A 55,766-nucleotide genomic window follows, 5' to 3' on the forward strand; every position below is an offset into this window, starting at 1 on the left:
GTAACGCAAAAGATCGGCCTCGCTGCGCGGTCGCCAATCGTCGGCATCGAGCGCAAAGCCCGCGATGATATCGTCGATGACTTCGCGCGGGATCGCCACCTCGGTCAGCAACAGGCCCAGCGCGTCGAACGCCGCCTCGCCCGTCACCTCACCGCGATAGGCGGCGTCGGTCAAGCGACGGATATGCGCGACGGCGGCAACGGGGTCATTGCCGGGCTGCATCGCACCGCCATGGTCCTGGCCATCGGTCAGATCGTCAGCGGCGCGGCACCAGGCATAGAGCAGCCACACCCGCTCGCGCGTCGTGCGATCGAAAAGCTGGCTGGCGAGCGCAAAGCTCTTGGAACCCTTCGCGATACTGTCGTGCGCGAAGCCGTGAAGCGCCTGTGCGTCATAGCCCCCCGCACCGGTCATCAAAGGTCGTCGGCCTTCATCGCGAAAATCGGCGCATGGGGTTCATAGGCCATCATCTTGTCGAGCAGTTCGTCGATCCCGGCATCGACCACCATGATCCCGGCGTGGGCCGGCCGGATGAAGCCGACCTCGATCATATGGCGGTTAAAGGCGATGAGGTTGTTATAGAAACCCGCCGCATTCAACAGGCCAACGGGCTTGCTGTGATAGCCAAGCTGCGCCCAGCTGATCGCTTCCCACAGCTCGTCCATCGTCCCGACGCCGCCGGGGATGGTCAGGAAACCGTCGCTAAGGTCGGTGAACATCCGCTTGCGCTCGTGCATCCCGCTGACGACGTGCAATTCGGTGCAGCCGCGGTGCGCAACCTCGGTCCCGACCAGCGCCTCGGGGATCACCCCGATCACCTCGCCACCGGCGTCGAGCGCGCTGTCGGCGACCGCGCCCATCAGCCCCAGCCGGCCACCGCCATAGACGACCCCGATCCCGCGCTTCGCCAGCGTGCGCCCGACGTGACGCGCGGTTTCGATATAGATCGGATCGGCGGGGGTTGCGGACCCGCAATAGACGGCAAGGCGTTTCATAAATATCCTTTAGCCGTTCGTGCCGAGCGAAGTCGAGACGCCCGTCGAGACGAAATTGCTTTTGCGGGCATCACGACGTCGTTCGATGCAAACGAAATTATATGTCCAGCATCAATTGGGCCGTGGCCTTGGCGCTGCCGACCACGCCCGGAATGCCCGCCCCCGGATGCGTTCCCGCGCCGACGAAATAGAGATTCGCGATCACATCGTCGCGGTTATGGGCTCGAAACCAGGCCGATTGCCACAGCAGCGGTTCCAGGCTGAACGCGCTGCCCAGATGCGCCGACAGGTCGCGGCCGAAATCGGCGGGGCTATAATGAAAGCGCGTGACGAGATTGGCGCCCAGCCCCGGCAGCACCCGCCGCTCGACCTCGGCCAGGATCGCGTCGGCAAAACGCGCGCCAAAGGCGCCGTCCCAGTCGGCGGCGACCCGGCCGAGATGCGCCACGGGGGCGAGCGCATAAAAGGCCGCGTGCCCCGGCGGCGCCATGCCCGGATCGCTCGCGCTCGGGTGATGAAGATAGAGCGAGAAATCGTCCGGCACCGCGTCGCCGCGATAGATGTCATCGAGCAGCCCCTTGTAGCGCGGCCCGAACAGGATGTTGTGATGCGCGACGTCCGGATAATCGCCCTTGACCCCGAAATGGACGACGAACAGCGACGGCGACCAGCGCTTGCGCGCCAGCGATCTTGCCGCCTTTTGCCCGCGCGCATGACCGCGCAGCAGGTCGCGATAGCTGTGCATCAAATCGCCGTTGCACGCGACCATGTCGGCATCGCCGCGCCAACCGCTCGCGGTGGCGACCCCGGTGGCGCGGTCGCCCTGCGTCTCGATCGCCGTCACCGGATCGCCGAGGCGCAGCGTCCCGCCCAGCCGCTCGAACAGCCCCGCCATCGCGGCGACCAGCGCGTTGGTGCCGCCGCGGGCGTGCCAGACCCCGCCCTGTTTCTCGATCGTGTGGATCAGCGCATAGATCGCGCTGGTGGTCATCGGATTGCCGCCGACCAGCAGGGTGTGAAAGGACAGCGCCTGACGCAGCCTTTCATCCTCGACATAGGAAGCAACGACCCCATAGACGCTGCGCCATGCCTGATATTTCATCAGTGCGGGCGCCGCCTTGATCATCGCGGAAAAGCTCAGGAAGGCGGCCGAACCCAGCTTGACATAGCCCTCTTCGTAAACGCCTTTCGAATAGGCGAGGAAGCGGTCATAGCCCGCGACGTCGCGGGGGTTCAGCCGCGCGATCTCGGCGCGCAAGGCGGCTTCGTCGTTCGCATAGTCGAAACGCGACCCGTCGGGCCAGTCGAGCCGGTAAAAGGGCAGCACGGGAAGCAGTTCGACGTCGGCCGCCATATCCTGCCCGCTGAGCGCCCATAATTCCCGCAGGCATGGCGGATCGGTGATCACCGTTGGCCCGGCGTCGAAGGTGAAGCCGTCGCGCTTCCAGTGATAGGCGCGCCCGCCGGGGGTGTCGCGCGCCTCGACGATCGTGGTCGCCACCCCCGCCGACTGCAGCCGGATCGCGAGGGCGAGGCCGCCGAAACCGGCGCCGATGACGATTGCGCGGCGGCTCATCGCCAGTCGCGCTTCGCCAGCGCCGCGATCGCGCGGCCGATCGGCACCGGCGGACGCCCGGAAAGCAGGCGAATCTTGTCCACTGTGTTCGAGCGCCCGGCATAAAACCGGGCAATCAATCCGGGCGACAGGCGATAAAAGCGCTGAAAAATGCGGAATCGCTGCTCGGGTTCGGCGGCACGGAACAACATAGCGCAGAGCATGCGATAATAACGCTGCCCCCGCCAATCCCCCTCCGCCCTCCGGCGTAACATTTCGGCGAGATTCCGGTGATCGACCAGGCCGGGTAGCGCCGAAACGGTCCGGACTGCGTCGGGCAGCGAATAGCCCGTCGTGGCGTGAAATTGCCCGGCGCGCGCGCCGATCCGCGCCAATCCATCATAGGCGGGCCACAGCCGGTCGAAATCGCCCGCGATCACGACTGGCAACACCCCGCTCTCCTCGCGCCCGATTGCCGAAACCTGCCATTGCCGCATCGCGGCATAAGCAGCGATCCGGCCGCGCGTCTCCGCCAGGTCCAGCGCTGCGCTATCACTATAATAGGTGTCCTCGACAAATACCGTCTCGGCATCGAGCGGAAGCAGATAGACGAAGCGGTAGCCATCGATTTGCTCGACCGTCGCATCCATGACCACCGGATACGCCAGGCCGTGCCCGCCGTTTACGGTCAAAGCCTGCCCGACGAATTTTTGCCAGCCGCAGGTCAGTGCCGACAGATTCGCGGCGCCGCGCGCATCGATGACGTGACGCGCATCGATGCGGCCGCCACGGGCCAGCAGCACATGGTCCGGCGCGACATGCTTCGCCTTGTCGATCACGAGATGCCCGCCAGGAAGCGCCGCCTCGACCGCCTTTGCCAAGGCTTCGCCCGTGATACTCTTGTATCCCATGCGCAATTTGCGGGCATGTCCCGGAAAGCTGACATGATAGGCTGGCCAGTGATGGCGAACGAGCGGCTCGACGAGCCAGCGGTCCTTTTTCGCAATGTCGCTGTCGAAAAAGGACCAGATGTGATTGCCGCCTACCGGCCCGGCTTCGATCAACCGAACGTCCAGGTCGGGGCGTCTCTTCGAAAGTACCAGCGCCGCGAGCCCGCCGGCAAGCCCGCCGCCGACGATGGCGATGTCGCAGCGCAGAGGGGGAGGAGCACTCATCCGGCCTGACTAGCCGAGCGCAGCCGTCGGCGAAAGTCCGTCCAGCCAACAGTCCCGCCTTTGGCGATGAGCGGTGCCGAGCCAGTGACAATCGGCCAACATTACGGCAAGTATCGTCGCCATGCTCACAGCGGAGTCCTTTGTCTGCCGCGCGTTCGCCAGCAACGCACCGACGATTGCGGCCCTCCGTGCACAGCGCGCCTGGTATTCCGCCGCCACCGTCCCAGGCGAGCGATGTTCATGAGCATGGCAGGCGCCGTCGCGCTCTCAGCGTTGGCGATGACGCTGATCGTGGGGGGGCGCTATCTCCTCACCAGCGGCGCCTTCGCGCTTGTGACACGCCTTCGGCATCCCGGCCTCTATCGCGGCCTCGAACCTCAGATGGGGCGTGAGATCGGCTGGAGCCTCGCGAGCGCCGCTATCTATGGCGTTCCTGCGGGCATCGTCGCCTGGGGATGGCAGGCACGCGGGTGGACGCGCATCTATACCGACCTCGACGCCTGGCCGCTCTGGTATCTGCCGATCAGTCTCGCCCTCTATCTGCTCCTCCACGACACATGGTTCTACTGGACGCACCGCTGGATGCACCGCCCGCGCCCGTTTCGCATCGCCCACGCCGTCCATCACGCCAGCCGCCCACCGACGGCCTGGGCGGCGATGAGCTTTCACCCTGTGGAAGCGCTGACCGGTGCCGTCGTGATCCCGTCCCTTGTCTTCCTGGTCCCCGTTCATGTCGCGATCCTGGGCCTTGTCCTTGCCATCATGACCGTCATGGGAGTCGGCAACCATATGGGGTGGGAAATGTTCCCACGCGTGCTGGTCCATGGACCGGTGGGGCGTTGGCTGATAACCGCAACGCACCACCAGCAGCATCACGCCGTTTACCGGGGGAATTATGGGTTGTATTTCCGCTTCTGGGATCATGTTTGCGGCACCGATATCGGTCTTGGGCGCTTTGACGGCGACGCTGCTGACCACGGTACCGCCGCAACCCAATGTGGACGTGAGCGTCAGCGGGCTGCGCAACACCAAGGGACAGATACTGGTGTGCATCACCACGAACGCCAAAGCCTTCCCTGATTGCAGCAAGGATAGCGGGTCGGTTCGCATGGCCGTCAAGGCGACCGATGCCGGCGCATTCCGCGCCGCCGTACTGCGGGCGGGGACCTACGCCATCGCGGTCGTCCACGACGAGAATAGCAACAACAAGATGGACAAGGCGCTGTTTCTTCCCCGGGAAGGCTTCGGCTTTTCGCGCAATCCGACGATCACCACGGGTCCGCCCAGCTTCAAAGCGGCGAGCTTCGTCGTGAATGGTGACGTCAACCAGACGATCCGGATGAAATATATGCTGTGATGATTGTCGGCAAGGGGGCGGCCGGTTAAAGCAGCGCGCGTGACCGCGCTTTCCTCCCGCATCGCCCAATTTGCTGACCGCTGGCCCAAATCGCTGGCACTGCTGCTTGGCCTGGTCTCCGCTACCGGTTTCGCCCCGCTGGGCTTGTGGCCGCTTACCCTGATTGCCTTCGCAAGTTGGATGTTGCTGGTCGCTCACAGCCAGCGGGGGCGTCGCACCCTGGCAATCGGCTGGGCATTCGGCCTAGGTCATTTTGCACTCGGGCTGAACTGGATCGCCACCGCCTTCACCTATCAGGCGGCCATGCCGGCCTGGCTGGGCTGGATCGCCGTGCTGTTGCTGTCTTTCTATCTCGCCTTCTTTCCGGCAATGGCGGCGTGGGGCGCGTGGATGGCGGTCAAGTTCGCGGTCCCTGCAAAGATCGACGTTGCGGAACACGAGCCGCCACATCCTCCCCCGTTCCTCGGGGCATCGCTTTCCTTCACTCTGGCTTTTGCGGCGCTATGGACGCTGGCGGAATGGTTGCGGAGCTGGCTCTTCACCGGCTTTGCCTGGAATCCATTGAGCGCCATTCTTGTGCCGATGGGCCCTTTCGCCTTAGGCCCGACCCGTCTCGTCGGAAGCTACGGCATGTCAGCCTTTGTGGTTCTGATCGCCGGGTTTTCGCTGCGCGCGGCCTTGCGCAATTTTCCTGGCTGGTACCGGGCGCTCGGCCCTTCCTTCAAGGATGGCACCTTTCCGACGATCATCATTGGAGGAGGCCTGATCGCTGCCGCCCCGTTCTTCTTCGCCCTGTCGCAGATCGGATCGCTGGGCGGCAAAGCCGCCGCGCTTTCTATTGGGAAGGACGCCGTCGCGCTTACCCTCATCCAGCCCAATATCGGGCAAGAGGACAAGTGGGAAGGAACCAAGGCCGACGCCAATTTCGACAAGCTGGCCCGGCTGACAGTCCCCAGGGATGACAAGCCGCGATTGATCCTGTGGCCTGAAGCTGCGATTCCCGACTATCTCGAAAGTGGCTACCCATCCTACTATTATGACCGATCGCCCGCTGGATCGCGCGCGCGGCTGGCCCAGCTCATGGATCCGGGCGACGCGATGCTGCTCGGCGCACTCAAGCTGGAATTCGACCGCGAAGGCAACGCCGTCGGCGCCCGCAATGCGGTCATGACCGTCCACAGCGACGGGTCGCTGGGTCCGCGCTACGACAAGGCGCATCTCGTGCCCTTTGGGGAATATCTGCCAATGCGTTCACTGCTGTCGGCACTCGGTCTGTCGCGGCTGGCACCGGGCGATCTCGACTTCTGGCCCGGCCCGGGACCTCGAACGCTCGACCTTGCTCATTTCGGCCGGGCGGGCCTGCAAATATGCTATGAAATCATATTCTCGGGCCAAGTCGTCGATCGTGCCAACCGTCCCGATTATATCTTCAACCCGTCGAACGACGCCTGGTTCGGTGCCTGGGGGCCGCCACAACATCTGGCGCAAGCACAGCTCCGCGCGATCGAGGAAGGCCTGCCCGTTCTCCGCTCGACCCCAACCGGGATCAGCGCAGTCATCGACGCCGACGGACGGCTGCTCGCCTCGATCCCCATGCACCAGGCAGGACGGATCGACATGACCTTGCCGCCGCCGCACGCCCCGACGCTGTTCGCACGTTTCGGCAATGCAATGTCCGTCGGCTTCGCGCTTCTGCTCATCGTGCTCGCCATTGCGTTTCAGCGGCGCGGACGCTAACAACGCCAGCACATAAACTTTTCTTTATATTTGGATAGAACAAGGCCTTCATGCGCAACAGCTTCCTTTTCACATCCGAAAGCGTGTCCGAAGGACATCCCGACAAGGTGGCGGACCAGGTCAGCGATTCGATCGTCGACCTTTTCCTTGCAAAAGATCCTGAGGCCCGCGTGGCGTGCGAGACGCTGACCACGACGCAACTCATCGTTCTGGCCGGAGAAATCCGTTGCAAGGGCGTTTATGAAAACGGCGAATGGGCCCCCGGTGCGCTCGAAGAGATTGAAACGACCGTGCGCAACACGGTGAAGGACATCGGTTACGAACAGGATGGCTTCCACTGGAAAAATCTGCGTTTTGAAAATAATCTGCATGGCCAGTCGGCGCATATCGCGCAGGGTGTCGACGAAGGCGCCGACAAGGACGAAGGCGCCGGCGATCAAGGGATCATGTTCGGCTATGCGTCGGATGAAACCCCCGACCTGATGCCCGCGACGCTCGACTATAGCCACAAGATCCTCCAGCGCATGGCGGACGATCGCAAGGCGGGGATCGCCCCGTTCCTTGAGCCTGATGCCAAAAGCCAGGTCACGCTGCGCTATGCCAATGAACGCCCGGTGGAGGCGACCGCGATCGTCGTGTCGACCCAGCACGCACCTGGCTACTTCTTCCACAATGGCGAGGGCGATGAAGCCCGCTATGCGGAACTGCGCAAATATGTGCTCGGCGTGATCGCCGACGTGCTGCCGGCCGAGCTGCTGACGGCCAACACCGTCTATCACATCAACCCGACCGGCCGCTTCGAAATCGGCGGTCCCGACGGCGACGCTGGCCTGACCGGACGCAAGATCATCGTCGACACCTATGGCGGCGCCAGCCCGCACGGCGGCGGGGCGTTCAGCGGCAAGGACCCCACCAAGGTCGATCGCTCGGCCGCCTATATCACCCGTTATCTGGCCAAGAATATCGTCGCGGCGGGCCTCGCGCGCCGCTGCACAATCCAATTGAGCTATGCGATCGGCGTTGCCGAACCGCTGTCGGTCTATGTCGACCTGCACGGCACCGCCAGCGAGGGTGTGACCGAAGCTGCGCTCGAACAGCTGCTGCCGCAGCTCGTGCGCCTGACGCCGAAGGGCATCCGCACCCACCTCGGCCTCAACAAACCAATCTACAAGCAGACCGCCGCCTATGGCCATTTCGGTCGCCAGGCGAACGGCGACGCCTTTCCGTGGGAACGCACCGACCTTGTCGGCCAGCTGAAGGCGGCCTTCGACAAGTGACGCCCGGCCGGGGCGCTTGCCGCCCCGGCACAAGGCCGCTAGGGCGCGCGCCATGACTGCGTATAAATCCGGCGATCCGACCACGCTCAACCGCCTTTATGGCCGCGCCAAGGGCAAGCCCCTTCGCGCCGGCCAACAGGATCTGGTCGACAATCTGCTACCGCAGATCGCGGTCCCAGTGGAAGGTGATATCACCGCCGACCGGCTGTTCGGCTATGATCGCCCGCTGCATTTCGAAATCGGCTTTGGCGGCGGCGAGCATATGGCCGGCCGCGCCGACATGCTTCCCGACCACGGCTTCATCGGCGCAGAGCCCTTTGTCAACGGCGTTGCGCAGGCGTTGGTCCATCTATCGGGCGACCATGGCGCCCATCCGCCTCTCGGCAATGTTCGGATCCACCATGGCGATGCGCTCGAAATATTGCGCCGCATTCCGGACGGAACGCTTTCCTTTGCCTATCTGCTGCATCCCGACCCTTGGCCGAAGGCGCGCCACGCCAAACGGCGGATGATGAACGACGGCCCGGTCGATCTGATCGCCGCCAAGATGAAGCCGGGAGGCGAATTCCGTTTCGGCACCGATCACCCCGTCTATCTCGCCCATGCCCTGATGGTGATGCGCCGTCACCGGCATCAGTTCGAATGGCTGGCCCAGGACGCAAAGGACTTCCTCGTCCGCCCGGGTGGCTGGCCCGAGACGCGCTATGAAGCAAAGGCCCGCGTGCAAGGGCACGAAGTGTGGTATTTTCGCTATCGCCGTATCTGACGGCGCGCCTCATCGCCCGATCAACGGGTTTCGGCGAAAATTGCAGTCCGCACATAATCGACCGAGCGGACCTCGCTCGCCAACCGCGCGGCGCCGAGCTGGCGGTTCCAATAGGCCTCGCCACCATCGGCGAGCCGCCATTCGTGCAGCCGGCGAGTTAAAAGCTGAAGATCATATTCGGCGCTGATCCCGATTGCCCCGTGCACCGCATGGGCCGTGGCCGCGACCCGCGCCGCAGCGCGGCTGGCGACCGACTTGGCGGTCGCCGCAGCCTCTGGACGGGGAGGAAAGCCGCTCGCAGCGCCAAGCTGTGAGGCCAGCCGCGCGGCAACCGTTTCCTCGGCCATCACCGCCATCTGCTGTTGCAACGCCTGCTGGCGCCCGATCGGCTTGCCGAATTGCAGGCGCTCCCCCGCATAGGCGGCGGTCATTTCGGTAAGCCGTTCGGCCGCCCCGGCAATCAGGCTGGCGCGCAGCACCGCTGCGCTCGAACGCAGACCGCCCACGGGTGGCGCCCGGCCGCCAGACGGCAGACTGTCCCAGCGCATTCGCGCTGAAAGGTCGCCAACGACGCCGGTCGGGGTCGTCGCAATCGACGCCGTATCGACCAGGTGAAGCCCGTCGCCGCCATCGATGAGCAGATACGCCGCGATCCGTCCCGACGGCACGACAACCTCCTGCCCAGCGCGGGCAGTGGCGAGTGCGATCGGACCGGCGGGCGCATCGCCGCACAGCCCACGCGCGATCATCGTCTCCCCCACCGGCAGCGGCACCGCGCGGCGCCCCAGTGCCATCCACAATGGCTGAACCTCGGTGAGCGGCAATCCCGCGCCACCGCGCTCTTCCGGTACCAAGGCATCGAGGAAGCCTGATTCGGCGATAGCGCCCCACATCGCGCTGCCATCGCCGCTGCTCTCGATGGCCCGCACCGCTGCCGGGGTCACGATCTGTTCGAGCATATGCTCAAAAGGAGCCAGAAACTCGCTCATATCCTCACCGCAATCCCAGCCCGCGCGCTATAATTCCGCGCAAAATCTCGCGCGTACCGCCGCGCAGCGAAAAGCTCGGAGCAATATGGGTCACATACAGCAGCGCCCGATAAAGCTCTGCATCGACCGGCTGGTCGGGATGGGCGGCAAGATCGCGGCCGATCGCATCCGGCAGTTCCTGTTCAAAGCCGGTGCCCAGATCCTTGACCAGCGATGCTTCGACCACCGGACTTTCGCCGCGTGCCAACCGCGCGGTGCAGGCAAGAGACATTGCGCGCAACGTCGCCAGCCGCGCGGTGAATTCGCCGACCAGGTCAAGCGTCGCCACATCATCGCGCACCGCGGTGCGCAGATGCGTGATCCACGCATCGAGCAATATGACGCTCGAATAGATGCGTTCCGGCCCGCTGCGCTCGAAGGCCAGCTCAGCGGTGACCTGTTTCCATCCGTCGCCCGCCTCGCCGATCAATGCATCGTGCGGCAGGTCGACATTGTCGAAGAAAACCTCGGCAAAATGGGCATCGCCGGTCAGATCGGAGATCGGTCGAACGCTGACCCCCGGCGCTTTCAGGTCGATGATCAGCTGCGACAGGCCGGCATGCCGATCATCGACCGTTCCCGATGTGCGGACGAGCGCGATCATATAATCGCCGTGTACGGCATTGCTGGTCCAGATTTTCTGCCCGTTGACGCGCCAACCGGTTGCGGTGGCCTCGGCTCGAGTCCTTACGCTCGCCAGGTCGGACCCTGCCCCCGGCTCGCTCATCCCGATACAAAAGACCAGTTCGCCGCGGCAGATCGGCGGAATATAGGCCCGGCGCTGAGCTTCATTGCCGAAATTCAGAATCAGGGGAGCGCTTTGCCGGTCAGCGATCCAGTGCGCGGCAACCGGCGCGCCAACCGCCAACAACTCCTCGACCACGACGAAACGGGCAAAGGCCCCCCGGCCGCCGCCGCCATATTGCGGGGGCAGAGTGAGGCCGAGGAAGCCTGCGGCGCCCAGGCGGCGGCTGAAAGCACGGTCGAAGCCCATCCACGAGCGTGCACGCACATCGGTAGGCATATCTGCCGTCGCCGACTCGGCCAGCTCACGAACCGCAGGCCGGAGCGCGTCATCCTCGGCGGGCAGCGCCGCCAGGGTCAAGGTATCGAACAATCCTCTCTCCCTCCTCCCGTCGCGGACACGATGCCCTGAACCTGGCGGGCGTGCAACGCGCCAGACGTCCGGAACGCGCCTTCATATCAAAACAGATGGGGCGGCACCTGCAGGGCCGCCCCAGTGGTTTGTCCGTCGGGGAGAGGGAGAGGACGGACCGGAGATTGGTGTCAGATCTGATGCAATCAGCGCGATGCCATGCGGGCGTCGGGCTCGACTTCGGCAACGCCGGTGATCTTCAGGGCGGTACGGAACTGCTTGGCGGCGGCGCGCTCATTGCCGGCCTCGCACAGCTTCACGCCGGTCGCGACATAGCGCTTCGCGCTCTGTTGCTTGCTGCCTTCGGCGCCGTCAGCGGCGGCACGGGCCTGCTCGACCAGCCCGGCACAGCGATAGTCGCTTTCACCGGCATAGGCCGGCGAGGTCGAAGCCAGAAGACCGCCGAAAGCCAGTGCCGAGGCGGCCACCACAGCGAAAGCGGACGGAAAATAACGGAAAGAGGAGAGCTGATAGGACATGGGAGAGGTTCCTTTCGTTTCGTTGTGAAACTTTTATACACGCGCTTGCGCACATAGATAATCGCCTATAATCTGCAAGTGCTTTGAAGCAGGATTTAACAATCCCTCATGGGGCGCTCGACGGGATCGAGGCTTTCCTGCGTGTCGCGGAGCGGAGGAGCTTTTCTGCGGCGGCGGCTGACCTCGGCGTATCCCCTTCAGCGATCAGCCAGACGGTGAAGGCACTCGAAGCGCGCGTCGGCGCCCCGCTGTTCATGCGCACAACGCGCAGCGTCGGGCTGACACAGGCGGGTGAGATGTTTCTCGAACGGGCCGCCCCCGCCTATTCAGGGCTGGCCGACGCCTATGAGGCCGCCCGCAATCTCGGCAACCGGCCTGCAGGAAGGCTGCGCATCAACCTGATGCGCGGTGCCGTACAGCCGATGTTCGAACCGATCATCGCGGGCTTTTGCGAAACCTACCCCGACATCGAGCTCGAAATCTTCGCCGACGACGCGCTTGCCGATCTCAGCGCGGGCGGTTTCGACGCCGGGGTCCGGATGGGCGAGGCGCTTGACGCCGACATGGTCGCAGTGCGCCTGACCGGCCCGTTCCGTTTCGTCGTTGCGGCTGCGCCATCCTATGTCGCGAAACACGGCCGCCCCGAAACACCCGAAGCGCTGCGCGACCATCGCTGCGTGCGCTTTCGCCTGTCGACCGGCGCGCTCATGCCCTGGACCTTTGCGAAGGGAAATCGCGAGTTCGAAGTCGCCGTCACCGGCCCGGTCATCGTCAACGACTGGATCGCCGCCATGGTCGCGATGCGCACTGGGGTTGCGGTCGGCATGCTGGCCGAACCCGTCGCAAAAGCGATGGTGGAGGCGGGCGAACTCGAACTGTTGCTGACCGAGCATGCGTCATCGACATCCGGGCTTTTCCTCTATTACCCCAGCCGCAAGCAGGTGATGCCCAAATTGCGCGCCTTCATCGATTATGTGCGCGAACATCTTCCCGACGATTTGCGTCGCTAGCTCCGTCCCGCGAGGGCACCGAGCCCCGCACTGATACAGGCCGCGCCATGGCGGCGCACGATCTCGGTCCGGCGCAGAAACAAATCCCTTCATCGCCAGCAGAAAAATTGGGCTGGCACGGGCACGAAAAAGCGGGCAGCCAGTTCTCAACAAAAGAGGTTGGGATAGTTCATGGCTGAGATTCTGGCGTTCGATTTTACGGCGATTCTTCCCTTCATCCTGATCGGCTTTGCCGCGCAGCTCGTCGATGGCGCGCTCGGCATGGCGTTTGGCGTCATCTGCAATACATTGCTCGTCGCGGTGATGGGCGTGCCCCCCGCGACCGCATCGGCACGCATCCATGTCGTCGAAGTGTTCACGACCGCTGTGTCGGGGATCAGTCACATGATCCAAAAGAATATCGAGTGGTCGCTGTTCTTCCGTCTGCTGATCCCCGGCATCATCGGCGGTGTGAGCGGAGCCTATCTGCTCACCTCGCTCGACGGCGACGTCGTCAAGCCCTTCATCCTCGGCTATCTGGTCGCGGTCGGCATCTGGCTGCTCATCCGCGGCCTCCTCTATCCCCCCAAATTTCGCAAGCCAAAGGTGATCGCGCCGCTCGGCCTGCTCGGCGGTTTCCTCGACGCGGCCGGCGGCGGCGGCTGGGGCCCGGTGGTGACATCGAACCTGCTGGTCCAGGGCGCCGAACCGCGCAAGGTGGTCGGGACCGTCAACAGCGTCGAATTTTTTCTGACCCTGGCCGTGTCGGCGACCTTCATCTGGCATCTGGGACTGGCCGACATCGCGGGCGCCACGCTCGGCCTGCTGATCGGCGGGGTGATCGCCGCCCCGCTCGGCGCCTTCATGGCCAAGCGCTTCTCGCCCAAGCTGCTGCTGGTGCTGGTCGGCGTGGTCCTGACCGCCACGAGCAGCTTTGGCCTGTGGCGGTTTCTCGCGGGTTAGGAGGCACGCGCATCGGCGCCACCCCCTGTGACGGACACAAGCGCCCCTCCCTTGTGCCCGATATCAGTTCGCCGGCCGCGTCTCGTCGATCTTTTCCACCCATTCGGGATAGAAACTCGGCTCGCGCGCCGACCAGCCGGGGGCGGTGGCGGCCGCTTCGCTGATCGATTGCAGCAGCAGCTTGCGCTTGTCGGGGTGAAGGTGCGGCAGCGATGCCGCGGCGCAAAAGGCACCGGGCAGCCACGGCCGGGCATGGGCACCCAAAAGCCGTTCGTAGAGGAAGCGATAGGCCGCAAAGCCCGGCAGCCGGTCCTGCCCCAGATCAAAGGCCGATACCGCGACGAGCGGCGCCATGAAGCCTTCGAGCGCATCGAGACCGCTGTCGTCGGGAATATGTGTCCGGATCTCGGCCAATCGCTGATAGACCTTGGCCTGTACGCGGATCGCGGTTTCCTCGACCATATCGCGCGACCAGCGGACGATCGCATCGTCGCGTTCCAGCCCCACGTCGAGCGAGCGGCGGATATACCGCTGCGTCGCAGCCGGAAAGCCCGCGAATTCCTTGATTTCGGCAAGGGACAGGTCGCCCGCGGCCGGTCCTGAACGTGTAGCCATGGTCATGCTCCCGCTCGGCGCCCGAAGAGCCATCCCCCCGGAGGCCTGCACGAAACAGTCTGCCACTCCATTGGTTAGCGTCAGGTTAACCATTGATCGCAGCCGCCCCCTCGGCCAGCCGGGCACAAATCCGACATTGCCGGAACATCATGTCTCTGGCGCCGATGGGTTGGACAGACAGCACACTGCGCCGGCATATGCCGTGGACATTGCGCGGCGGGCCAGAGCGTTTTAATCAGTCTGTCCTGCAAAAGAGCAAGACAGGCGAAAGAACATCATGTCGCACTCACCCCAGCCGGTGATTTCCGCTACCGGCCTCTACACCCCATCCGAATCGATTTCGAATGACGAGCTGGTCGCGGCCTTCAACGCCTATGTCGCGCTCTACAATCGCGAAAATGCCGATGCCATTGCTGCGGGTGAGCTGTCCGAACTGACCGAATCGAGCGTCGAGTTCATCGAAAAGGCGAGCGGCATCGGATCGCGTTTCGTCGTCGACAAGGACGGCATCCTCGATCCCGCCCACATGGCACCGCGCCTGCCGATGCGATCCAATGACGAATTGTCGGTCCTGGCCGAAATCGGGGTCGCTGCGGCCAGGGATGCGCTCGCACGCGCGGGCCGCGATGCAGCCGATGTCGATGCCGTACTGTGCGCCGCATCGAATATGCAGCGCGCCTATCCCGCCATGGCGATCGAAATCCAGAATGCGCTGGGCATCGACGGCTTTGGCTTTGATATGAACGTCGCCTGTTCGTCGGCCACCTTCGGCATCCAGACCGCCGCCGATTACATCCGCGCCGGCCATGCCAAAAGCGTGCTGGTCGTGAACCCCGAAATCTGTTCGGGCCATTTGAACTGGCGCGACCGCGACAGCCATTTCATCTTCGGCGATGTCGCGACCGCGATTCTGGTCGAGGACAAGGATATCGCACCTGCCGGTCATTGGGACATACTCGGCACCAAGCTGAAAACCGTTTTTTCGAACAATATCCGCAACAATTTCGGCTTTCTGAACCGCACCCACGGCACGATCGACCAGGCCGGCCCCAAGACCGACAAGCTGTTCGTTCAGGAAGGACGAAAGGTATTCAAGGAAGTCGTGCCGATGGTCGCCCAGATGATCGTCGACCAGATGGCCGTGCTCGATCTGCAGGGCAGCGACATGCGCCGCCTGTGGCTGCACCAGGCGAATACCAATATGAACCGCCTGATCGCGCACCGCGTCCTCGGCCACGAGGCCAGCGAGGATGAAAGCCCGACGGTGCTCGACACCTATGGCAACACGTCGAGCGCTGGGTCGATCATCGCCTTTCACCTCCACCATGACGATATGGTGGCGGGCGACACCGGGCTGATCTGCTCTTTCGGCGCCGGCTATTCGGCGGGCACAGTCTTCGTCCGCAAGACCTGATCCCAGCGCCCGCCGCCCCTTACGGGACGAAGGTGGTGAACAGATAGATGGCGAACAACATCAGGTGAATCGTGCCTTGCAGCACGGTGGTCCGCCCGTTCGCCAGCGTCTGCGACGCGACGATCAGCGACAGGAACAACAGCACCGACGATTTGGCATCCAGACCCAGGCTGATCGGCATGTCCGCAAAAATCGACAGCATCGCCACCGCAGGGATGGTGAGGCCGATCGTCGCGAGCGCCGAGCCCAGTGCGAGATTGAGGCTGGTCTGCAACCGGTCGGCGCGCGCCGCGCGGATTGCCGCCACACCTTCGGGCGCGAGCACGAGTGCGGCGATGATCACGCCGAGCACCGCTGGCGGGGCGCCCGCACTCGCCAAAAGATCGCCGATCACCGGTGACAGGTTTTTCGCGAGCAACACGACGGCAACCAGGCTGGCCAGCAGCATCGCGCCCGACAACAAGGTGCGCTGATTGCTCGGCGGTTCGGCATGGGCGTCGGGCTCGCCCACATCCTCGGCGTCGGGCAGGAAATAATAGCGGTGGCGAACGGTCTGGACGAGCGCGAACGTGGCATAGAGGATCAGCGACACCACCGCGACGAACGCAAGCTGGGTGTTCGAATAACGCGGTCCCGGCACGCTCGACGTGAAATTGGGAAGGACGAGCGACACCACCGTCAGCACCGTCAGCGTCGCCAGGGCGGCCCCGATGCCGGTGCGCTGGAAACGCTGTTCATGGTGCCGGATGCTGCCGACCAGCAGGCACAGCCCCATCAGCAGGTTCAATATGACCATGACGGCGGCGAATACCGTGTCGCGGGCCAGCGTTTGCGCCTTTTCGGGTTCGGCCTGCATCAACGCCAGGATCAGTCCCACCTCGATGACTGTCACCGCCAGCGCCAGAATCAGCGTCCCGAAGGGTTCCCCGACCCGGTGCGCCACGACTTCGGCATGATGCACCGCCGCGACGACCGAGCCGCCGAGCACCATGGCGACAAAGACCGGGGACAGACCGATCGACAGGCTCGCCACTGCGACAAGAATGCCCATTATGGGCAGGGCATCGGATGCGTGGCGGCGAAGGATGTTCATCGCCCCTTTTATTGCAGCGCCGTGCGCCGCTGACCAGCCTTGTTCCGATTAAAGGATCAATGGCTCCGGACCGGAAGCCCCGCCGCGGCCAGGCGCGCATGCGCCTCGGCGATCGTGGCCTCGCCGAAATGAAAGATGCTGGCGGCCAGCACCGCGCTCGCGCCGCCTTCGACCACACCGGCAACCAGATGGTCGAGCTGACCGACGCCGCCGCTCGCGATCACGGGTACCGACACGGCGTCGGCGATCGCGCGGGTCAGGGCAAGGTCATAACCATCCTTGGTCCCGTCGCGGTCCATCGAGGTGACGAGCAGCTCGCCCGCGCCGAGTTCGGCAAGCCGCACCGCATGGGCGACCGCATCGACCCCGGTGGGGGTGCGGCCACCGTGGGTAAAGATTTCCCAGCGCCCCTCGGCCACCCGCCGTGCGTCGATGCTGCCAACGGCGCATTGACTGCCGAAGCGGTCGGCGATGTCGGAGACGAGTTCGGGCCGAGCGACAGCGGCGCTGTTCACCGCCACCTTGTCGGCCCCCGCAAGCAACAGCGCGCGCGCATCCTCTGCGCTGCGCACCCCGCCGCCGACGGTCAGCGGCATGAAACAGACCGCAGCGGTCCGGCTGACCATATCGAGCAATGTCCCGCGCCCCTGGTGACTGGCGCCGATGTCGAGGAAACAAAGCTCGTCGGCCCCGGCCGCGTCATAGGCGCGCGCCGCCTCCACCGGATCGCCCGCATCGCGCAGGTCGACGAAATTGACGCCCTTGACGACGCGCCCATCGGCCACGTCGAGGCAGGGAATGACACGCGCCCGAACGGTCATGGCGCGCAGTCACCCAAATCGCCGATTCCCCGAGCTGGGATGACAGACATCATCCGCGCCCCACCGCAATCGCTTCAGCAAGGTCCAGACGGCCATCATAGAGCGCGCGGCCTGTTATCACGCCTTCGATGCCGTCGGCGACCTGCGGGCGCAGCGCATGAATGTCGCCGATATCCGCAACGCCGCCGCTGGCGATCACCGGAATGCCGACCGCCTGCGCCAGCGCGACCGTCGCCGCGACGTTGCAGCCCTTGAGCAGCCCGTCGCGGCCCACGTCGGTAAAGAGCAAGGCAGCGACGCCCGCATCCTCGAAGCGGCGCGCGAGATCCTCGACGCGCACGTCCGAGACATCGGCCCAGCCCTCGGTCGCGACCATGCCGTCGCGGGCATCGACCCCGACGACGATCCGGCCGGGCAAATCGCGCGCCGCGGTCTTGACGAAATCCGGGTCCTTGAGCGCGGCGGTGCCGATGATCACCCGCTCGACGCCCAGCGCCAGCCAGCGGTCGACCCCGGCCCGGTCGCGGATACCGCCGCCGACCTGCACCTTTCCGGGAAAGGCAGCGATGATGTTTTCCACCGCCGCACCGTTGACGCTTTCTCCCGCAAAGGCGCCATCGAGATCGACAACATGCAGATGCGACGCGCCGGCATCGGCGAAAATCCGGGCCTGCGCCGCTGGATCATCGCCATAGACGGTCGCCCGCGCCATATCGCCCTCGGCCAGTCGCACTACCTGCCCGCCCTTGAGGTCGATGGCCGGAAAGATGATCAGGGGCGCCATTTCAAAAATCTCTCCAGCGTCGCAAGGCCGTAGGCCTGACTTTTTTCGGGGTGGAACTGAACGCCGACAATATTGTTCCGTGCCACTGCGGCGACAAATGGGCCGCCATGACTGCTCGTCGCCGCAACATCCGCCGCATCGGCGAAATGATAGCCATGCAGATAATAAGCCTCACCGCGCGCGATCACCGGATGCGCAAAGGCGGGCTCGACATCGTTCCACCCCATATGCGGAATGCGCAATCCAGGCTGCGGGGCAAAGGCGCGCACCGTACCGGGAATCCAGCCCAGACCCTGATGGCGGCCGTGTTCCTCGCCTGCATCGGCAAGCAATTGCATGCCGACACAAATACCGAGGAAGGGGGCGCCCTCGCGGCGCACCCGGCGCTCCATCGCATCGACCAGCCCCGGGATGGCAGACAGGCCGTTCATGCAGGCGGCAAAGGCGCCGACACCGGGCAGGACGATATGATCGGCCTTCGCCACGACATCGGGGTCGGCGGTCACGGCGACCCCGTCCGCTCCCGCGGCGACAAGCGCATTGTGCACCGAACGAAGATTGCCGGCGCCATAGTCGATCAGGGCAATGGCGCTCATCGGACGGACCTAGAGGACCCCCTTGGTCGACGGGATGGCATCGCCCTTGCGCGGATCGATTTCGACCCCCTGGCGCAGCGCGCGCGCCAGCGCCTTGTAAAGGCTCTCGGCGATGTGGTGGTTGTTCTCACCATATAGGGTTTCGATGTGCAGCGTGATCCCTGCGGCTTGCGAAAAGCTGTGAAACCAGTGCGAAAAAAGCTCAGTGTCCATTTCGCCAAGCCGCGGCTGCGAAAAACCCGATTTCCAGACGCAGTGCGGGCGTCCGGAAATGTCGAGAATGCACCGGGTCAGCGTTTCGTCCATCGGGGCATGCGCCTCGCCGTAACGGGCAATGCCGCGCTTGTCGCCGAGCGCTTTTGCGACGGCCTCACCCAGCGCGAGCGCCGAATCCTCGACCGTGTGATGCTGGTCGACATGCAGATCGCCCTTCACGGTCATCGCAATGTCGATCAGCGAATGACGCGACAATTGTTCGACCATATGATCGAGAAAGCCGATGCCGGTCGAAACCGAATATTCGCCGCTACCGTCCAGATTGACGGTGATCGCGATATCCGTTTCCTTCGTGGTTCGCTGGACGGTGGCGCTACGCATGGTCGCCCCTTTAGCACCCACTTTTCGCAGTGCAAGGCACCTATCCCCCTTCGACCCTCTTGACCGGCGCGCGTCACCCGTTCATCCCCCTGCCCCATGAGTGACGATGTCCGCGACAGCCTGATTCCCTATGACGAAATTGTGCAGGATGCGCTGCGCGCCGTGGTCGGCCGCGTGCTGTCCCAGGTCGAAGGGACCGACAGCCTGCCGGGCGACCATCATTTCTATATCACTTTCAAGACACAGGCGGCCGGCGTCGACATTCCGCCGCATCTGGTCGCCAAGTTTCCCGATGAAATGACGATCGTTCTCCAGAATCGTTTCTGGGACCTGACCGTCGCGTCGGATCATTTCAGCGTCGGCCTGTCGTTCAACCAGACCCCGTCGATCCTGACCATCCCCTATGCCGCGATCACCGCATTCGTCGATCCGTCGGTCGATTTCGGGCTGCAGTTCCAGGTCAGCGATGACGAATTGACCGGCCCCGAACCGCATGACGAAGCCGACAACGACCGTCCCGAGGTGTCGAGCGAGGACGGGTCGAACGTCGTGACGGTGGATTTCGGCAAAAAGAGGTAGCGGGGTGGGCGCCGGCTGGCCCCCGAGCCGTTTCTGGCAATATTGGGCAATCGCAGGGATGCTCGTGCTGACCGGCACCTTCTGGTGGGCGGTCGAAGGCTATGCGATTTTCCAGACAGCCCGCCCGGCCAACCAGATAGCCGACGGCCTGTTGCGCTTCAGCCTGCTCGCCCTCACGCCTACGCTGCTGCTGGTCTGGATCGTGGCGGCCCCGCTGCGGCGGCGGGTCGGCGACGGCGGCTATTGGCAATTGCTGGGCATTGTCGCGATGATCTGGGCAGCCTCGATCCTGATAACCCGGATTTTGTGGGCATGACCGAAACCCGGATCGAAAGCGACAGCATCGGCGACATAGCGGTTCCGGCCGATGCCTATTGGGGCGCGCAGACCCAACGCTCCATCGATAACTTTCCTTTCGGCGCCCGCGAACGGATGCCGGTCGAGATCGTCCACGCGCTGGCGCTCGTCAAACAGGCGGCGGCACGGGTCAACCGCCGCCACGGCCTGGCGACCGAAAAAGCCGATGCGATCGAAGCCGCCGCGGCAGAGGTCGCCGCGGGCCGCCATGACGATCAATTCCCGCTGGTGATCTGGCAAACCGGCAGCGGCACCCAAAGCAATATGAACGCCAACGAGGTGATCGCCGGCCGCGCCAACGAGATGCTGACCGGCACGCGCGGCGGCAAAGCGCCGGTTCACCCCAATGACGATGTCAACCGCGGCCAATCGTCGAACGACAGTTTCCCGACCGCGATGCATGTCGCGGCGACGATCGCGATGACCCGCCGCCTGATGCCCGCGCTCGACCGGCTGATGGGCGCCCTGCTCGCCAAGGCGCAGGCGTGGGATGGCATCGTCAAGATCGGCCGCACCCATTTGCAGGATGCCACCCCGCTGACATTGGGGCAGGAGTTTTCGGGCTATTATGCACAGCTCCGGCTGTGCCGGACGCGCACCGAACCGATCGTCCAGCACGCCATCACCCGGTTGGCGCAGGGCGGCACCGCGGTCGGAACCGGGCTCAACGCGCCGGCCGGCTTCGCGGAGGATTTCGCTGCCGAAATGGCGGCAATCACCGGTCTCGGCTTTCAAAGCGCGCCGAACAAGTTCGAAGCGTTGGCGAGCCACGACGTGCTCGTCGACCTGTCGGGAAGGCTCAACACGCTGGCGGTCGCGTTGACCAAGATCGCCAACGACATCCGCCTGCTGGGATCGGGGCCACGCGCCGGGCTGGGCGAGATCGAACTGCCCGCGAACGAACCCGGCAGTTCGATCATGCCGGGCAAGGTCAATCCGACCCAGTGCGAAATGCTGACGATGGTGGCCGCACAGGTGATCGGTAATCATCAGGCGGTGACGATCGGCGGGATGCAGGGACATCTCGAACTCAATGTCTTCAAGCCGCTGATCGGCGCCAATATACTGCGCTCGATCGACCTGCTGGCGACGGGGATGGAAGGATTTGCGGCGCGCTGCGTCGACGGGATCGAGCCCAACCGAGCGCGGATCGCCGAGTTGGTCGACCGGTCGCTGATGCTCGTCACTGCACTGGCGCCCGAAATCGGCTATGACAAGGCGGCGAAAATCGCCAAGGCCGCGCATGAAGGCGGCAGCACGCTAAAGGAAGCGGCGCTGGCGCTCGGCTATGTCGATGCCGCGACCTTCGACCGCATCGTCGATCCCGCGACGATGCTGGGCCCGGAACCCAAGCCGCCCACCGGGAATTGATAGGGGGAGGAAGGACATGAAAATGATGGGACGGATCATTGGCGGCGTGCTGGGCAGCGCGATCGGTCGGCAAAAGGGCAATCACCCGATTGCCGGTGCGGTGATCGGCGCAGGGACACTGTTCGCCGCGCGTCGCCTTTTCCCGCAGCGCTATGCCGCGCTCGCCGCCACGGCGGCCGCGGCCTATCTGACCAAGAAATGGGCCGAACGCGCTGAAGAACGCCGCACCGCCGAAGCAGCGCAAAGCGCCGCTGCCAAGCTTGCCGAACAGGGCGGGGTCGATCCCTATGCCGGGGTGGATCATATTCCGACCGACGGCGAAAGCATGGGCGACGCTCTGCCCCCTGCCCTGCCCATCGGCGACGAAGGCAAACGCCCCGCGATACACTAATCACCGGGGCGCTTCGGTTTTGCCGCCAGGTCTTGCCCGCGGCGGCTCGCAAAGCATGGACAAGCCATGGAGCGACGACAACCCAGGCTAACCGCCCGCCTGCCACTCCTTCACCGCCTCGATGGGCGACACCAGCATCAGGACGTTCAGGGTCAGATTGTCGCGGATCGTCCACAGCGTAAACAGTTCAAAAGCGATCGATAGCGCCAGCGTCGCCCACCATCGCATCCGGGTCGCCGCGACGAAACCCACCACCATGAAAGCCGCGTCGCTGACCGAATTGAGGATGGAATCGCCGGCATAGCCATAGGCCATCGTGACCTCGCGATACCGGTTGATGATGACCGGCGAATTTTCGACTATTTCCCACGCACCCTCGATCCCGATCGCCACCGCCAGCGCGACCCACAAGGGCGCGCGGGGCATGGCGAGCCGCGACAGGCCAAAGAAAATGAAACCGTGGATGACGTGGCTGAAACTATACCAGTCGGCCACCTGCTGGCTGTTCTGGTTCGACTGGACAACGCCGTGCCACAGGCTGACGGTGCCGCAGGGACAGATCGGGGGGCGCCCCATCATCATCAGGATAGCCGCGAGCAGCCCAAGCAACAGCGCCGCGACCAGCCATCCGGTTCGTGATATTCCCGCCATCCGGCCTGCCCTTCCCGCTTGACCGCCGCCCGTTCCCGCGCGAATAGCGCCCATGGCTGAAAGCGTCCACCTCAACCGCCGCGGTTTGCTGTTCGTCCTCTCGTCGCCTTCGGGCGCCGGAAAGACAACCATTTCCCGCAAGATGCTCGCCGCCGACCGCGACATCGCCCTGTCGATTTCCGCGACCACCCGGCCGATGCGGCCCGGCGAAGTCGACGGCAAGGACTATCATTTCGTCGACGTTCCGACCTTCAAACAGATGGTCGCCGATGGCGAATTTCTGGAATGGGCGCATGTCTTCGGCCATCGCTATGGCACCCCGCGCGCACCGGTCGAAAAAATGCTGGAGGCCGGCAATGACGTCCTGTTCGACATCGACTGGCAGGGTGCCCAGCAACTCTATCAGGAAGCCGGCCCCGATGTCGTGCGCGTGTTCATCCTGCCGCCCAGCATGGCCGAACTCGAACGCCGCCTGCGCGCGCGCAACACCGACAGCGACGAGGTGATCACAGCGCGAATGGAACGCGCGGCGAACGAGATCAGCCATTGGGACGGGTATGACTATGTGCTCGTCAACGACGATGTCGAAGGCTGTTTCGAACAGGTCATGGCGATCTTGCGCGCCGAACGGATGAAGCGGCGGCGGCAGGTCGGGCTGATCGGCTTTGCCCGCGACCTTATCCGCTCGGTCCCGGACGCCGATACGAAGCTCTGAACCCGCCCCCGGCACCGGCCGGGGACATGAAGGCCGCCTAGGCCGCCTTCGCCAGATTGGCCGACAGCTGCGCCACCATCTCGGCGCGCAGCGGCTTGGCCTGATCGTCGGTGCGGCATACCACCACCGTATCGCAGGTCGCGATCGCGCGGCCGTTCTGGAACATCGCCTGGACGATGGACCAGCTCGACGTGCCAACCCGGCCGATGCCGGTCGCGATCTCGACCGGGTCGGGGAAATTCCCTTCGGCCAGATAGTTGATCTCGACCGCCGCGACCATGGTGCGTTCATTCGCCGGCCGATCGTCGAACGGCCGGATGCGGCGATTCATCAGCACCCGGCCGCTTTCGAACAGCGCGGCAAAGGCCACATTGTTGAGGTGGCCGTTGATGTCCATGTCCTGAAAGCGCGTCTGAAAGCTTTCGCAGACCGGATAGCTGGCGGCATCGAGCCGCCAGCCTTCGGGTTTCGGCATATCAGCGCGGGCCCATGCGGATGCCGCCGTCGAGGCGGACGTCCTCGCCGTTGAAATAGCCATTTTCGATCATGCACATCGCCAGATTGGCATATTCCTGCGGATCGCCGAGCCGCTTCGGATTCAGCACCGACGCGCCCAGCGCATCCTTCACATTCTGCGGCGCCGCGGCGAGCAGCGGGGTGTTGAAAATGCCGGGCAGGATGGTGTTCACGCGGATCGCCTCGGCCGACAGGTCGCGCGCGATCGGCAGGGTCATGCCGACGACGCCGCCCTTCGACGCCGAATAGGCCGCCTGCCCGATCTGGCCGTCCTCGGCCGCGACGCTGGCGGTGTTGACGATCGCGCCGCGTTCGCCGTCCGCCATCGGGTCGAGCGTCATCATGCCCGCCGCCGATTTGGCGATGCAGCGGAAGGTGCCGACAAGGTTGATCTGGATGATCCAGTTGAACGCATCGAGCGGGAAATGCTTGATGCTGCCGTCTTCCTTGCTGCGGCTCGCGGTCTTGATTGCATTGCCGGTGCCCGCACAGTTGACGAGGATGCGTTCCTGGCCGATCGCTTCGCGCGCCTTGGCAAAGGCGGCGTCGACGCTGGCATCGTCAGTGACATTGCATTCGCAGAACACGCCGCCGATTTCCTCGGCGATGGCGATGCCCTTTTCTTCCTGCAGGTCGAAGATCGCGACCTTGACGCCCTTGGCGGCAAGCGCGCGGGCGGTGGCGGCGCCAAGGCCCGAAGCGCCGCCGGTGACAACGGCGGAAACGGTGGAATCAAGTTTCATATCAATTTCCTTTCTGGTTCCGTTCCGACTGGGGAAGAGGCAAGCCTGTCGCCGCCCCATTTCCGAAGGCGCGCAACGTCCCGATTATTCGAGACGCCCTTTCAGCAGGCCCAGCGGCTCCTCAGCGCGAACGGCGGGTCGAGATCAAAGCCGTTCGATGATGGTGACGTTGGCCTGGCCACCGCCTTCGCACATCGTCTGGAGGCCATATTTGCCGCCCGTCGCGTCGAGGACGCCGAGCAGCGTCGCCATCAGCTTGGTGCCGCTGGCGCCGAGCGGGTGGCCAAGCGCGATCGCGCCGCCATGCTGGTTCAAGCGCGCGTGGTCGGCACCCAGATATTTCATCCACGCGAGCGGCACCGGCGCAAAGGCCTCGTTGACTTCATAGGCGTCGATGTCGCCGATGCTCATGCCTGCGCGCTTCAGCGCCTTTTCGGTCGCGAACAGCGGCTCTTCGAGCATGATGACGGGATCTCCTGCCGTCACCGACACATGGTGGATGCGCGCACGCGGGGTCAGGCCATGGTCCTTGAGCGCCTGTTCGGACACGATCAGCACCGCCGACGCGCCATCGCAAATCTGGCTGGAGGTTGCCGCGCTGATCGCGCCGCCTTCCTGAAGCAGCTTGACCCCCGCAATCCCTTCGAGCGTCGCATCGAAACGGATCCCTTCGTCGACAAGGTGCATTTCCTTGCCGTCGGGCGTCTCGATCTCGACCCCGACGATTTCCTTCCGGAAATGGCCAGCCTCGGTCGCCACCTTGGCGCGGCGGTGGCTTTCGAGCGCGAAGGCGTCGAGATCATCCTTGGTAAAGCCATGCTTCTTGACGATCATTTCGGCGCCCATGAACTGGCTGAACATGATGCCGGGATATTTTTCCTCGAGCCGGGGCGATTTATAATTGCCCATGCCTTCCTTCATATAGAGCATCGCGGTCGATCCCATCGGGACGCGCGTCATGCTTTCGATGCCGCTCGCCAGGACGATATCCTGCGTTCCCGACAGCACCGCCTGCGCCGCGAACATCATCGCCTGCTGCGACGATCCGCACTGGCGGTCGATGGTGACGGCGGGGATCGAGTCGGGCAGTTTCGAGGCGAGAACGATGTTGCGCCCGACGTCCATCGTCTGCTCGCCGCCCTGCATCACGCATCCCGTGATGACATCGTCGATCGCGCTGGTGTCGAAATCATTGCGGTCGGCGATCGCGTCGAACACCGCGGCGCCAAGGTCGACGGGGTGGACGCCGGCAAGTTTGCCGCCGCGCTTGCCTCCGGCGGTGCGAACGGCGTCGACAATATATGCTGTGGCCATGGGGGAGTTCCTTTCTGTCTAAAGCCCCTCCCATGAAAGGGAGGGGGGATGTAGTCGTCAGAGCTTGCGCCCGATCAATTCCTTCATGATCTCGTTGGTCCCGCCAAAAATGCGGGTAACGCGCGCCGCGCGCCAGGCGCGCGCGATCGGATATTCGTTCATGTAACCCGCGCCGCCGAACAGTTGCAGGCACTTGTCCATCACCTCCCACTGCAGGTCGGTATGCCACAGCTTCGCCGCCGCGCCCTCTTCGGGGGTCAGTTCCTTTTTCAGATGCCGCGCAAGCGCCCAGTCGAGGTGCGCCCAGCCGACCTGCAATTTCGCTTTCAGGTCAGCAAGGACAAAGCGGCTATTCTGGAAATCGAGGATCGGTTTGCCGAACGCCTTGCGTTCGCGGGTATATGCGACCGTGTCGTCAAAGGCGCGCTGCGCCGACGCCTGCGCGCTGACCGCGATCGACAGCCGCTCCTGCGGCAGCTCGCTCATCAGATAGATGAAGCCCTGCCCCTCTTCGCCAAGGCAGTTGGTGATCGGCACGCGAACATCGTTGAAGAACAGCTCCGACGTGTCGGCCTCGTCTTGCCCGATCTTGTCGAGGTTGCGGCCGCGCTCGAACCCCTCGCGTTCGGCCTCGACCAGCACGATCGACACGCCCTTCCACGCCGGCTGAGCTTCGGGATCGGTCTTGACGCAGACCAGGATCAGATCGGCGTTCTGGCCATTGGTGATATAGGTTTTCGATCCGTTGATGACATAATGATTGCCATCCTTCTTCGCGGTCGTACGCATCCCCTGCAGGTCGCTGCCGGTGCCCGGTTCGGTCATCGCGATCGCGGTGATCACCTCGCCCGCGACCATCTTGGGCAGCCAATGCTTCTTCTGCTCCTCGCTGCCATAGCGGACGATGTAATTGGTGACGATGTCGGACTGGAGGGAAAAGCCGGTGGTCACGCGGCCATAATAGGCGCTTTCCTCATCGACGATCGCATTATAGCCGAAATCGAGCCCCAGCCCGCCATATTCCTCCGGCACCGTCGGGCACAGCAGGCCCAGCTCGCCCGCCTTGGGCCAGATGCTCTTCGGCACGATACCGTCCTCGGCCCATTTCGCCTGATTGGGCGCGACCTCCTTCTCCAGGAACTGGCGCACGGTGGCGCGAAACGCCTCATGATCCTCGGTATAGGCGCTGCGGGCCAGACTATCGAGCGACATCCTCTTTCCTTTCCCTCAGCGGTCGGACGGCATGGGGAAACCGACCGCATCCATGGGCGCGCATCGACGGCGCGGCCCGTTCCGCCAATGGACCTTACGTTTACGTCCACGTCAAGTACAAATGACGCTACGGCCCGAAGTCGGCCCGGTGCGCGGCCGCCCGCATCACGAATAGCTTTTCAACCCCGCCGCCCCGCTGGGCAGTGCCGTCGCCTCTCGCTAGAACCGAACTCATGATCGAACTTCTTCTCGACGCCGGCGCACTGCTCGGCGAATCACCCCGCTGGAATGCCAGCGAATCGCGCCTCTACTGGGTCGATATCGACGCCTGCCTTATCCACCGCACCGATCCCGCGACCGGCACCGACGAGGTGATGCAACTCGACCAGCCGGTTGGCTGCGTCGTTCCGCGGGCTGGCGGCGGGCTGGTCGCGGCGATGAAGGACGGCTGCGCGCTGATCGACGCCTGGGGCGCCGTACCGCGCCCCTTTGGCCCCGCCCCGCTCGCGGGCATCGCCGAACAGCGCTTCAACGACGGCTGCGTCGATTCCGCCGGACGACTGTGGGTCGGCAGCCTGACGAGCGACAAGGCGAACCCGCAGGCGACGCTCTATCGGCTCGACCCCGATGCGTCGATCACCCCCATTTTCGGCGGGCTGACGACCAGCAACGGCGCAGCTTTCAGCCCCGACGGGCGCCATTTCTATCACGCCGACACCCCGACCCATGCCATCCGTATCTATGACGTCGACCCCGACGGCGGCGCGCTGCACAACAGACGATTGTTTCATCAGTTCGCACTCGGCAATGGCCGCCCCGACGGCGGGGCGGTCGATGCCGAAGGCTGTTACTGGTCGGCGCTGTGGGACGGGTGGCGCGTCGTACGCCTCTCGCCCACAGGCGAAATTTTGCAGACGGTCGACCTGCCGGTTCAGCGACCGACGATGATCGCCTTCGGCGGCGCCGATCTTCGGACCGCGTTCGTCACCAGCGCGGGAAAGAATCTAACCGACGCCGAACGCGCGGCACAGCCGCATGCAGGCGGGCTCTTCACCTTCCGGGTCGACGTGCCGGGGCTGTGCCAACCGGGTTTCGCAGCCTAGCGGCCCGACCCTGGCGAATGGGCCTTGCCGCCCATGCTTGCGCTGGTCTGTCATATCCGGTTAAGACGGTCTCCGACATGGTTTCGATCGAAACCTGTTTTCTACCGGGAGATTCCAGATATGCCGCGCAATGCGCCCCCCTCTGCCCGCCGCAAGTCGGCCCGCCCCTTCACGATGCTGCTTGCATCGGCCGCGATGTTCGTGGGTTATAGCCAGATGACGATCGCCGCCACCGAAACCGCCGCGGCGGCCGCGCCCGCCGACGGCAATCCGCTGCTTGCCCCCTGGACCGGTCCCTATGAAGGGGTGCCGCCGTGGGACAAGCTGGACCCCGAACTTTTCCCCACCGCCTTTCCCAAGGCGATGGCTGAAGTGAAGGCAGAGGTTCAGGCGGTGATCGACAATCCCGCAGCGCCGACTTTCGACAACACCCATGTCCCGATGCAGTTGGCCGGCGATACGATGGAACGGCTGTTCGCGCTGTGGGGCGTACAGACGTCGAACAAGTCGAATGACCGGGTCGAGGCGATCGATGCCGAATGGAGCCCGAAGCTCACCAAATTCTATACCGAGCTGTTCCTCGATCCCAAGCTCTTCGCCCGTTACAAGGCGGTGTACGACAAGCGCCACGAAAGCGGCCTCAACGCCCAGCAGATTCGCATCGTCGAACGCAGCTATGACGACATGGTGCGCAATGGCGCCAACTTGTCGCCGGCAAACAAGACAAAGCTGGTCGAGCTGAATTCCAAGCTCGAAGGTTTGTTCTCCGCCTTCTCGTCCAAGCTGCTCGGCGATGAAAAGCTCTACAGCTTCGTCACCGACAAGGCCGAACTCGACGGGCTGGAGCCCGGCTTCGTCGCCTCGCTTGCGGCCGCCGCCGAAGCGCAGGGCAAGCCCGGTCAGTGGGCGATCAAGAACACCCGCTCGTCGGCGCAGCCGGTGCTTCAGAACGCGACCAATCGCGCACTTCGTGAAAAGGTGTGGCGCGCCTTTGTCGGGCGCGGCGACAATGGCGATGCCAACGACACCAAGGCGACGATCGCCGAAATACTGAAACTGCGCCAACAGCGCGCCGAACTGCTCGGCTTTCCGACCCATGCGCACTACCGCATGGCCGACACCATGGCGAAGACCCCCGAAAATGCGATGGGGTTGATGATGAAAGTCTGGCCGGCTGCGGTCGCGCGGGTGAAGGAAGAGGTCGCCGACATGCAGGCGATCGCCGACGCCGAAGCAAAGGCGGGCAAGGGGCCCAAGATCACGATCGAACCCTGGGACTATCGCTATTATGCGGAAAAGGTCCGCAAGGCGAAATATGACCTCGATGAAAGCGAGGTGAAACCCTATCTGCAGCTCGACAAGCTGGTCGACGGCATGTTCTGGGCCGCGGGTCAGCTTTACGATCTGGGCTTCCGCGAAAACACGGGCCAGATCCCGGTATTCGACCCCAAGGTGCGGACCTTTGAGGTCTATAATCTCAAGTCGGGCGAAAATGTCGGCGTCTTCTACCTCGACAATTTCGCGCGCGACGGGAAACGGTCGGGCGCGTGGATGACGACCTATCGCAGCCAGCAGACGCTGGGCGGCGAACGCAATGTGCTCGCGTCGAACAACAATAATTTCACCGAAGCGGCAAAGGGCGAACCGACGCTGATCAGCATCGACGACGCATCGACGCTGTTCCACGAATTCGGCCACGGCATCCACTATTTGCTGCAGCAGGTCTATTACCCGGCACTCGGCGGCGTCCCGCGCGACTTCGTCGAATTCCCCAGCCAGGTGAACGAGAATTGGCTGATGACCCCCGAGGTGCTGTCGAAATATGCGACGCACTATAAAACGGGGGCCCCGATCCCGCAGGCGTTGGTCGACAAGATTCTGGCGTCCGACACCTTCAACCAGGGCTTTTCGACGGTCGAATATCTGGGCAGCGCGATCGTCGACATGAAGCTCCACGATCGCAAGACGCCGCCGACCGACGTAGCGAAGTTCGAACGCGAAACGCTCGCCGAAATCGGCATGCCGCGGGAAATCGTGATGCGGCACCGCCTGCCGCAGTTTGGCCACCTGTTCAGTTCCGACAGCTATTCGGCAGGATATTACAGCTATCTGTGGTCCGAAACGATGGACGCCGATACCTGGGCCGCGTTCACCGAAGCCGGCGGCCCGTGGGACCGCAGCGTCGCCGACAAATTCCGCACCATCCTGTTGATGACCGGCAATGAAACCGACCGGGCGGAGGCTTATCGCGTTTTCCGCGGCCGCGACCCCGATGTGAAGGCGCTGCTGAAGAAGCGCGGCTTCCCGACGGGCGAATAACCCGTGTCCTGCGCGTCCCGGCCCGTGCCGGGGCGGCAGGAGTGTCCAGAAAAAGGGGCGCCCGTCCGGCCGGATGGGCACCCCTTTTCGATTCCGCTTGCCTGTCCCACAAATTGATATAAATATGATATCATCTTTATATCGGAGGATATCATGAGTGATTCGAATGAAGCCGCAGCGCTGAATCCGACACGCGAGGTGCGCGCCGTCACCGCAAGCGGCTATGCAATGCTGCTGGTGTGGATCGCTCTGCTCATTATCGGGATATGGGCCGCAGCCAGCAGCGTCGGCGGAACAGCGACGGAACTGAAATGGGGAATCGTCGGCGTGACGGCCGTTGTGGGGATGCTGATACTCTGCGGCTTTTACCTCATCAATCCGAACGAAGCCGCCGCAATCCAGTTGTTCGGCAGCTACAAGGGGACCGATCGCAATACCGGACTGCGCTGGGTCTATCCGTGGCTCAGCCGCAAAAAGATCGCGGTGCGCGCGAACAACGTCATTTCGGACAAGATCAAGGTCAACGACCTGCGCGGCAACCCCATCGAAATGGCGGCACAGGTCGTGTGGCGCGTCACCGACACCGCACAGGCGCTGTTCGATGTCGAAGACTATAAGGAATTCGTGATGGCGCAGATCGAGGCCGCCGTGCGGTCGATCGGCTCGCGCTATCCCTATGACGACATCGAACATCAGGAAATCACGCTGCGCGGCAACCATGACGAGGTCGGCGTCGAACTTCGCAAGGCGTTGATCGAGCGGCTGGCGGTCGCCGGGATCACGGTCGACGAATGCGGCCTCACCCACCTCGCCTATGCGCAGGAAATCGCCGGTGCGATGCTGCGCCGACAACAGGCCGAGGCCGTCATCTCGGCACGGCGAAAGCTGGTCGAAGGCGCGGTCGGCATGGTCGAAATGGCGCTCGCCCAGTTGAGCGCCAAGGATGTCGTTCACCTCGACGATGAACGCCGCGCCGCCATGGTGTCGAACCTGATGGTCGTGCTGTGCAGCGAACGCGACACTCACCCGGTGGTCAATGCAGGATCGCTCTACTAGGCCGCTGTCATGCCCGCGCCAGCCAAGAAAGCCTTCGCCCTTCGCCTCGACCCGGCACTTTATGCCGCGATCGAGGGGCTGGCCGCTTCCGAATTGCGGAGCGCCAATGCGGAAATCGAGGTCCTGTTGCGCGAAGCGCTGGCTCGCCGCGGGGTTCCCGTAAAAACCAGCGAACGACCGAAACGCGGCCGGCCGCCAAAGGAGGAATAGGATCATGCTGCACATTTTCCGTGGCGACGCCCCCTGGTTCCGTCCCAGGGCGCGCGGTTTTGGCGCCGGCCTGCCGATCGCCTGGCAGGGCTGGGCGATGCTCGCGGCACATGCCGCGCTCCTCACTGGACTGGCCCTGCTGCTGCAGGGGCGGCCCGCGATGCTCGCCCTGCTGCTGCTCGCCGCTGCGTTCGCGCCATTGCCCCTTTATCGCGCCAGGACCGAAGGCGGGTGGCGCTGGCAATGGGGCAGCAACAACGAAAGAGACAGGAAAAAACCCCCGCGCCAGCAACGCTGACGCCCCGCCGAGCGGAATATTTCACATCCCTGTGCAAAGCGCGCGGCCAGCGCCTTGCCCCGCACCGCCTTGATGGTTAAGGCCGACCGCATGACCGCCGAAAATCCTGCCGTTCGCATTGCTCCCTCGATCCTCAGCGCCGATTTCGCGCGCCTTGGCGAAGAGGTGCGCGCAATCGAGGCCGCGGGCGCCGACTGGGTGCATATCGACGTGATGGACGGCCATTATGTGCCGAATCTCACGATCGGCCCGGCGGTGGTCAAGGCGCTGCGCCCGCACTCGACGCTGCCCTTCGACGTCCACCTGATGATCTCGCCGGTCGACGGTTTCCTCGACGCCTTTGCCGCCGCGGGCGCCGACATCATCACCGTCCATCCCGAAGCGGGACCCCATGTCCATCGCACTGTCCAGCACATCAAATCGCTGGGCAAGCAGGCGGGTGTGTCGCTCAATCCCGCGACGCCGGCCAAGATGCTCGACTATCTGATCGATGACATCGACCTGGTACTGATCATGAGCGTGAATCCGGGTTTTGGGGGGCAGAGCTTCATTTCGAGCCAGCTTCGCAAGATCGAAGCGGTCCGCAAGATGATCGACAAAACGGGCCGCGACATCAGGCTGGAGGTCGATGGCGGCATTGACGCCAACACGGCACCGCTGGCGATCGCGGCGGGTGCGGATGTGCTCGTGGCCGGAACCGCCACCTTCAAGGGCGGCGAACAGGCCTATGCCGACAATATCCGGCGCCTGCGCGGCGCCTGATCGATGGAAGGGAGACCGTTGACCGCCGCTCCCCTCGACCCCGTTGCGGCAGCGGGCGAAGACGCGCCGCAGATCGATGATACGGTCGAACCCGGCAAACGCCTGATCCGGCTTCCGGCTGAAAAGGGGCTGTCGCTGGGCGATCGCCTGGCCAACCACATCACCCGTCTGACGTGGCGTACGCCGCTGCACGCCCTTCGCCTGAAGGGACGCTTTCCGCTCAAGCTGCTGGGCGTGCCCGCAGACCCGGTTCCCGGCGACATGCGCGCCGGAACGGCGATCCGCGCCGGCCATTTCCTGCACCGCGGACTGAAACTTTCGCTCGCCGAACTCGACTTTGCATCGCTCAACGTCGCGCCAACCTTCGCCGACTATCTCCACAGCTTTGCGTGGTTGCGCGACCTTTCGGCCAGCGCGACCCGCGCCGAGGGCGCCCCCATCGCCGAAGCGGTCGTCCGGCAATGGCTGGCGGCACATGGCGAAGCGGTCAGCGAACCCGCCTGGAAAGCCGACAACAGCGGCTGGCGCATCCTGTTCTGGGCGGCTCACGCCCCGCTGATTCTGTCATCAAGCGATCTCATTTACCGTTCTGCCGTGCTCAACCATCTGGCCCGCGCGGCGCGCCATCTCGACCGCGTGGCCGACAAGACGCGCCCCGGTACGGGGCAGCTCGTCGCGTGGATCGGCATCGTCGCCGCCTCGTTGCTGATGCCCGGCGGCGAACCGCGCCAGGTGTTCGGCGAGGCGGGGCTGCGCAAGGTTATCGAGACCAGCTTCTATGCCGATGGCGGCAATATCGCCCGTTCGCCGCAAGCGCAGCTCGACGCGGTTATGGCGCTGGCGATGCTCGCACAAGTGTACGAGATGCGCCGCATGGAGCTTCCCCCCTTCCTGCAGGAGGTGCTGGCGCGCGCCGTGCCGGCCCTGCTCGGGTTGGTCCATGCCGATGGCGGCATGGGCAGCTGGCAAGGGAGCGGCGCCACCCGGGCGCAGGAAATCGAAGCGATCGTCGCCGCCAGCGGCATTCGGACGCGCCCGCTCAAACAGGCGCGCGACTGGGGATATCAGCGGCTTGTCGCGAACAAGGTCGTCCTGCTCGCCGATGCGGCGCCGCCGCCGATCTCGCGCGTCACGGAAGCGGGCTGCGCATCCACCCTGGCCTTTGAACTCAGCGATGGCGATGAACGCATCGTCGTCAATTGCGGCGGCGCCGCATTGACCGGCGCCACGATCCCGGCCGAACTGGCTCGCGGGCTGCGCACGACGGCCGCTCATTCGACGCTGATTCTTGCGGACAGCAACTCCACCGCAATCCTGCCGAGCGGGGTGTTGGGACGCGGCGTCACCGAGGTCGAGCTCGACCGACGCGAAACACCGCAGGGCAGCCGCCTGGAAATGAGCCACGATGGCTATGCGCGCCGCCACGGCCTGATCCACCGCCGCTTGTTGATCCTGTCGCCCAATGGCCGGGAACTGCGCGGTGAAGATCTGCTGCTGCCCGCGCCGCGAAGCCGCCGCAAGGGCCAAAAACATTTTGCCCTGCGCTTCCACCTCGGCCGCAACATTTCGGCGAGCCTGACGGCCGACAAGCTCGGCGCACTTCTCCGTATCGCCGGCGGCCCCTTGTGGCAGTTCCGAACGTCGGAAGGCGCGCTGGAAATCGAGGAGAGCCTGTGGGTCGATGGCGAAGGACGCCCCCACCCCACCGAACAGCTCGTCGTCACCGCCAGCGCCCCCGCGGGCGGCGCCAGCATTGGCTGGATATTCAAGCATATCGGCTGACGAACCGAAAACGCGAAAATTCCAAAATTCAGCTATCCGCATGAACCGATGGAATTTTCCATCCTCTTCATGTCCTACATTTCAATAGTGTGACAGTAACGTAACACAGCGGTCACGGAGCGCTGTCACTGGCCCCCTCGACTCGCCGGAAGCCAACAGGATCCGGCGGCACCGTCCGTCTTTTGGGGGTTCCATGACACAGATTTCCAGCGTTCGCTCGCGCATCCTGCTCGGCTCATTCCTGTCACTCGCTGCCGCGATGCCGACCACCGCATTCGCCGCCGACATCGTCGGAACAATTGCCGACGTCAGCGATACCCGCGCGTTGCAGGGCACCGAGGTGCGCATCGTTGAACTCGGCCGCATCGCCGAATCCGGACGCGACGGCAGCTTTCGTTTCGCCGACGTGCCGGCCGGCACCTATACGCTGGAGGCCCGCTATGTCGGTGCAGAGCCGGTAACGCGCAAGGTCGATGTCACCGATGGTGGCCGCGTGGTCGTCGATTTCACCCTCGGCACCGATGGCGCGATCCTGGTGATCGGCCAGGCCGCCAATCTGTCGAGCAGCCTGTCGCGCCAGCGCGCTGCCGATGGCGTCGAAAGCGTGCTGACCCGCGACGCGATCGGCCAATTCCCTGATCAGAATGTCGCCGAATCGCTGCGCCGCCTGCCCGGCGTCAACATATTGAACGACCAGGGCGAAGGGCGCTTCGTCTCGGTCCGCGGTCTCGACCCCGAACTCAACGCCGCGTCGATCAACGGCACGCGCGTGCCCGCGCCGGAAAGCGATGTGCGCTCGGTCGCGCTCGACGTTGTCCCGGCCGAATTGATCGAGTCGATCGAGGTCAAGAAATCGCTGACCCCCGACATGGACGCAGATACGCTGGGTGCATCGATCGAAATCAACACCACCAGCGCGTTCGATCGCAAAAAGGACCTGCTGTCGGTCAAGGTCGAGGGCAGCTATAATGACTATGCCGACGCCCTGACACCCAAGGGCAGCATCGATTTTTCGACCCGCATCACTGATAATTTCGGCATCGCGGGCGGTGTCAGCTACTATCGCCGCAAGTTTGAGACCGACAATATCGAAGGATCGGACTGGGCCGTCAACGACGACGGAAATGCCTATGCCGAGGAACTGCAATATCGCGATTATGACGTGACGCGCGAGCGTATCGGCGGTTCCCTCAGTCTCGATTTTCGCGCAAGCGATTCGACGAAACTCTACGCCCGCGGCCTGTACAGCGAATTTTCCGACCATGAATATCGCGGCGACCTGACCCTGATCATGAGCGGAAAGCCGGTCGCGGCCATGAGCAGCGCCACCTCGGCTTTCTTCCGCGACGCCGATGGCCGCATCGAGGTCCGCCGCCGCATGAAGGACCGCTTCGAGAAACAGAAGATCAAATCGGTAACGCTCGGCGGCGAAACCGAAACCGGCCCCTGGAAGCTGAGCTATTCGGGGTCATGGGCAGAGGCGAGCGAGCTGGAGAATGGCTCGGTCGATCCGACCCGTTTTCGCGCGCGGTTCCAGAACAACGGCGTGAATGTCGATTTCGACTATAGCGACCCGCGCCGACCGCTGTTCGAAGTATCGGGCAATGTCGCTCGCTTCGAGGACCCGACGCGCTACGGCTTCAACGAGCTGGAACTTACCGACCTGTCGAACGCCAGGGATCGCGAATGGACGATGCGCGGCGACATCGCCCGCGAATTTGCGGCCGATAGCGGCAGCATTACCGTTCAGGCCGGCATCAAGGCGCGCTGGCGCGACAAGTCGTATGATCTGGAAACGCAAGTGTTCGACGGATATAATGGCAGCTACACGCTCGCCGACGTGCTGGGGAACCAGACCTATCGCATTCAGGATCTGGGACCGCTGCCGAGCCGCAACGGACCGACCGATTTCTTCTACGCCAACCGGTCCGGGTTCGAACCGAACGCGCTCGACACCATCGTCAATTCGGCGGCCTCCGACTATGCGATCGACGAGGATGTCCTCGCGGGTTATCTGCTGGGCCGTTTTGACAGCAGCGACCTTCGTGTCATCGGCGGCCTTCGTGTCGAACGCACGAAAAACGATATCCGCGGGTTTCTGGTCAATGTCGAAGACGAGGATGAGGATCCGGTCGTTTCGGCCACCCGCTTCGCTCGCGACTATAGCAACTGGTTGCCCAGCCTGGCCGTTCGCTACGACGCGGCACGCAATGTCGTCCTGCGTTTCGGTGCCTACAAGAATCTGGTGCGCCCCAAGCTGTCGAACCTCGCGCCTCGTTTCACGATCAACGAGGATCGCGAGGCCGAGTTCGGAAATCCCGACCTTCGCCCCTATGATGCCTGGAACATGGACCTGTCGGCCGAATGGTATTTCGGAAAGAACTCGGCCCTGACGGCGGGCCTGTTCTGGAAATCGGTAAAGGACTTCATCGTGACGGTCCGCGATCGCGACGGCGGCAGTGCCTATGGGGTGGACTATGAAGAAGCCACCACCTTCCAGAACGGCGACACGGCAAAGATCAAGGGAATCGAGCTGTCCTATGCCCAGCAATTCGATTTCCTGCCTGCGCCTTTCGACGGCCTGCTCCTCAATGCCAATTACAGCTACACCGACGCCAAGGGGACGGTGTTCGTCAATGGGAACCCGGCCGATGCGCGGCGCATCACCCTGCCGTCGGCGTCGAAGCACACGTTCAACGTCGCAATCGGCTATGAAAAGGGTCCAATTTCGTTGCGGGCCGCAGGCACCTACCGCGACAAATATCTCGACGAACTGGGCGCCGACGCCGCCGAGGACCGGATCGTTGACCAGCACTTCCAGCTCGACCTGTCGGCAAAGTACCGCATCACCAAGGACATCCGCCTGTTCGCCGAATGGGTGAACGTCACCGATGCGCCCTACTTCGCTTATCAGAATGTCGCGAACAGCAAGCGCCTGCTCCAGTACGAAAAATACAGCTGGACGGCAAAGTTCGGCGTGTCGGCCAGCTTCTGATCCGGAGGGGCGACTTCATGCGCAGGACCACGACCATGCCCACGGCGAGTATCTTGGCGTTCACCGCCGCCCTGCTCGCCGGCTGTACGTCGACGCGGGCGCCGACGATCACGGGTCTGCCCCCGGCGGCGGTAGCGGCGAGCGGGGAAACCGCGCCGGTCGGCACCGGCCGCGCCGATGCCGCCGACGATCCGGCGATCTGGATCGATCCCGCAAACCCCGACCGGGCCCTGATCGTCGCGACCGACAAAAAGGCGGGGCTCCACCTTTATGATCTGTCGGGCCGCGATATCGCCTTCATCGCAGCGGGACGGGTCAACAATGTCGATGTCGCGGGCAATATCATCGTCGCAAGCGACCGCAACGATGGCCAGAATGCGAATCTTGCGCTGTTTCGGCTCGACCCCGATGCGCCCGCGATCACCGCGCTCGGCCGCGCACCGGCCGGAAACGGCGAAGCCTATGGCCTCTGTCTCCGGCGCGGCGCCCCGGGCGCGCCGATTACCGCGGCGCTGATCGTCAAGGACGGGACGGTGCGCGTCGGCACGCTGACGCTGGCCGAGGGCACCGCGCCGCGCTTTGCGGTGGAATGGGAGCACAAGGTCCCGACCCAGTCCGAAGGCTGCGTCTTTGACGGTGACACTCTTTATGTCGGCGAGGAGGATGCGGGCATCTGGCAATTGACCCGCGATGGAAACGGCGCCGCGGCGCGCCTGGTCGCGCCGGTCGACAACCAGCGACTGGTCGCCGATGTCGAGGGGCTGGCGACGATCGAGCACAAGGGGCAGCGCTATCTGATCGCTTCGAGCCAGGGCGACAACAGCTATGCCGTCTTCCGCTTGCCCGGTATCGATTATGTCGGCCGGTTCGCGATCGTTGCCGGCAAGTTTGTCGCGACCAGCGAGACCGACGGCATCGAAGCGGCCGCCGGTCATTTCGGTTCGGCGTACCCCGACGGGATATTCCTGGCCCAGGATGGCGACAACGGCCCCCATGCCCAGAATTTCAAAATTGTCCGCTGGGACCATATAGCGGCGGCGCTGGGTTTGTGATCGCAAAGGTCGCCCCTGCGAAAGCGGGGGCGACCACAGCTTGCGCATGCGGGACGACAGGCCTAGGGGGACCGCGTCTTTCCATCCCATCGCAGAGTCCCTTGCCATGACCGATCTCGTCCCCGTCCGCCGCGCGCTTTTGTCCGTCAGCGACAAGGCGGGCCTCACCGACCTCGCCGCCGCGCTTGTCCGTCACGGCGTCGAGCTGGTTTCGACCGGCGGGACCGCCAAGGCGCTGCGCGAGGCCGGGTATCCGGTTCTGGACGTGTCGGATATCACCGGCTTTCCCGAAATGATGGACGGCCGCGTCAAGACGCTGCACCCGACCGTGCACGGTGGCATCCTCGCGGTTCGCGACGATGCGGCGCATGTCGCGGCGATGGAAGAGCATGGCATCGGCGGTATCGACCTCGTCGTCGTCAACCTTTACCCGTTCCTGCAGACGGTCATGTCGGGCGCCGACCGCGACACGATCATCGAGAATATCGACATCGGCGGCCCGGCGATGGTGCGTTCGTCGGCAAAGAACCACGCCTTTGTCGGCATCGTCACCGAACCCGAAGATTATACGGCCGTCATCGAAGAAATGGACGCGAACGGCGGCGCAACCTCCCTCGCTCTTCGCAAGCGGCTCGCCGCGACCGCCTTTGCGCACACCGCCACCTATGACAGCATGATCGCGCAATGGTTCGCCTTTGCCGATCAGGGCCAGTTCTTCCCCGCCACGCTTCCGCTGACCGCCAAGCTCGCGAGCGAATTGCGCTATGGCGAAAACCCGCACCAGAAGGCGGCGCTCTATCTGCCCGCCGGTCCGGCCGCGCGCGGGATCGCCCAGGCGCAGCAGGTGCAGGGCAAGGAACTGAGCTACAACAATATCAACGACGCCGATGCGGCGCTCGAACTCGTTGCCGAATTCCGCGATGCCGCGCCGACCTGCGTGATCGTCAAGCACGCCAACCCGTGCGGCGTCGCAACCGGAGCGAGCCTGACCGAAGCCTATGACGCGGCGCTGAAATGCGACGATGTCTCGGCGTTCGGCGGCATCATCGCGGTCAACCGCCCGCTTGACGGGCCGACGGCGGAAGCGATCAGTGCCATCTTTACCGAGGTGGTCTGCGCCCCCGACGCCGACGCCGACGCACGCGCGGTGTTCGCAAAGAAAAAGAATCTTCGCCTGCTCCTGACCGGCGAACTGCCCGATCCGGCACGCAGCGGGCTGATGCTGAAGACGATCGCCGGGGGCTGGCTCGCGCAGAGCCGCGATAATGGCCGGATCGCCCGTGACGACCTGAAGGTCGTGACCGACCGCGAACCCACCGAAGATGAACTCACCGACGCGCTGTTCGCGTGGACGGTCGCAAAGCATGTGAAGTCGAACGCGATCGTCTATGCCAAGGGCGGATCGACCGCAGGGATCGGCGCCGGGCAGATGAACCGTCGCGACAGCGCACGCATCGCCGCGGCGAAGGCACGCGAAGCGGCCGAAAGCCATGGTTGGGCGAGCCCGCGGACGGTCGGCAGCGCGGTCGCCAGCGACGCCTTCTTCCCCTTTGCCGACGGCCTGCTCGCCGCCGTCGAAGCGGGCGCGACCTGCGTGATCCAACCGGGCGGCTCGATCCGCGACGACGAGGTAATTGCCGCCGCGAACGAAGCGGGTCTCGCGATGGTCTTCACCGGGATGCGCCATTTCCGGCACTGATATCATGCCCCCGGCGAAAGCCGGGGCCCATGGGATCACCGAATTCGGAGGAGCCCGGCTTTCGCCGGAGCCCAAAACGCCTATTCGTTCGCGGCCTCGTGCAGCCAGGCGGCATGGCGCGGGGCGCGTTTGGTCTGGCTCCATTCTTCGAGCATCAACGGCGCGACGCGCGCGAGTTCGGCATATTGTTCGTCGGTGCCGATATCGCAGGCCAACTCGATCCGATGGCCATTGGGGTCGAAGAAATAGATCGACTTGAAAATGCCATGGTGCGTCGGGCCGAGGACATCGACGCCATTCGCCTCAAGGTGCGTCTTGGCCGCAACCAGTTCATCATAGCTGCCAAGCTTGAACGCCAGATGCTGCACCCATTGCGGCGTATTGTCGTCGCGGCCCATCGCCGGCTGGTTGGGAAGTTCGAAAAAGGCCAGAATATTGCCGCCGCCCGCGTCGAGAAAGATGTGCATATAGGGGTCATATTCCCCCGTCGACGGCACATGATCCTCGGCAAAGGCGGTCGTGTAGGTCATGCCGAGCATTCGCCCGTACCAGTCGACCGTCTCCTTCGCGTCCTTGCAGCGATAGGCGGCGTGGTGAACCCCGCCCAATTTGATGGGGCAATCGGTGGCCGATTGGCTGGTCATTTTACCCAACTCCATTTGTACAGAACCGGTCGAAGTTTCCCAGCTGCGCGCTCGCGCCCGATACGCCGGGCCGAGCGCGCAGCGGACATGATCAGGCGTTTTCCTTGACCTCCAAAGCGCCACGGCGAATCTGGTCGAGTTCCATCGATTTGAACAGCGCGGTGAAATTGCCCTCGCCGAACCCTTCGTCCTTCTTGCGCTGGATGAATTCGAAAAAGACGGGGCCAATCACCGTCTGCCCGAAAATCTGGAGCAAAAGTCGGGGGTCGCCTTCGGTCGTCGATCCGTCGAGCAGGATGCCGCGCGACTTCAGTTCATCGACCGGCTCGCCATGGCCGGGCAGCCGGTCGGCAAGCAGTTCATAATAGGTTTCCGGCGGCGAGGGGGCAAAGGGATTGCCGAGAGCTTTCAGTCTGTCCCACGCGGCGTAGAGATCGTCGCAGGCAAAGGCGATATGCTGGATGCCTTCCCCATTATAGGCGCGCAGATATTCCTCGATCTGGCCGCCGCCGCCCGCGCCTTCTTCGTTGAGCGGGATACGGATCTTGCCGTCGGGCGCGGTCATCGCCTTCGATGTCAGGCCGGTATATTCGCCCTTGATGTCGAAATAGCGGATTTCGCGGAAACCGGCGATACGTTCATAAAAGGCCGCCCAATGCACCATGCGGCCGCCATAGACATTGTGTGTCAGGTGATCGATGAGCTGGAGACCGGCGCCGACCGGATGACGATCGACACCCTCTTCATAAACGAAGTCGATGTCATAGATGGAGAGGTCGTCGCCATAACGGTCGATCAGATAGATGATCGAACCACCGATGCCGCGGATCGCGGGAAGGCGCAGTTCCATCGGGCCGGTCTTGACCTCGACCGGTTCGGCGCCGCGTTCGATGGCATCGGCATAGGCCTTTGCCGCGTCACGGCAGCGCCAGCCCATGCCGCACGCCGACGGACCATGCTCAGCGGCAAAATAGGCCGCGGGCGATTTGGGTTCATAATTGGCGATCAGGTTGATTCCGCCCTGCCGCCACAACTCCACATCCTTCGACCGGTGGCGCGCGATGCGGGTGAAACCCATGGCTTCGAAAACGGGTTCGAGAATGCCCTTTTCGGGCGCCGAAAATTCAACGAACTCAAAGCCGTCAAGTCCCAGCGGATTATCGAAAAGGTCGGCCATGCTGCATTCCCTCAAGTGGTTTCAATTGAAACTATTATGCGGGAAGGCGGCCGACGAGTCAATGGACGCGCGCACGGCCGCCGGTGATCCGGCCCTTCCGATCCCCCCGCTCGCCATCATGCCCCCGTCGGCGACTGGCGCGAAGCGCATGCCTGCGCAAAGGCCCGACCGACCATCGGCGGGCGGGCGGGCGCTTGCACGCTCTCTATGCTGCGCATCCATTCAACGGGATTTGAGCACGATCTGAGCGTGAAAGCCGCGGCGGCATCTTGTCGGCCCGATGCCGGTCGATAGCGATGCGGGGCACAGGGCAACGACAAAAAAAGGGGGGGGGACAGATGCGAAAATGGGGAATGGGCGCCGGGCTGGCGCTGGCTTTGCTGACGGTCACGGCGGCGATCGCGTTTCAGCAGGACGCCCGCCCACCTGCGCAACGCGGCGAAGGCGCACCCTATGAGGTTTTCGGAACCGAGGTGCATGACGTGTCCGATCACGCGCGCGGCATCGCCTATCAGATCTTCGTCAGCCTGCCTTCCAGCTATGCCAGCCATCCGGATCGTCGCTATCCGGTGATATATGTCACGGACGCCGATTACGGCTTTGCCATGTTGCGCGCGATTGGCCGCAGGATGAATGGCGCAGGGCCTCGCCTCGAGGAATTTATCGTGGTCGGCCTCTCCTACGCAAAGGGAGAAGCACCGCAGGCCAGCCGCCGACGCGACTATACGCCGACATCGCACGGCGCCAGCGATGCCCCCACCGATGCGGTGCACGGTGAATCCCTTCGGTATCGGGACTATCTGCAGACATCCGTCTTTCCATTTGTCGAGGGGAAATGGCGGACCTTGCCGCATCGCCGAATCTATGTGGGCCACTCCTATGGCGGGCTGCTCGGCGCCCAGATCCTCCTGACCCGGCCCGAGATGTTCAGCGGCTATCTGCTCGGCAGCCCGTCATTCTGGTTCGACAAGGGCCACCTGCTCAAACAAGCACCCGACCTTCTCGAAAGGCGCACCGCGCTGGATGCCGCCGTCTATATGTATGTCGGCGAATTCGAAGCCCTGCGACGCGGCGACCCGCGCTATCAACAGGAAGTCGACATGGTCCGCGACAATGCGGTCTTTGCCGACATGCTTCGCGCCAGACATTATGCCGGGCTCGACCTGAAGGCGGAGGTGATGGCGGGTGAGGACCATATGACGGTTGCACCAAGGGGATTTACCCAGGGGCTGCTCCATCTCCTGCCCGATCCCAAGACAGCTCGACTGCGCACAGAACCGAAAAGCCGCGAAGCGCCGAGCGACAATGCCCCGCGCTGATGCAGGACCATTGACGCGGCGACGGGCCGCTTGATCGTCGGCGCTAGGCGTTCGCCGTCTCGATCGCTTCCAGCGCCTCCATCCAGGCCGCCTCGACGCCTTCCAGTTCGGCGGCAAGCTTGCCGCGACGCTGGGCCAGGTCGCTCATCGTCAGCTTCGCCAGAGCAGGTTCGGCGCCAGCCGGATCGAACATCGCGCGGTCGATCGCGCTGACCTGCTGCGCAAGCTTGGCGGCACGCGCCTCATGATCCTTGGCGTTTTTGCGCAGCACCGCCTGCGCCTCGCGCGCCCTTGCCGCTTCTTGTCGTGCAAGCTTTGCGTCCTTGGGCTTGGCGGCTGCCGCCTTTGGTTCGCCGCCGTCGGCCTTGCCCAGGATATAGGCGACATAATCATCGATGCTGCCATCGAAATCGCGCGCCGTCCCATTGTCGACAAGCACCAGCCGGTCAGCCGACAGTTCGAGCATGTGGCGGTCGTGGCTGACGATCAGCACCGCGCCGTCGAAACCATTGAGCGCCTGCACCAGCGCCTCGCGCGCATCGACGTCGAGGTGGTTGGTCGGCTCGTCGAGGATCAGCAGATGCGGCGCGTCGCGGGTGATCAGCGCCAGCGCCAGCCGCGCGCGCTCGCCGCCCGACAGCTTCCCCACTTCGGTCGTCGCCTTGTTCCCCGAAAAGCCGAAACGGCCAAGCTGGGCGCGCACCGCAGCCGGCGTCTTGCCCGTCATCACCCGCGTCATATGCCCCAGCGGCGTGTCGGAGCCGTCGAGCTCCTCGACCTGATACTGGGTGAAATACCCCACGCGCATCTTGCCCGACGATGCCATCGCGCCATCCATCGGGCGAAGCTGGGCGGCAAGCAGCCGCGCCAGCGTCGTCTTGCCATTGCCGTTGCGTCCCAAGAGCGCGATGCGGTCGTCGGGATCGATGCGCAGGTTGAGCCGCGAAAGGATGGGCTCGCCCGGCGCATAGCCGACGCTCGCCAAGTCGAGGGTGATCAGCGGCGGTTTCAGATCATCGGCGGGGCTAGGGAAATCGAACACCAGGCTCGGATCCTCGGCGATCGCCGCAACCGGCTGCATACGGGCAAGCTGCTTGGCGCGCGACTGGGCCTGCTTGGCGGTCGAGGCGCGCGCGCTGTTGCGGGCGATATAATCCTGAAGCTTGGCGCGCTGCGCATCCTGCGCCGCCTTTGCCGCGGCGAGCTGCGCCGCGCGTTCGGCGCGCTGGCGCTCGAAGGCGTCATACCCGCCGGGATAGAGGGTGATCTTGCCGCCCTCCAGATGCAGAATATGGTCGACGACATTGTTGAGCAGATCGCGTTCGTGGCTGATCACCACCAGCTGGCCGGGATAGGCCCGCAAAAAGCTTTCGAGCCACATCGTCGCTTCAAGGTCGAGGTGGTTTGACGGCTCGTCGAGCAGCAGCAGGTCAGGGTTCGAAAAGAGCAGCGCGGCGAGCGCGACGCGCATCTTCCAGCCGCCCGAAAAACTGTCGAGCGGCTGTCCCTGCATCTCTTCGTCAAAACCCAGCCCGATCAGGATGCGCGCGGCGCGCGCCGGGGCGGTATAGGCATCGATCGCGATCAGCCGCTCGTGAATGTCGCCGAGCGCGTCGGGGTCGGTCTCGCTCTCCGAACGGGTGAGCAGTTCGGCACGCTCGGTGTCGGCAGCGAGCACCGTTTCGAACGGCGTCGCGGTTCCGCTCGGCGCTTCCTGCGCAATATAGCCGACGCGGGTGCGGCGCGGCATTTCGATGCCGCCGTCGTCCGCCTCAAGGCTGCCGATCATCACCTTCATCAGCGTCGATTTTCCAGCGCCGTTGCGACCGATCAGCCCGGTCCGGCTCTTGCCCGGCAGGCTCGCGCTCACGCGGTCGAGGATAGTACGTCCGCCCAGACGCACGGTAAGGCCATTGATCGTCAGCATGGCGGGGCGCCTAGCACGGCTGAGCCCCTGACCCAAGGCCCACCGAAGGCCGCACCCAACAAATGCGTACCCCTCCATCGCCGCACTTGACCGCAGCCTCGCAGCTTCGCCACATGATTGAAATTCAAGGAGTGCCAGGAATGAGGATCACGGGAAACAGGGCGGCGATGGGCGCGGCCGGTATCGCCATGGCCGGGCTGTCGTCATTCGCGCTCGCCAGCGGCAGCGTTCCCGTGATGCAACCGCCCCAAGACTTTGAAACGCATCAGGCATGCGTCGCGGCGCTGGAAGATCTGGCCGCCGATGACCGCCGCCAGGTCGCGCCGCTGTCCATCGATGCCGATGGCAACCGCCGCGAAGTCACCCTGTCGACAAAGGGAATCGAGCGCACCGGCGAAACCACCGCGCGATATGATGCGACCTTATGGTATCAGCATGGACGCCCCCGTCCCGACCTTCAGCGGATCGAAACCAGCCACAGCTACGCCCACCGCCTTCGCGAATGCAGCGGCGCAACGATGACGACGACCGGACGCGACGGCTATACGCTGGGCACTTTCGACCCCATCGACGCACCGGAGCCGAAACCATGACGGCAGGCGCGATCGCTGCGATACTCACCTTGGCGGCGGCAACCGCGACCAGCGGCATCGCGTCCGAGCAGGCCGCACCGCTTCACATGGAAACCCCGATATCGGAAGCCTATGGCGACTGCATCGGCGCGAGCGGCGGCGTAACCGCCGCCATGCGCGATTGTTCGGCCCAGGAATATGCGCGCCTGGACGCACGCCTCAACGCAAGCTGGCGGACCACCATGGCCCGCCTTTCCGGCGAAGCGGCGCAGGCACAGCTCCGCCGATCGCAGCGCGAATGGCTTCGGACGCGCTGGGCCGAATGCGATGAAAGTGTCGCGAAATCGGGGATGGCCGGCGGAACCGGCGCCTTGCTGATCTATGACAGCTGCCAGATCCGCGTGCTGGCTCAGCGGATCGCCTGGATCGAAAATTATCGCCCCTGACCGCCCCGCCCGACCCGGCACGCCATTGCCTGTCGCTGCCCAGGTCAATGATCCCACCCGCGCACAGTCCAACACCTCAAAGCGGAGCTTACAGAACGCAAAAGGAAAAGTGACATTCATCTTAGGGTCTTGGTCGGGGTATCAAAGAACCTCGCCCGTTGATTCAATCGGTGCTTGGTGCTGGCTACCAAACGTCGACCCTTATATGCTTTGGCGTTCAAGAACGCATCAGGGCGCCGATCCTGACGCAGCATTCAGGGGGATATGAATCATGGGTCGAGTAGCGTCATGCAGTTGCGGACAACTTCGATTGACTTGTACCGGGGAGCCCGTGCGCGTCTCAATCTGTCATTGCCTGGAATGCCAGAAGCGGACGGGTAGCATATTCGCGACACAGGCGCGGTATCGACAGGAAGACGTGTCGATAGAAGGCTCCGCTACGCCATGGAGCCGCCTTGGCGACAGCGGGGCGTCGGCGACATTCAGCTTTTGTCCGGCTTGTGGTTCGACCGTCTATTGGAAGGCCGATGCAATGCCCGAGCATGTCATGATCGCCGTCGGAGCATTCGCCGATCCGAGCTTCCCCGCTCCGGGCGTCTCCGTGTACGAAGAGCGTCAACACCCCTGGGCGCTCGCGGCCGGTGAACTAGCAATGGAGCATCTCGAGTAAAAATGCTGCGGAAGCACGAGATGGCATTTGCCGAACGCGCTTCCGCCTTTCGGATCGCGCGGTGGTGCGGTCGAAAGATTCGAGACAAAACTGACGGGTAACGGTTGCTCATGACGCTCCTGCAACTACTGCCTCACGTCCGCAGCTCTGGTCCTTCCTACCAACGGGTACCCAGCCAACGAACGGTCTAGTTACTCCATGCGATCGTATCTTATCTGCCGTAGCTCGCGAACTGGTCACGAATCGACTTGGGCACAGAATCATTGGGGCAATGCGTATGATTGCCCATTGGCGGCGCGCTGTCGTCGCTGACAAAACTCGACGGACCAGTCAGGGTGACGACCATATCTGCAGGATGCATTTTGCCGTCTTCGCCCTGAGTGCGCATTTTCAGCCGAAATCGATTGGGCTTCATTTCTTCGAATTTCGTAATTTCGTGAAGCAGCAAGCCAGCTGTGAGCATTTTTCGTTCATCGATAAATGTCAGGCCGAACGGATCGTTCTCGAAGTTGGCGATTGCTTGCGCGCAGGTTGAACCAACCGCGTAATAGCCCTTCGGTATCGGCGGGAAGGCCGTTCTGGATTGCGCCGCAACCCGCGCGGTGGAACCGCCCGCCATCTGAGGCTGCTCGGCACGAAGCGCGGCCTGCATTTTCGGGGAAAGCTCCGCGAAGGCGCATTGTTCGTACTGAAGCTCACCGAAGGACCCCAAGCTGAGATGCGTGAACCGCCCGGGCCCCGTCGGCTTCAGCGCCAGGGATGGATAGCCTTCGCGGTCACCTTCCGACGACCATGCCAGCGTGTATCCGCTAAACGCGCGCGCAGCCTTGGCATCAAGCGGCTTGTGCGCGGGCCCGACCCGGGCAATTTTGAGCGCTCCATTCGTCCAGTGGCCGGAGTCATCAAAACCGACTTCTCCAGTATTTTGCCCATCATAGAAGAACACATTATCCGCAAACGCACATCCGTCTCCGAACGTGTAGAGCCCCTTTGCAATCGGCAGGGTCGACTGCGATGTAGCTGCAGGAACGGCTCTTGCCTTCGTATCCGCCACCGAACCCATCGCACTGCGGTTGGCCGTTGAGCTGGCATCGGCACCCGACGGTTGCCCGCAAGCGGACAAGTATAGCACGGCGCCAGAAAAAAGCAGCCTTGCGGCCAGCCCGCCTGGACCGTCTCGTTCGGCAAGATACCTCATCACCTTCCCCCTCTATTCGTCAATACTTCCCGGACAACGCCGCGCTGGCGTCCGACAGGAGAGAGCAAGCGACATTGTAGGTCAGGCCGAAGGCCAGCACTTCGTTCTTGCTGCTCGATTTCAGGCGCGCCATCAGTGCGTAGGAACGATTGCGCACTTCCATGCCCGCAGCCGCGCCCGCTGTGCCGGCAACCCCGCTATGGGTTGGCATCATTTCGGTGCCGCCTTTGTCGAAAGGCAAACCGACGACCAACTCGCGTATATCCTCGGAACGATAAGAGCGCGCCCCGATGACGATACCGCTCCGGCTGACGATCATTCGCACGGGCACGCGCTCGTATCGGGCGTTCAAACGCTTGAAGACAAGGACGCCCCCGATCGGCACTGCCGCCACGAACAGTCCGCCCCAGAATGCGCCCGTACCATCTTCCCCACTGGCCAGACCAATAAGCGCGACCAGCCCGCCGATCCCGGCCATAATATAGAAAAAGACCATCATGCACCCAAAGGACGCGGGCATAGAGGCCGGCTCGATGCCGAACAGCACCCCCTCGTCCGTTTCCGTCGCCGAAAAATGAGCCTCTTTTGCCACGCCCTTACCCCTTCAGAATGATGAATCTTTGACGCACATATCGCGCCAAGCTGTCGTGCCGGTGCCGCGGATCAGCGCCTTCGCTATGGGCAGAAACGCAGACCATCGCCGAGCAGGCAGCCATCGTCGTTGCGGCGCAGCTCGAACGAGCCCACGTCGGGGTGGCGCATCTTCATTGCGATGATGTCGCCGTTCGACGCGCGATCGGCTTCGTAAAGCCACTCGCGATTCTTATAATTCCCGATGTAGCGGACGTGGCTGTCATCAACGAATTCAAGCTTTTGTCCGTTATCGGGGTTCGTGAGCGTTTTCCCGCTCGATCCACATGCCGTGAGAATTAGCAGCAGGGCCGCGACGATCGCGACGGACCGCAAATATCGGTTCGTACCGCGACAGATACTCCAAGTCATCGTTGCACCCCTTTTCGCAAATCGAAATCAGGCTGAATGACTAGATGGACTGGTTCCTTAAAGTCTTGATGGGTTTCTCAAGAATTTCTAAAGGCAAAGACAGGGGGTTATATGGGGTCTGACAGTTCCTCGCGCCGTCGCCGCAGACGCTGGAAATTCGCCGAAGCCGAGTTTGACGAAGCAAGCTGGGTTCTGCGTGTTAATGGCAAGCCGGTCGCACTGGAAGGCAAGCCACTTGAAGTTCTGCACGAGTTGCTGCTGCGCGCGGGCGAGGTCGTGACCAAGGACGAAATCCTTGACGCTGTCTGGCCGGGGATCACCGTGGTCGAAGGCTCGTTGCCGACCGCCATTTCAAAATTGCGTAAAGCGCTCGGCACCCGACAGGACAATATCGTCGAAACCGTGCCGCGTGTGGGCTATCGTTTGAACTGCACCGTCAATGTTGAAAGCGTGGAAACCCCGCTGGCGCCGCGCTTCGCCTTCAGCGCAGGCGACGGCGTTCCGGGACGCAAACAATGGAAGCTCATCCGCGCATTCGGCGAAAGCGGTACGGACGATGTGTGGCTCGCGCGCCATGACAAGACGGGCGAGCAGCGCGTATTCAAATTTGCCGACGCACCGGACCGCTTGCGCGCGCTCAAACGAGAGGCCGCGTTGTCGCGCGTCGTTTTCGCAGGGCTTGGGGAAAAGGCACCGCTGCCTGCGCTGCTGGAATGGAACTTCGACACGTCGCCCTATTTCCTTGAATATGTCTATGGCGGCCAAGACCTGATCGCATGGGCAAGCGAGAATGGCGGGCTGGCGGTGATCGCCATCGACAAACGCCTTGCCGTGGCCGCGAAGATCGCACGCGCCGTGGCCGATGTTCACGGCCTTGGCGTGCTGCACAAGGATTTGAAACCCGCCAATATCCTGATCCTCGATGGTGCGCAGGGTCAGACCATCAGGCTCGCCGACTTCGGTAGCGGGCGCTTGCTCGATCAGGCTGTGCTCGATAATTTTCAGATTACCAATCCCGGCTCGCTCGGCGCCGATCTGGCCCAGGATGAACCGCGCTCGGGCACGCTTGCTTACCGTGCGCCGGAACTGACCGGTGACGCTCTACCCACCGTCAAAACCGACATTTATGCCCTCGGCCTGATCCTGTACCAGCTGGTGGTCGGCGATTTTGGGAAGGCTTTGGCGCCGGGTTGGGATGCAAATGTCGCCGACTCCCTCTTGCGCGAGGACATACAGCTGGCCGCCGAAGGCGATCCGGCCCGCAGATTGGCGAGCGCACAAGAGCTGGCGGAACGCATCGAACAATTGGATCGGCGGCGGCGCGAGGCAGCCGAGCAAGCCGAACGAGCGCACTATCTGGCGGAACAAAAGAAGCTGGAAGAGCGGCGTGCGGCCCGCCGCCCATGGATACGCGCCGCCGTTGCCAGCCTGGCGATTGGCTTCTTCTCCACCTCGGCGCTTGCGCTTTACGCCTGGTCGCAGCGCAATCAGGCGGTCGAGGCACGGACATTGGCGGACACCGGCTATCGCTTTATTGCCGAAGATGTGCTCGCCAGCCCCGATCCTGTGCAGACGAGCGCAAACGAAACGGTGATCGACGCGATCAAGCGCGCCAGCACGAATATCGATCGACGATTTGCGGACTCACCATCGGTGGCGGCGCGGCTCCATTTGGCCGTCGCGCGGGCTTTTCACGGGCGTTCGGATTTCGATACTGCCCGCGCTGAATATGCTCGTGCCGCACAATGGTTCGCACGTGCCGGAGAAGCCGAAAGCGATGATGCGGCGATCGGTCGGCTCGGACGTATTCATATGGAATCGACCTCCGGGCAGCCGCAACGGCTCGAAGAAGCGGGCCGCATGCTGCAACAGGAGCGCTCGCGGCTCGGCGAACGCGGAAAACAAGGCCAGGTCGGCTTTGCGCTGGCACAAGCGGAGGGTGCATACGGATATATGGCCGACATTAAGTTGGCCGAGCGTTCATTCCGCCGCGCCATCGCTATCGCCAACGCCGATCCGGACGCGGCGCCGGCGACTCAACAACTGAAGGCCAAATCATCACTTGCGCTGGCACTGATGCGCTTGGGGCGTGCCAAGGAGGCCGAACCGCTTGCGGGCGCGATTGTCACGGAATCGATCCGTGTTCGCGGTGCGGATCATCCGGATACGCTCGTCACCCGCCAACATTGGCTCAACGCGCTATCCATGATCGGCCGCCATGAGGCCGCGCTACGTGGCAGCACGCCGTTGCTCGCAGCGATGCGCGCGCGATTTGGAGACAACCACCGGTTCACTCTGGGACTGCATTCGACCCGTTTTGAGAGTTTCGCAGCACTCGGGCGCTACGATGAAGCGGCGCGCGAGGCCGAGCGTGTCTGGCAGGGTGCCTCAATACAGGCAGGAGCACAGTCGCATCAGGCGCTGGTCGGCCAGATAGACTATGCCACGGCCCTATGCCGTACGCCGCAGCGTGCACGCGGTGCATCGGTGGCGCAAGATGCCTTGGCCACCACGCGGCAAGCGTTCGGGCCGGACTACCCGCTTACGCACGCCATCCGTTATTTTGCAGCGGAGTGCCTCTTGGCCAACCGCCGCTATACGGAGGCGGGGACGCTGTTGGACGGTCTGGATAGCAAGAAGGTGGCGGAACTGATCGGCCAGGCCGAGTTCGGCGCAACGGCCGATCTTGCACTGGCTGAAATCGCCCTCGCGCAAGGGGACCGGAATGCAGCACGAAGACTCTTCTCGGTCGCCAATAGCGCGTTACAACACACGACGGACGACAATATTCGGGAACGGTTGACGACGCTAACGCGATCGCTGGACGACTGATTTGACGTACAGACCGACAGTTCATTGCCGCATAAGCGGCCGCGAGCCAAGTGGTCCAGCATCGGGGTGCGGGTCAACTTGGCAGAAGGGCAGGTAGCGGCGCGACCTAGAACTTGATCGGCGGCTTGCTGGCCATCCGGAACCGTCGATAGAAGAACCACCCTGTCCACATGAGCGCATAAAGGCCAAGTGCTGCATAGATCGCAGGCATGGGATCGTCGATCGTGCTGACCGAGCCAGCATAGGCAGCGATGGCCATGTAGGGCAGTGCCCCAATCGTCCAATACCGACAGAAGCGCGACAGAGCCATACGGTTGACGCCTGACATGCATGCGGTGACCTCGGGCAGGATCGGGGCTGCGCGGGCGAGGAGGATCATGCCTGGTCCGTGCGCGGCAAACGCTTCGCGCATGTCCTGGCGCTGCGCCGGATCGCGAACGACCTTGGCAAGCGCAGCTTCACCCCACCGCCGACAGATCGCATAGCCTCCGAATGCCGCCGATGCGGACCCGACCATCGCGGCTGTAAAACCGGTTCCGAAGCCAAGGAAATAACCGGCCAAAATCACGATGGTCAGCGTCGGAACGGCGACAAACAGGTCGATGAACAGCAGCATGACAACGACCAGAAAAGCAGTCGTAACAGACAGGTTGCTTGCCGCTTCTAGCCAACTGCGCACATTCTCTTCCGTCAGGATGCCGAGCGCGCGGCCCAGGATGAATGTCGACGCAAAGATCGCCGCGAGGGTGAACATGGCTTTCAGAAGGGGCTTCACGATCCGCCCTTCTGCATGATGCGATGGGCGAGGGCCGGAGATATCCGGTTTATCGAGCGCAGCATTTTGACCTTGCCGATGTCGAGGTCGAGCGTCCCGCTCTCGATCTGACGGATAATCTGACCGGCAACGCTGGCTGAGCTGATCTTGCCCGAGCCGCGCCCGGTCGTCATGGGCGTGTCGACCAGCGGCAGGAAGGCCTGTTGCATTCGCACGCTGGTGTGCGCCAACTGGGCGCGTAACCCACGAGTCAGATTGTCGAGCGCGGCCTTGCTTGCGCAATATATGGCGGACTCGTGTTTTGGCACGATGCCCAGGCCCGAATTGACGTTGAACACGAAAGCTTCGGGGCGTTTCAGCATGGAATCGAGCAAGCCCGAAATGAGTTCGGCGGGGCTGGTGAAATTGACCGCGATCTCTTTTGCGATGGAATTATGTTCAAAGTCGTCGGCGACGAATTGAGGAAGGAATTGCACAGCGGCACAATTGATCAGCCCGTCGATGCCATCGGGGCAGAGCTCCTTTATCTTTGATATCGCCCCGGCAACGCTCGCGGCATCGGCCAGATCGGTGGAGATATGGCGACAGCTGTCCTTGCGCGCAGGGGCTGCAATGGCCGGGGCGTTGCGTGACAGGTTGATGATTGTATTCTGACCTATCAGCTGTGAAAGCAGGTCAGATCCGATGCCGGATCTCCCTCCGGTCAGGACGATCGTTTTGTTCTCGAGTTTCATCGGCGCAGCTATGCCTGCACCGCTATCGGCTGTAATTGACCGAGGTTCATTTGTCGCGATTTCTAGAATTTATGATCCAGAACGGGCGCGAGACAAGGGTTCGTGCGCGCGATCACCTATTCGTTCAAGGTGACCGGAATACCCACATTTACCTTGTGAAATCCGGTATGCTGAAAGCCTATTATGTCCGCGCCGATGGCAGGCAACACATCAAGTCGTTCCTGCCCGAAGGTTCGATAATCGGCAGTATGGTTGCTCTGGTCGACCACGATCCGTGCACTTTCAACCTCGTCGCGATCGAGAATGGGTCGGTGATCGCGTTGCCCTTTGGTCGGCTGAAAGAAGAGGCGGGTCGGGACATTGGTTTGGCGAACATACTGGTCGATTTCCTGTCGGCATACGGCAAGCGAAAAGAGCGGCGCGAATATGAGCTCCTCAGCCTGTCGCCGGACGAGCGATATTCGGTGCTGCTTGAAACCATGCCTGATGTAGCTGATCGGATAACCCAGGCCGATCTGGCGGCCTATATCGGTGTAACGCCGCAGGCACTGAGCCGGATCAAGCGGCGGATCAGAACTCCGGCCACCTTCGAGGCAAACTGGTGTCGATCCTAGAGCGATGCGCTTGTTCAGACGCAAAAAAGCCTCCTGCGGAACTAACCGAGGAGGCCCTCCAATTTAGTTGGTTGCGGGAGTAGGATTTGAACCTACGACCTTCAGGTTATGAGCCTGACGAGCTACCGGGCTGCTCCATCCCGCGCCAACCAATCACGCCGATTTCCGGCGTTAAACAGCAAAAGGGCGGCCAACGCCGCCCTGACTTTGTGAATGGGTTTCTTTTCGACCTTACGCCGGCTGCAATGCCTGGCGACGTCCTACTCTTCCGGGGCTTAAGCCACAGTACCATCGGCGCTGTCAGGTTTCACGGCCGAGTTCGAGATGGGATCGGGTGGGTCACTGACGCCATGGTCACCAAGCAATGAAGCCGGCGTAGGTCAAAAAGGGTTTCAATCGATATCCGTGCAATACTGTCTGATCAATCATCCACTTCCAGCGAACAACCGACAGGGTTGTCGTTGATGGTGGGACTCTTAAGTGCGAATAGAGCAATTAGTATCGGTTAGCTCCACATGTTACCACGCTTCTACATCCGATCTATCAACGTCGTGGTCTTCGACGGCTCTGTGAAATCTTATCTTGAGGGAGGCTTCCCGCTTAGATGCTTTCAGCGGTTATCCCGTCCATACATAGCTACCCTGCTGCGCGGCTGGCGCCACGACAGGTACACCAGAGGTATGTTCAACCCGGTCCTCTCGTACTAGGGTCAACTCCTCTCAAATTTCGACGCCCACGGCAGATAGGGACCAAACTGTCTCACGACGTTCTGAACCCAGCTCACGTACCACTTTAATTGGCGAACAGCCAAACCCTTGGGACCTGCTCCAGCCCCAGGATGTGATGAGCCGACATCGAGGTGCCAAACGATTCCGTCGATATGAGCTCTTGGGAATCATCAGCCTGTTATCCCCGGCGTACCTTTTATCCGTTGAGCGATGGCCCTTCCACTCGGGACCACCGGATCACTATGACCGACTTTCGTCTCTGCTCGACTCGTCAGTCTCGCAGTCAGGCAGGCTTATGCCATTGCACTCTAACAGACGGTTTCCAACCGTCCTGAGCCTACCATCGCGCGCCTCCGTTACTCTTTAGGAGGCGACCGCCCCAGTCAAACTACCCGCCACAGAGGGTCCCTGATCCAGTTTCATGGATCGAGGTTAGACATCAGAAAACAACAGGGTGGTATTTCACCTATGGCTCCACACCGGCTGGCGCCAGTGCTTCAAAGCCTCCCACCTATGCTACACAGTTCTTTCCTAATGCCACTCTGAAGCTGCAGTAAAGGTGCACGGGGTCTTTCCGTCTAACCGCGGGTACTCCGCATCTTCACG

Annotated in this window: 55 protein-coding genes, 1 tRNA gene and 2 rRNA genes (2 of these 58 only partly in view); 29 read left to right on the plus strand and 29 right to left on the minus strand. The window is 63.3% G+C overall.

Annotation, left to right across the window (positions count from 1 at the left end; translation table 11 throughout):
- From U0S50_RS11170 to crtY, 4 genes are all read right to left on the minus strand, one after another.
- Window positions 1-414: the beginning of a phytoene/squalene synthase family protein gene (locus U0S50_RS11170; protein WP_322308861.1), read on the minus strand. 546 nt of this gene lie to the left of the window's left edge; only the first 414 of its 960 coding nucleotides appear in the window; it begins with the start codon at window positions 412-414; its stop codon lies beyond the left edge, outside the window.
- The gene (locus U0S50_RS11175) at window positions 414-995 is read right to left on the minus strand and encodes a TIGR00730 family Rossman fold protein (RefSeq protein ID WP_322308862.1); all 582 of its coding nucleotides are present in this window, start codon (window positions 993-995) and stop codon (window positions 414-416) included. Before U0S50_RS11175 ends, U0S50_RS11170 begins: the two co-directional genes overlap by 1 nt.
- A gap of 97 nt (window positions 996-1,092) precedes the next feature.
- Window positions 1,093-2,571, minus strand: a complete 1,479-nt coding sequence (locus U0S50_RS11180) for a phytoene desaturase (RefSeq protein WP_322308863.1) — start codon at window positions 2,569-2,571, stop codon at window positions 1,093-1,095.
- Complete coding sequence (crtY, locus tag U0S50_RS11185) at window positions 2,568-3,725, minus strand: lycopene beta-cyclase CrtY (RefSeq protein WP_322308864.1); 1,158 nt, start codon at window positions 3,723-3,725, stop codon at window positions 2,568-2,570. The genes U0S50_RS11180 and crtY overlap by 4 nt, the downstream gene beginning before the upstream one ends.
- A 246-nt stretch (window positions 3,726-3,971) precedes the next feature.
- Here crtY and U0S50_RS11190 point away from each other — a divergent pair, with 246 nt between their 5' ends.
- The 5 genes from U0S50_RS11190 to trmB are packed head-to-tail and all read left to right on the plus strand — an operon-like array spanning window position 3,972 to window position 8,862.
- Window positions 3,972-4,805, plus strand: a complete 834-nt coding sequence (locus U0S50_RS11190; RefSeq protein WP_322308996.1) for a sterol desaturase family protein — start codon at window positions 3,972-3,974, stop codon at window positions 4,803-4,805.
- On the plus strand, window positions 4,771-5,082 hold the full coding sequence (locus U0S50_RS11195) for a DUF2141 domain-containing protein (RefSeq protein WP_322308865.1): 312 nt from the start codon (window positions 4,771-4,773) through the stop codon (window positions 5,080-5,082). Before U0S50_RS11190 ends, U0S50_RS11195 begins: the two co-directional genes overlap by 35 nt.
- A gap of 39 nt (window positions 5,083-5,121) precedes the next feature.
- On the plus strand, window positions 5,122-6,819 hold the full coding sequence (lnt, locus tag U0S50_RS11200; RefSeq protein ID WP_322308866.1) for an apolipoprotein N-acyltransferase: 1,698 nt from the start codon (window positions 5,122-5,124) through the stop codon (window positions 6,817-6,819).
- Between the two features lie 50 nt (window positions 6,820-6,869).
- Window positions 6,870-8,096 (plus strand): methionine adenosyltransferase, encoded by a 1,227-nt coding sequence (metK, locus tag U0S50_RS11205; RefSeq protein WP_322308867.1) that lies wholly within the window; start codon window positions 6,870-6,872, stop codon window positions 8,094-8,096.
- A gap of 52 nt (window positions 8,097-8,148) precedes the next feature.
- A complete protein-coding gene (gene trmB / locus U0S50_RS11210) occupies window positions 8,149-8,862 on the plus strand; it encodes a tRNA (guanine(46)-N(7))-methyltransferase TrmB (protein ID WP_322308868.1) in 714 nt (237 codons plus the stop codon).
- A gap of 20 nt (window positions 8,863-8,882) precedes the next feature.
- Here the strand turns inward: trmB and U0S50_RS11215 are convergent, their stop codons facing one another.
- The 3 genes from U0S50_RS11215 to U0S50_RS11225 all read right to left on the minus strand — a co-directional run bounded on the left by U0S50_RS11215 (window position 8,883) and on the right by U0S50_RS11225 (window position 11,525).
- A complete protein-coding gene (locus tag U0S50_RS11215) occupies window positions 8,883-9,851 on the minus strand; it encodes an acyl-CoA dehydrogenase family protein (protein WP_322308869.1) in 969 nt (322 codons plus the stop codon).
- 4 nt (window positions 9,852-9,855) lie between these two features.
- Entirely contained in the window at window positions 9,856-11,007 is a 1,152-nt protein-coding gene (locus U0S50_RS11220) for an acyl-CoA dehydrogenase family protein (protein WP_322308870.1), read from the minus strand.
- 185 nt (window positions 11,008-11,192) lie between these two features.
- Window positions 11,193-11,525, minus strand: coding sequence for a hypothetical protein (locus tag U0S50_RS11225; protein ID WP_322308871.1), 333 nt, complete (start codon window positions 11,523-11,525; stop codon window positions 11,193-11,195).
- A gap of 83 nt (window positions 11,526-11,608) precedes the next feature.
- Here U0S50_RS11225 and U0S50_RS11230 point away from each other — a divergent pair, with 83 nt between their 5' ends.
- Window positions 11,609-12,535: a LysR family transcriptional regulator gene (locus U0S50_RS11230; RefSeq protein WP_322308872.1), complete on the plus strand. Its 927-nt coding sequence runs from the start codon at window positions 11,609-11,611 to the stop codon at window positions 12,533-12,535.
- Window positions 12,536-12,706: 171 nt separating this feature from the next.
- Entirely contained in the window at window positions 12,707-13,477 is a 771-nt protein-coding gene (locus tag U0S50_RS11235) for a sulfite exporter TauE/SafE family protein (RefSeq protein ID WP_322308873.1), read from the plus strand.
- A gap of 63 nt (window positions 13,478-13,540) precedes the next feature.
- Here the strand turns inward: U0S50_RS11235 and U0S50_RS11240 are convergent, their stop codons facing one another.
- Window positions 13,541-14,092: a hypothetical protein gene (locus U0S50_RS11240; protein WP_322308874.1), complete on the minus strand. Its 552-nt coding sequence runs from the start codon at window positions 14,090-14,092 to the stop codon at window positions 13,541-13,543.
- A 277-nt stretch (window positions 14,093-14,369) separates the two neighbouring features.
- Between U0S50_RS11240 and U0S50_RS11245 the strand changes: the two genes are divergently transcribed.
- A complete protein-coding gene (locus U0S50_RS11245) occupies window positions 14,370-15,506 on the plus strand; it encodes a beta-ketoacyl-ACP synthase III (protein ID WP_322308875.1) in 1,137 nt (378 codons plus the stop codon).
- A 19-nt stretch (window positions 15,507-15,525) separates the two neighbouring features.
- Here the strand turns inward: U0S50_RS11245 and U0S50_RS11250 are convergent, their stop codons facing one another.
- The 5 genes from U0S50_RS11250 to hisB are packed head-to-tail and all read right to left on the minus strand — an operon-like array spanning window position 15,526 to window position 19,397.
- Window positions 15,526-16,599, minus strand: a complete 1,074-nt coding sequence (locus U0S50_RS11250) for an ionic transporter y4hA (RefSeq protein ID WP_322308876.1) — start codon at window positions 16,597-16,599, stop codon at window positions 15,526-15,528.
- Window positions 16,600-16,655: 56 nt separating this feature from the next.
- On the minus strand, window positions 16,656-17,420 hold the full coding sequence (hisF, locus tag U0S50_RS11255; protein ID WP_322308877.1) for an imidazole glycerol phosphate synthase subunit HisF: 765 nt from the start codon (window positions 17,418-17,420) through the stop codon (window positions 16,656-16,658).
- A gap of 49 nt (window positions 17,421-17,469) precedes the next feature.
- Window positions 17,470-18,204: a 1-(5-phosphoribosyl)-5-[(5-phosphoribosylamino)methylideneamino]imidazole-4-carboxamide isomerase gene (hisA, locus tag U0S50_RS11260; protein ID WP_322308878.1), complete on the minus strand. Its 735-nt coding sequence runs from the start codon at window positions 18,202-18,204 to the stop codon at window positions 17,470-17,472.
- The gene (gene hisH, locus U0S50_RS11265; protein WP_322308879.1) at window positions 18,192-18,800 is read right to left on the minus strand and encodes an imidazole glycerol phosphate synthase subunit HisH; all 609 of its coding nucleotides are present in this window, start codon (window positions 18,798-18,800) and stop codon (window positions 18,192-18,194) included. Before hisH ends, hisA begins: the two co-directional genes overlap by 13 nt.
- Before the next feature lie 9 nt (window positions 18,801-18,809).
- Entirely contained in the window at window positions 18,810-19,397 is a 588-nt protein-coding gene (hisB, locus tag U0S50_RS11270; RefSeq protein ID WP_322308880.1) for an imidazoleglycerol-phosphate dehydratase HisB, read from the minus strand.
- Window positions 19,398-19,493: 96 nt separating this feature from the next.
- Between hisB and U0S50_RS11275 the strand changes: the two genes are divergently transcribed.
- From U0S50_RS11275 to U0S50_RS11290, 4 genes are read left to right on the plus strand one after another with little or no spacing between them, the layout of a single operon-like run.
- Complete coding sequence (locus U0S50_RS11275; protein WP_322308881.1) at window positions 19,494-19,976, plus strand: SspB family protein; 483 nt, start codon at window positions 19,494-19,496, stop codon at window positions 19,974-19,976.
- A 4-nt stretch (window positions 19,977-19,980) separates the two neighbouring features.
- Window positions 19,981-20,292 (plus strand): hypothetical protein, encoded by a 312-nt coding sequence (locus U0S50_RS11280; RefSeq protein ID WP_322308882.1) that lies wholly within the window; start codon window positions 19,981-19,983, stop codon window positions 20,290-20,292.
- Window positions 20,289-21,704, plus strand: a complete 1,416-nt coding sequence (fumC, locus tag U0S50_RS11285) for a class II fumarate hydratase (RefSeq protein ID WP_322308883.1) — start codon at window positions 20,289-20,291, stop codon at window positions 21,702-21,704. The genes U0S50_RS11280 and fumC overlap by 4 nt, the downstream gene beginning before the upstream one ends.
- Before the next feature lie 22 nt (window positions 21,705-21,726).
- Complete coding sequence (locus tag U0S50_RS11290) at window positions 21,727-22,095, plus strand: hypothetical protein (RefSeq protein WP_322308884.1); 369 nt, start codon at window positions 21,727-21,729, stop codon at window positions 22,093-22,095.
- Window positions 22,096-22,182: 87 nt separating this feature from the next.
- On the opposite strand, the gene U0S50_RS11295 is transcribed toward U0S50_RS11290, so the two are convergent.
- Window positions 22,183-22,746 carry a DUF2585 domain-containing protein gene (locus U0S50_RS11295; protein WP_322308885.1) on the minus strand — a complete coding sequence of 188 codons (564 nt, stop codon included), beginning with the start codon at window positions 22,744-22,746 and terminating at the stop codon, window positions 22,183-22,185.
- A gap of 52 nt (window positions 22,747-22,798) precedes the next feature.
- Between U0S50_RS11295 and gmk the strand changes: the two genes are divergently transcribed.
- Entirely contained in the window at window positions 22,799-23,461 is a 663-nt protein-coding gene (gmk, locus tag U0S50_RS11300) for a guanylate kinase (protein WP_322308886.1), read from the plus strand.
- 37 nt (window positions 23,462-23,498) lie between these two features.
- Here gmk and U0S50_RS11305 read toward each other — a convergent pair whose 3' ends face one another.
- The 4 genes from U0S50_RS11305 to U0S50_RS11320 form a co-directional block, all read right to left on the minus strand.
- Window positions 23,499-23,936: an acyl-CoA thioesterase gene (locus U0S50_RS11305; RefSeq protein ID WP_322308887.1), complete on the minus strand. Its 438-nt coding sequence runs from the start codon at window positions 23,934-23,936 to the stop codon at window positions 23,499-23,501.
- 1 nt (window position 23,937) lies between these two features.
- Window positions 23,938-24,720 (minus strand): SDR family NAD(P)-dependent oxidoreductase, encoded by a 783-nt coding sequence (locus U0S50_RS11310; protein ID WP_322308888.1) that lies wholly within the window; start codon window positions 24,718-24,720, stop codon window positions 23,938-23,940.
- A gap of 144 nt (window positions 24,721-24,864) precedes the next feature.
- Complete coding sequence (locus U0S50_RS11315) at window positions 24,865-26,034, minus strand: acetyl-CoA C-acetyltransferase (RefSeq protein WP_322308889.1); 1,170 nt, start codon at window positions 26,032-26,034, stop codon at window positions 24,865-24,867.
- Between the two features lie 57 nt (window positions 26,035-26,091).
- Window positions 26,092-27,246: an acyl-CoA dehydrogenase family protein gene (locus U0S50_RS11320; protein ID WP_322308890.1), complete on the minus strand. Its 1,155-nt coding sequence runs from the start codon at window positions 27,244-27,246 to the stop codon at window positions 26,092-26,094.
- 233 nt (window positions 27,247-27,479) lie between these two features.
- Between U0S50_RS11320 and U0S50_RS11325 the strand changes: the two genes are divergently transcribed.
- From U0S50_RS11325 to purH, 10 genes are all read left to right on the plus strand, one after another.
- Entirely contained in the window at window positions 27,480-28,349 is an 870-nt protein-coding gene (locus U0S50_RS11325; RefSeq protein ID WP_322308891.1) for an SMP-30/gluconolactonase/LRE family protein, read from the plus strand.
- A gap of 120 nt (window positions 28,350-28,469) precedes the next feature.
- A complete protein-coding gene (locus U0S50_RS11330) occupies window positions 28,470-30,668 on the plus strand; it encodes a M3 family metallopeptidase (protein WP_322308892.1) in 2,199 nt (732 codons plus the stop codon).
- A 153-nt stretch (window positions 30,669-30,821) separates the two neighbouring features.
- Entirely contained in the window at window positions 30,822-31,724 is a 903-nt protein-coding gene (locus U0S50_RS11335) for an SPFH domain-containing protein (RefSeq protein ID WP_322308893.1), read from the plus strand.
- Window positions 31,725-31,733: 9 nt separating this feature from the next.
- Complete coding sequence (locus U0S50_RS11340; protein ID WP_322308894.1) at window positions 31,734-31,934, plus strand: toxin-antitoxin system HicB family antitoxin; 201 nt, start codon at window positions 31,734-31,736, stop codon at window positions 31,932-31,934.
- Window positions 31,935-31,938: 4 nt separating this feature from the next.
- Window positions 31,939-32,232, plus strand: a complete 294-nt coding sequence (locus U0S50_RS11345) for a hypothetical protein (RefSeq protein WP_322308895.1) — start codon at window positions 31,939-31,941, stop codon at window positions 32,230-32,232.
- Between the two features lie 90 nt (window positions 32,233-32,322).
- Window positions 32,323-32,994, plus strand: a complete 672-nt coding sequence (gene rpe, locus U0S50_RS11350) for a ribulose-phosphate 3-epimerase (protein WP_322308896.1) — start codon at window positions 32,323-32,325, stop codon at window positions 32,992-32,994.
- Window positions 32,995-32,997: 3 nt separating this feature from the next.
- A complete protein-coding gene (locus U0S50_RS11355; RefSeq protein ID WP_322308897.1) occupies window positions 32,998-34,776 on the plus strand; it encodes a heparinase II/III family protein in 1,779 nt (592 codons plus the stop codon).
- A 193-nt stretch (window positions 34,777-34,969) separates the two neighbouring features.
- The gene (locus U0S50_RS11360) at window positions 34,970-37,771 is read left to right on the plus strand and encodes a TonB-dependent receptor (RefSeq protein ID WP_322308898.1); all 2,802 of its coding nucleotides are present in this window, start codon (window positions 34,970-34,972) and stop codon (window positions 37,769-37,771) included.
- A gap of 17 nt (window positions 37,772-37,788) precedes the next feature.
- Window positions 37,789-38,823, plus strand: a complete 1,035-nt coding sequence (locus tag U0S50_RS11365) for a phytase (protein WP_322308899.1) — start codon at window positions 37,789-37,791, stop codon at window positions 38,821-38,823.
- 106 nt (window positions 38,824-38,929) lie between these two features.
- Complete coding sequence (gene purH, locus U0S50_RS11370; RefSeq protein WP_322308900.1) at window positions 38,930-40,522, plus strand: bifunctional phosphoribosylaminoimidazolecarboxamide formyltransferase/IMP cyclohydrolase; 1,593 nt, start codon at window positions 38,930-38,932, stop codon at window positions 40,520-40,522.
- 80 nt (window positions 40,523-40,602) lie between these two features.
- On the opposite strand, the gene U0S50_RS11375 is transcribed toward purH, so the two are convergent.
- Together U0S50_RS11375 and hppD are read right to left on the minus strand one after the other, a co-directional pair.
- Complete coding sequence (locus U0S50_RS11375) at window positions 40,603-41,166, minus strand: VOC family protein (protein WP_322308901.1); 564 nt, start codon at window positions 41,164-41,166, stop codon at window positions 40,603-40,605.
- 91 nt (window positions 41,167-41,257) lie between these two features.
- Window positions 41,258-42,343 carry a 4-hydroxyphenylpyruvate dioxygenase gene (gene hppD / locus U0S50_RS11380; protein ID WP_322308902.1) on the minus strand — a complete coding sequence of 362 codons (1,086 nt, stop codon included), beginning with the start codon at window positions 42,341-42,343 and terminating at the stop codon, window positions 41,258-41,260.
- A gap of 338 nt (window positions 42,344-42,681) precedes the next feature.
- On the opposite strand from hppD, the gene U0S50_RS11385 reads away from it, so the two are divergent.
- A complete protein-coding gene (locus tag U0S50_RS11385; protein WP_322308903.1) occupies window positions 42,682-43,662 on the plus strand; it encodes an alpha/beta hydrolase in 981 nt (326 codons plus the stop codon).
- A 43-nt stretch (window positions 43,663-43,705) separates the two neighbouring features.
- Here U0S50_RS11385 and U0S50_RS11390 read toward each other — a convergent pair whose 3' ends face one another.
- Window positions 43,706-45,589 (minus strand): ABC-F family ATP-binding cassette domain-containing protein, encoded by a 1,884-nt coding sequence (locus U0S50_RS11390; protein ID WP_322308904.1) that lies wholly within the window; start codon window positions 45,587-45,589, stop codon window positions 43,706-43,708.
- Window positions 45,590-45,729: 140 nt separating this feature from the next.
- On the opposite strand from U0S50_RS11390, the gene U0S50_RS11395 reads away from it, so the two are divergent.
- The 3 genes from U0S50_RS11395 (at window position 45,730) to U0S50_RS11405 (ending at window position 47,277) form a co-directional block, all read left to right on the plus strand.
- A complete protein-coding gene (locus U0S50_RS11395; protein WP_322308905.1) occupies window positions 45,730-46,182 on the plus strand; it encodes a hypothetical protein in 453 nt (150 codons plus the stop codon).
- Window positions 46,179-46,607 carry a lysozyme inhibitor LprI family protein gene (locus U0S50_RS11400; protein WP_322308906.1) on the plus strand — a complete coding sequence of 143 codons (429 nt, stop codon included), beginning with the start codon at window positions 46,179-46,181 and terminating at the stop codon, window positions 46,605-46,607. The genes U0S50_RS11395 and U0S50_RS11400 overlap by 4 nt, the downstream gene beginning before the upstream one ends.
- A gap of 271 nt (window positions 46,608-46,878) precedes the next feature.
- Complete coding sequence (locus tag U0S50_RS11405; RefSeq protein WP_322308907.1) at window positions 46,879-47,277, plus strand: GFA family protein; 399 nt, start codon at window positions 46,879-46,881, stop codon at window positions 47,275-47,277.
- 211 nt (window positions 47,278-47,488) lie between these two features.
- Here U0S50_RS11405 and U0S50_RS11410 read toward each other — a convergent pair whose 3' ends face one another.
- The 3 genes from U0S50_RS11410 to U0S50_RS11420 form a co-directional block, all read right to left on the minus strand.
- Entirely contained in the window at window positions 47,489-48,475 is a 987-nt protein-coding gene (locus U0S50_RS11410; protein WP_322308908.1) for a hypothetical protein, read from the minus strand.
- A 19-nt stretch (window positions 48,476-48,494) separates the two neighbouring features.
- Window positions 48,495-49,022 (minus strand): hypothetical protein, encoded by a 528-nt coding sequence (locus U0S50_RS11415; protein ID WP_322308909.1) that lies wholly within the window; start codon window positions 49,020-49,022, stop codon window positions 48,495-48,497.
- A gap of 128 nt (window positions 49,023-49,150) precedes the next feature.
- Window positions 49,151-49,477: a hypothetical protein gene (locus tag U0S50_RS11420; RefSeq protein WP_322308910.1), complete on the minus strand. Its 327-nt coding sequence runs from the start codon at window positions 49,475-49,477 to the stop codon at window positions 49,151-49,153.
- A gap of 111 nt (window positions 49,478-49,588) precedes the next feature.
- Here U0S50_RS11420 and U0S50_RS11425 point away from each other — a divergent pair, with 111 nt between their 5' ends.
- Window positions 49,589-52,309 carry a protein kinase domain-containing protein gene (locus U0S50_RS11425; RefSeq protein ID WP_322308911.1) on the plus strand — a complete coding sequence of 907 codons (2,721 nt, stop codon included), beginning with the start codon at window positions 49,589-49,591 and terminating at the stop codon, window positions 52,307-52,309.
- A gap of 106 nt (window positions 52,310-52,415) precedes the next feature.
- Here the strand turns inward: U0S50_RS11425 and U0S50_RS11430 are convergent, their stop codons facing one another.
- Window positions 52,416-53,084, minus strand: coding sequence for a VTT domain-containing protein (locus tag U0S50_RS11430; RefSeq protein WP_322308912.1), 669 nt, complete (start codon window positions 53,082-53,084; stop codon window positions 52,416-52,418).
- Window positions 53,081-53,818 carry an SDR family NAD(P)-dependent oxidoreductase gene (locus U0S50_RS11435; protein WP_322308913.1) on the minus strand — a complete coding sequence of 246 codons (738 nt, stop codon included), beginning with the start codon at window positions 53,816-53,818 and terminating at the stop codon, window positions 53,081-53,083. Before U0S50_RS11435 ends, U0S50_RS11430 begins: the two co-directional genes overlap by 4 nt.
- A 71-nt stretch (window positions 53,819-53,889) precedes the next feature.
- On the opposite strand from U0S50_RS11435, the gene U0S50_RS11440 reads away from it, so the two are divergent.
- Window positions 53,890-54,432, plus strand: a complete 543-nt coding sequence (locus tag U0S50_RS11440) for a Crp/Fnr family transcriptional regulator (RefSeq protein WP_322308997.1) — start codon at window positions 53,890-53,892, stop codon at window positions 54,430-54,432.
- Between the two features lie 68 nt (window positions 54,433-54,500).
- Here the strand turns inward: U0S50_RS11440 and U0S50_RS11445 are convergent.
- The 3 genes from U0S50_RS11445 to U0S50_RS11455 all read right to left on the minus strand — a co-directional run.
- A tRNA-Met gene (locus tag U0S50_RS11445) sits at window positions 54,501-54,577 on the minus strand.
- A gap of 102 nt (window positions 54,578-54,679) precedes the next feature.
- Window positions 54,680-54,794: ribosomal RNA gene (gene rrf / locus U0S50_RS11450) — 5S ribosomal RNA — on the minus strand.
- 114 nt (window positions 54,795-54,908) lie between these two features.
- A 23S ribosomal RNA gene (locus tag U0S50_RS11455) occupies window positions 54,909-55,766 on the minus strand; it runs 1,934 nt beyond the window's last position.

Origin of the sequence: Sphingopyxis sp. (assembly GCF_034380315.1) — a bacterium.
Taxonomy (GTDB): Bacteria; Pseudomonadota; Alphaproteobacteria; order Sphingomonadales; family Sphingomonadaceae; genus Sphingopyxis.

What these genes read in the sequence shown, in the direction of transcription:
- U0S50_RS11175 (WP_322308862.1), bottom strand. Translation starts at nt 995, where the DNA reads ATGAAACGCCTTGCCGTCTATTGCGGGTCCGCAACCCCCGCCGATCCG.
- U0S50_RS11180 (WP_322308863.1), bottom strand. Translation starts at nt 2,571, where the DNA reads ATGAGCCGCCGCGCAATCGTCATCGGCGCCGGTTTCGGCGGCCTCGCC.
- crtY (WP_322308864.1), bottom strand. Translation starts at nt 3,725, where the DNA reads ATGAGTGCTCCTCCCCCTCTGCGCTGCGACATCGCCATCGTCGGCGGC.
- U0S50_RS11190 (WP_322308996.1), top strand. Translation starts at nt 3,972, where the DNA reads ATGGCAGGCGCCGTCGCGCTCTCAGCGTTGGCGATGACGCTGATCGTG.
- metK (WP_322308867.1), top strand. Translation starts at nt 6,870, where the DNA reads ATGCGCAACAGCTTCCTTTTCACATCCGAAAGCGTGTCCGAAGGACAT.
- trmB (WP_322308868.1), top strand. Translation starts at nt 8,149, where the DNA reads ATGACTGCGTATAAATCCGGCGATCCGACCACGCTCAACCGCCTTTAT.
- U0S50_RS11215 (WP_322308869.1), bottom strand. Translation starts at nt 9,851, where the DNA reads ATGAGCGAGTTTCTGGCTCCTTTTGAGCATATGCTCGAACAGATCGTG.
- U0S50_RS11225 (WP_322308871.1), bottom strand. Translation starts at nt 11,525, where the DNA reads ATGTCCTATCAGCTCTCCTCTTTCCGTTATTTTCCGTCCGCTTTCGCT.
- U0S50_RS11235 (WP_322308873.1), top strand. Translation starts at nt 12,707, where the DNA reads ATGGCTGAGATTCTGGCGTTCGATTTTACGGCGATTCTTCCCTTCATC.
- U0S50_RS11240 (WP_322308874.1), bottom strand. Translation starts at nt 14,092, where the DNA reads ATGGCTACACGTTCAGGACCGGCCGCGGGCGACCTGTCCCTTGCCGAA.
- U0S50_RS11245 (WP_322308875.1), top strand. Translation starts at nt 14,370, where the DNA reads ATGTCGCACTCACCCCAGCCGGTGATTTCCGCTACCGGCCTCTACACC.
- U0S50_RS11250 (WP_322308876.1), bottom strand. Translation starts at nt 16,599, where the DNA reads ATGAACATCCTTCGCCGCCACGCATCCGATGCCCTGCCCATAATGGGC.
- hisF (WP_322308877.1), bottom strand. Translation starts at nt 17,420, where the DNA reads ATGACCGTTCGGGCGCGTGTCATTCCCTGCCTCGACGTGGCCGATGGG.
- hisA (WP_322308878.1), bottom strand. Translation starts at nt 18,204, where the DNA reads ATGGCGCCCCTGATCATCTTTCCGGCCATCGACCTCAAGGGCGGGCAG.
- hisH (WP_322308879.1), bottom strand. Translation starts at nt 18,800, where the DNA reads ATGAGCGCCATTGCCCTGATCGACTATGGCGCCGGCAATCTTCGTTCG.
- hisB (WP_322308880.1), bottom strand. Translation starts at nt 19,397, where the DNA reads ATGCGTAGCGCCACCGTCCAGCGAACCACGAAGGAAACGGATATCGCG.
- U0S50_RS11275 (WP_322308881.1), top strand. Translation starts at nt 19,494, where the DNA reads ATGAGTGACGATGTCCGCGACAGCCTGATTCCCTATGACGAAATTGTG.
- fumC (WP_322308883.1), top strand. Translation starts at nt 20,289, where the DNA reads ATGACCGAAACCCGGATCGAAAGCGACAGCATCGGCGACATAGCGGTT.
- U0S50_RS11290 (WP_322308884.1), top strand. Translation starts at nt 21,727, where the DNA reads ATGATGGGACGGATCATTGGCGGCGTGCTGGGCAGCGCGATCGGTCGG.
- U0S50_RS11295 (WP_322308885.1), bottom strand. Translation starts at nt 22,746, where the DNA reads ATGGCGGGAATATCACGAACCGGATGGCTGGTCGCGGCGCTGTTGCTT.
- gmk (WP_322308886.1), top strand. Translation starts at nt 22,799, where the DNA reads ATGGCTGAAAGCGTCCACCTCAACCGCCGCGGTTTGCTGTTCGTCCTC.
- U0S50_RS11305 (WP_322308887.1), bottom strand. Translation starts at nt 23,936, where the DNA reads ATGCCGAAACCCGAAGGCTGGCGGCTCGATGCCGCCAGCTATCCGGTC.
- U0S50_RS11310 (WP_322308888.1), bottom strand. Translation starts at nt 24,720, where the DNA reads ATGAAACTTGATTCCACCGTTTCCGCCGTTGTCACCGGCGGCGCTTCG.
- U0S50_RS11315 (WP_322308889.1), bottom strand. Translation starts at nt 26,034, where the DNA reads ATGGCCACAGCATATATTGTCGACGCCGTTCGCACCGCCGGAGGCAAG.
- U0S50_RS11320 (WP_322308890.1), bottom strand. Translation starts at nt 27,246, where the DNA reads ATGTCGCTCGATAGTCTGGCCCGCAGCGCCTATACCGAGGATCATGAG.
- U0S50_RS11325 (WP_322308891.1), top strand. Translation starts at nt 27,480, where the DNA reads ATGATCGAACTTCTTCTCGACGCCGGCGCACTGCTCGGCGAATCACCC.
- U0S50_RS11330 (WP_322308892.1), top strand. Translation starts at nt 28,470, where the DNA reads ATGCCGCGCAATGCGCCCCCCTCTGCCCGCCGCAAGTCGGCCCGCCCC.
- U0S50_RS11335 (WP_322308893.1), top strand. Translation starts at nt 30,822, where the DNA reads ATGAGTGATTCGAATGAAGCCGCAGCGCTGAATCCGACACGCGAGGTG.
- U0S50_RS11340 (WP_322308894.1), top strand. Translation starts at nt 31,734, where the DNA reads ATGCCCGCGCCAGCCAAGAAAGCCTTCGCCCTTCGCCTCGACCCGGCA.
- U0S50_RS11345 (WP_322308895.1), top strand. Translation starts at nt 31,939, where the DNA reads ATGCTGCACATTTTCCGTGGCGACGCCCCCTGGTTCCGTCCCAGGGCG.
- rpe (WP_322308896.1), top strand. Translation starts at nt 32,323, where the DNA reads ATGACCGCCGAAAATCCTGCCGTTCGCATTGCTCCCTCGATCCTCAGC.
- U0S50_RS11355 (WP_322308897.1), top strand. Translation starts at nt 32,998, where the DNA reads ATGGAAGGGAGACCGTTGACCGCCGCTCCCCTCGACCCCGTTGCGGCA.
- U0S50_RS11360 (WP_322308898.1), top strand. Translation starts at nt 34,970, where the DNA reads ATGACACAGATTTCCAGCGTTCGCTCGCGCATCCTGCTCGGCTCATTC.
- U0S50_RS11365 (WP_322308899.1), top strand. Translation starts at nt 37,789, where the DNA reads ATGCGCAGGACCACGACCATGCCCACGGCGAGTATCTTGGCGTTCACC.
- purH (WP_322308900.1), top strand. Translation starts at nt 38,930, where the DNA reads ATGACCGATCTCGTCCCCGTCCGCCGCGCGCTTTTGTCCGTCAGCGAC.
- U0S50_RS11375 (WP_322308901.1), bottom strand. Translation starts at nt 41,166, where the DNA reads ATGACCAGCCAATCGGCCACCGATTGCCCCATCAAATTGGGCGGGGTT.
- hppD (WP_322308902.1), bottom strand. Translation starts at nt 42,343, where the DNA reads ATGGCCGACCTTTTCGATAATCCGCTGGGACTTGACGGCTTTGAGTTC.
- U0S50_RS11385 (WP_322308903.1), top strand. Translation starts at nt 42,682, where the DNA reads ATGCGAAAATGGGGAATGGGCGCCGGGCTGGCGCTGGCTTTGCTGACG.
- U0S50_RS11390 (WP_322308904.1), bottom strand. Translation starts at nt 45,589, where the DNA reads ATGCTGACGATCAATGGCCTTACCGTGCGTCTGGGCGGACGTACTATC.
- U0S50_RS11395 (WP_322308905.1), top strand. Translation starts at nt 45,730, where the DNA reads ATGAGGATCACGGGAAACAGGGCGGCGATGGGCGCGGCCGGTATCGCC.
- U0S50_RS11400 (WP_322308906.1), top strand. Translation starts at nt 46,179, where the DNA reads ATGACGGCAGGCGCGATCGCTGCGATACTCACCTTGGCGGCGGCAACC.
- U0S50_RS11405 (WP_322308907.1), top strand. Translation starts at nt 46,879, where the DNA reads ATGGGTCGAGTAGCGTCATGCAGTTGCGGACAACTTCGATTGACTTGT.
- U0S50_RS11410 (WP_322308908.1), bottom strand. Translation starts at nt 48,475, where the DNA reads ATGAGGTATCTTGCCGAACGAGACGGTCCAGGCGGGCTGGCCGCAAGG.
- U0S50_RS11420 (WP_322308910.1), bottom strand. Translation starts at nt 49,477, where the DNA reads ATGACTTGGAGTATCTGTCGCGGTACGAACCGATATTTGCGGTCCGTC.
- U0S50_RS11425 (WP_322308911.1), top strand. Translation starts at nt 49,589, where the DNA reads ATGGGGTCTGACAGTTCCTCGCGCCGTCGCCGCAGACGCTGGAAATTC.
- U0S50_RS11435 (WP_322308913.1), bottom strand. Translation starts at nt 53,818, where the DNA reads ATGAAACTCGAGAACAAAACGATCGTCCTGACCGGAGGGAGATCCGGC.
- U0S50_RS11440 (WP_322308997.1), top strand. Translation starts at nt 53,890, where the DNA reads ATGATCCAGAACGGGCGCGAGACAAGGGTTCGTGCGCGCGATCACCTA.